The organism is Streptomyces sp. NPDC030245, assembly GCF_055572995.1.
Genome location: NZ_JBVICF010000016.1, coordinates 1 through 57671 on the forward strand (window position 1 = coordinate 1; position 57671 = coordinate 57671).

Here is a 57671-nt window from a genome sequence, read left to right on the forward strand (position 1 = left end):
ACTCTTTCGTGTCCGATTTCCTCGGTGCCTTTCCGGTTCCCGCTCCGGCCTTTCGGCTTTCGCGTTTCCCTTTCCGGCGGTTCCGACTTTATCAGAGATTCTGAGTCGGTTTTCCCGGCCCCGTTCGGGTGGTCCCAGGCACCTGAGTGCTCCGGGTTCCCTCGCAGGCGGAGCCGTAAACCTAACGGAGCGGGGCGCCCCGATGCAAATCGAGGTGCCCCGCTCCGGAGAAGGCGCGGTCAGGAGGGTCAGACCTCCACGACCACCGGCAGGATCATCGGGCGCCGGCGGTAGTTGTCCGAGACCCACTTGCCCAGCGTGCGGCGGATGAGCTGCTGCAACTGGTGGGGCTCGACGACGCCGTCCTGGGCCGACTTCTCCAGGACTTCCTGGACCTTCGGGACGACGCTGCTGAACACCGAGTCGTCGATGCCGGAGCCGCGCGCCTGGATGTGCGGGCCGCCGGTGATCTTCCCGGTGCTGGAGTCCACCACCACGAAGACCGAGATGATGCCCTCGTCGCCGAGGATCTTGCGGTCCTTCAGCGCGGGCTCGCCGACATCGCCCACGGAGAGGCCGTCCACGTAGACGTAACCCGCCTGGACCTTGCCGACGATCTTCGCCTTGCCCTCGACCAGGTCGACGACGACGCCGTCCTCGGCGATCACGATGCGGTCGTGCGGGACGCCGGTGAGGGCGCCCAGCTCGGCGTTGGCGCGCAGGTGGCGCCATTCGCCGTGGACGGGCATCAGGTTCTTGGGCTTGCAGATGTTGTAGAAGTACAGGAGCTCGCCGGCCGAGGCGTGGCCGGAGACGTGCACCTTGGCGTTGCCCTTGTGGACGACGTTCGCTCCCCAGCGGGTCAGGCCGTTGATCACGCGGTAGACCGCGTTCTCGTTGCCGGGGATGAGGGACGACGCCAGGATCACCGTGTCGCCCTGGACGATGCGGATCTGGTGGTCGCGGTTGGCCATGCGGGAGAGCGCGGCCATGGGCTCGCCCTGCGAACCCGTGCAGACCAGGACGACCTCGCTGTCCGGCAGGTCGTCGAGCGTCTTGACGTCGACGACGAGGCCCGGCGGCACCCGGAGGTAGCCGAGGTCGCGGGCGATGCCCATGTTGCGGACCATCGAGCGGCCGACGAAGGCGACCCTGCGGCCGTACTCGTGCGCGGCGTCCAGGATCTGCTGGATGCGGTGCACGTGGCTGGCGAAGCTCGCGACGATGATGCGCTTCTGGGCGCCGGCGAAGACACCGCGGATCACGTTCGAGATGTCGCGCTCGGGCGGGACGAAGCCCGGGACCTCGGCGTTCGTCGAGTCGGAGAGGAGAAGGTCGATGCCTTCCTCGCTCAGCCGCGCGAACGCATGCAGGTCGGTGAGGCGGCCGTCCATCGGCAGCTGGTCCATCTTGAAGTCACCGGTGGCGACGACCATGCCCGCGGGGGTGCGGATGGCGACGGCCAGGGCGTCCGGGATGGAGTGGTTGACCGCGACGAACTCGCAGTCGAACGGGCCGAGGTGCTCGCGGTCGCCCTCGACGACCTCCAGCGTGTACGGCCGGATGCGGTGCTCCTGGAGCTTCGCCTCGATCAGCGCGAGGGTCAGCTTGGAGCCGATCAGCGGGATGTCCGGCTTCTCGCGCAGGAGGTAGGGGACACCGCCGATGTGGTCCTCGTGGCCGTGCGTGAGCACGATGCCCTCGATGTCGTCGAGGCGGTCCCTGATGGACGAGAAGTCCGGCAGGATCAAGTCGATTCCGGGCTGCTCCTCCTCGGGGAAGAGCACTCCGCAGTCGACGATCAGCAGGCGACCGTTGTACTCGAAGACGGTCATGTTGCGGCCGATCTCACCGAGGCCGCCGAGCGGGGTGACCCGCAGGCCGCCCTTCGGGAGCTTCGGCGGGGCGCCGAGTTCAGGATGCGGATGACTCAAAAGACTCTCCTCACCACGCGCGCCACGTACCTCCGGGGCACGTGGCGCGTATGACGTTCGTGCATTAGCAGTTGTTGTGTGGGGTGCGGGCGGCCATCGGCTGCTGCCGCGCGCCCGCGTGTTCCGCGTATTCAGTTGTGAAGTCTGTGGTTACAGCTGTACCCCGCCGGCGGCGAGATCGATCTTGAGCTGGGCCGTCTCGTCGGGTGACAGCTCCACCAGCGGGAGGCGGAGCGGCCCGGCGGGGCGGCCCTGGAGGGCGAGCGCCGCCTTGGTCGTGATCACGCCCTGCGTGCGGAACATGCCGGTGAAGACCGGGAGCAGCTTCTGGTGGATCTCCGTGGCCTTCTGTACATCGCCCGTGAGGTGCGCCTCCAGCATGGCGCGCAGCTCGGGGGTGACGACGTGGCCGACGACCGAGACGAAGCCGCACGCGCCGACGGACAGCAGCGGCAGGTTCAGCATGTCGTCGCCGGAGTACCAGGCGAGGTCGGAGCGGGCGATGGCCCAGCTGGCGCGGCCGAGGTCGCCCTTGGCGTCCTTGTTGGCGACGATGCGGGGGTGCTCGGCGAGGCGGACCATCGTCTCGGTGTTGATCGGTACGCCGCTGCGGCCCGGGATGTCGTAGAGCATGACCGGCAGCTCCGTGCTGTCGGCGATGGCCGTGAAGTGCCGGAACAGGCCCTCCTGGGGGGGCTTGTTGTAGTACGGCGTGACGGTCAGGAGGCCGTGGGCGCCCGCCTGCTCGGCGGCGCGGGCCAGCTCGATGCTGTGGCGGGTGTCGTTCGTGCCGACGCCGGCGACGATGTGGGCGCGGTCTCCGACGGCGTCCAGTACGGCTCGTACGAGATCGTTTTTCTCCGCGTCACTGACGGTCGGGGACTCACCGGTGGTGCCGTTGATGACGAGGCCGTCGTTGCCTGCGTCCACCAGATGAGTGGCGAGCTGCTGCGCGCCGTCGAGGTCGAGTGCGCCATCCGCCGTGAACGGCGTGACCATGGCGGTGAGGACCCTCCCGAAGGGGGTCTGCGGAGTGGAGGTCGGAGCCATGGGTAACACGCTACTCGCTGCTCAGCGCGGGGTCGCCCCTCGGGGGATGTGTGCGGACCTGACAAGTGTGGAGCCCGGCACTGCCTGCTCGGGGGTTCAAGCAGTGCCGGGTCCGTTTGATCAGGCTAGATGAACTTCACGAAGTGCCGCAATACGGACACTTCGCTCGGTCCACCCGCACATCAGTGCCTCGGCCGCTCCCGGGGCGGCCCCGACAATCGGCCGTTCGGTGACTCGCCCGCACATTCGTCGACTAATTTGCCGAAACAGGGCACCTTTTGGGCGTTTCACGCGTCTGTCTATACAACAGAGTCCACAGAGCTCCGTTCGAGACCCGTGAGGAGAAGCGCGCCCCATGTTCCGTCGGCGAGAGCCCGTTCCGTTCGCCTTCATCGCCGAAGCCGACAAGTTCCGCAGTAACGTCACTCCCCCGCCCCGTGAGCGCGCGTCGGCCAGCCAGATCGTGGGCCGCACGCTCATCGGCCTGACCGTGGTGGCCGGTCTCGTGGGCTCCCTGCTCTTCGGGATGCCCGCCATGTCGGCCGACCAGTCACCGGCGCAGACGCAGCAGTCCGAAGCCTCCGAGGGCCGCTGACCGGTGTCGCCGTCGTCCGGACTGACTCGTCCGGACGCCCAAGGGTGGTAGCGGGGGGCACGGCTCGATAGCCTCACCGGGCACAGCCCATGTGTGGATCGAGTGAGGATCAGCCCGTGCCCCTGCCCTTCCTGACCGCGGACCGCACTTTCGACGTGGCGGACGACGCCGCACTGCCCTTCGAGGACCGCGATCACTGGCGCCGGCCCTACCGGCCCGGCCCCTGGCGGGTGGGTACCGCGGCGCTCCTGCTGCTGCTCGCCTCGTTCGTCCTCTTCGCCGCCGTGATCATCGCGTTCGCGGACTCCCTCGCGGGCGCCGCGATCTGCGCCGCGCTCGCCGCCCTCGTCATCGTGGGTTCCCTGCGGCTGCTGCGCATGGGCATCTGGGTGAGCGCCCACGGACTGCGCAAGGTCGGTTTCCTGACGACGCAGACGCTCCCCTGGGGCCGGATCTCCTCGGTGCGCACCTCACAGCAGCCGGTGCGCTGGCTGGGACTGCCCCGCACGGTCCAGGGGCAGGCGCTCGTCCTCGTACGGAGTGATCAGCAGGCCGCCGAGGCGCGGCAGCTGCTCCTGACCGACCGGAACGCCGACTTCCTGGCGCGCCACGAGGCGTTCAACCGTGCGGCCGACTCCATCGAGCTGTGGGCCGACGAGTACCGGCCCGTCACCGAGTACAGCCCCACGGCCTAGTCAGCGCCCGGCCACCGTCCGGCTCAGACGTCCACCGGCTTGCCCGCGTGCAGGGCGATGGCCCGCTGCATGGCCTTCCGCGCGCGGGGGGTGTCCCTGGCGTCGTGGTAGGCGACGGCCAGCCGGAACCAGCAGCGCCAGTCGTCCGGTGAGTCCTCGGTCTCCGCCTTGCGGCGGGCGAAGACCTCGTCGGCCGAGTCGCGGTCGATGCGGCCGCCCGGCGTGCGCTTCAACTCGTCGACGGGCAGGCCGCCTTCGGCCTCCAGCTCGGCGGCGAGGCGGTTGGCGCGCTGGACGAACTGGGTGTTCTTCCAGAGGAACCAGACGCCGATGACCGGCAGGATCAGCACCGCTACACCGAAGGTGACGGTGAGCGCCGTGCCGTGCTTTATCAGGAGCACGCCGCGGCTGCCGACCAGGACGAAGTAGACGACCAGGACGGCAGCCGTGACGGCGTATGTGATCTTCGCGCGCATGGCCCTGCTCAGCCGAGGTCCAGGAAGTGTTCCAGGCCGAACGTCAGCCCCGGGGTGCTGACCACGCGGCGCGCGCCGAGCAGGATGCCCGGCATGAAGCTGCTGTGGTGCAGCGAGTCGTGGCGCACCGTCAGCGTCTCGCCCTCGCCGCCGAGCAGGACCTCCTGGTGGGCGAGGAGGCCGCGCAGGCGCACCGAGTGCACCGGCACGCCGTCCACGTCCGCGCCGCGGGCGCCGTCCAGGGCCGTCGTCGTGGCGTCGGGCTGCGGGGCACTGCCCGCCGCCCGACGGGCCTCGGCGATGAGCTGGGCGGTGCGCGTGGCGGTGCCGCTGGGGGCATCCGCCTTGTTCGGGTGGTGCAGCTCGACGACCTCGACGGACTCGAAGTACGGCGCCGCGATCTGCGCGAACTTCATCGTCAGGACGGCGCCGATGGAGAAGTTCGGGGCGATGAGCACGCCCGTCTCCGGGGAGTCGGCCAGCGAGGTCCGCAGCCGCGCGAGGCGCTCGTCGGTCCAGCCCGTGGTGCCGACGACGGCGTGGATGCCGTGTCGTACGCAGAAGTCGAGGTTCTCCATCACCGAGTCGGGGTGGGTCAGCTCGACCGCGACCTGGGCGCCCGCCTCGGTCAGCGAGTCCAGCGTGTCGCCCCGGCCGAGGGCGGCGACCAGCTCCATGTCGTCGGCGGCCTCGACGGCCTTGACCGCCTCGGAGCCGATGCGGCCCTTGGCGCCGATGACCGCCACGCGCAGCTTGCTCATGTCCTTCATTCCTTAAGTCGATCCCTTGCGGGGACTACGCGACCTACGCGACCGCTTCGTGGAGGCGGGCCGCCTGCTTGTCCTTGAGCGGGCCGATGGCCGACAGGGACGGGCGGTGGCCGAGCACGTCGCGGGCCACTTCCCGCACCTCGTCGGGGGTGACCGCGGAGATCCTGGCCAGCATGTCGTCGACCGACATGTGCTCGCCCCAGCAGAGCTCGCTCTTGCCGATACGGTTCATCAGGGCGCCGGTGTCCTCGAGACCGAGGACGGTGGAGCCCGCGAGCTGGCCGATCGCGCGGCTGATCTCGTCGTCCGTCAGTCCGTGCTCCGCGACCTGGTCGAGCTCGTCGCGGCAGATCTTCAGGACGTCGTGGACCTGGCTGGGGCGGCAGCCCGCGTACACCCCGAAGAGGCCGGTGTCGGCGAAGCCCGACGTGTACGAGTACACGCTGTAGGCCAGGCCGCGCTTCTCCCGGACCTCCTGGAAGAGGCGGGACGACATGCCGCCGCCCAGGGCGGTGTTCAGGACGCCGAGGGCCCAGCGGCGCTCGTCGGTGCGGGCCAGGCCCGGCATGCCGAGGATGACGTGGGCCTGCTCGGTCTTGCGGTTGATGACCTCGACGCGGCCCGCGGTGCGCAGGGCGCGGGAGCCCCTGCGGGGGCCCATCGGCAGCGCGTCGGTGCGCTGGAGCGCGCCGGCCTTCTCGAAGGCGGCACGGACCTGGCGTACAACCTTGTTGTGATCCACGTTGCCCGCGGCGGCGACCACCAGGTGCGTGGGGTCGTAGTGCTTCTTGTAGAAGCGGCGGATGCGGTCCGCGGTGAGGGCGTTGATCGTGTCCTCGGTGCCGAGGACCGGGCGGCCGAGGGGGGTGTCGCCGAGCATCGTGTGCGCGAACAGGTCGTGCACGCAGTCGCCCGGGTCGTCCTCGGTCATCGCGATCTCTTCGAGGATGACGCCGCGCTCGGCGTCGACGTCCTCCTGGCGGATGAGGGAGCCCGTCAGCATGTCGCAGACGACGTCGATGGCGAGGGGGAGGTCGGTGTCGAGCACGCGCGCGTAGTAGCACGTGTACTCCTTCGCCGTGAAGGCGTTCATCTCGCCGCCGACCGCGTCGAGCGCGGCCGAGATGTCGAGGGCGCTGCGCTTCTTGGTGCCCTTGAAGAGGAGGTGCTCCAGATAGTGCGTGGCGCCGTTCAGCGACGGGGTCTCGTCGCGTGAGCCGACGTTGGCCCAGATTCCGAAGGTGGCCGAGCGCACGGAGGGCAGGGTCTCCGTGACGACGCGCAGGCCGCCGGGGAGGGTCGTCCTGCGGACGGTGCCGATGCCGTGCTCGCCCTTGATGAGGGTTTGGGTACGGGCGACGGCCCGCCCCTCCGAAGAGGGGCGGGCCGTCGTCGTGGTGCTACGCGACGTCACTTGTCGGTGTCGTCCTTCTGGTCTTCGCCCTCTTCGCCCTCGACGACGGGGATGAGGGAGAGCTTGCCGCGGGAGTCGATCTCGGCGATCTCGACCTGGACCTTCTGGCCCACACCGAGGACGTCCTCGACGTTCTCCACGCGCTTGCCGCCGGCGAGCTTGCGGATCTGCGAGATGTGCAGCAGACCGTCCTTGCCCGGGAGCAGGGAGACGAACGCGCCGAAGGTCGTCGTCTTCACGACGGTGCCCAGGTAGCGCTCGCCGACCTCCGGCATGGTCGGGTTGGCGATGCCGTTGATCGTGGCGCGGGCGGCCTCGGCGGCCGGGCCGTCGGCGGCACCGATGTAGATGGTGCCGTCGTCCTCGATCGTGATGTCGGCGCCGGTGTCCTCCTGGATCTGGTTGATCATCTTGCCCTTGGGGCCGATGACCTCACCGATCTTGTCCACCGGGATCTTGACGGTGATGATGCGCGGCGCGTTCGGCGACATCTCGTCCGGAACGTCGATGGCCTCGTTCATCACGTCGAGGATGTGCAGACGCGCGTCGCGGGCCTGCTTCAGCGCGGCGGCCAGGACCGAGGCTGGGATGCCGTCGAGCTTGGTGTCGAGCTGCAGCGCGGTCACGAACTGCTTCGTACCGGCGACCTTGAAGTCCATGTCGCCGAAGGCGTCCTCCGCACCGAGGATGTCGGTGAGGGCGACGTAGTGCGTCTGGCCGTCGATCTCCTCGGAGATCAGACCCATGGCGATGCCGGCGACGGCGGCCTTCAGCGGCACACCGGCGTTCAGCAGCGACATCGTGGAGGCGCAGACCGAGCCCATGGACGTCGAGCCGTTGGAACCGAGGGCCTCGGAGACCTGACGGATCGCGTACGGGAACTCCTCGCGCGTGGGGAGCACCGGCACGATCGCGCGCTCGGCGAGCGCGCCGTGGCCGATCTCGCGGCGCTTCGGCGAACCGACGCGGCCGGTCTCGCCGACCGAGTACGGCGGGAAGTTGTAGTTGTGCATGTAGCGCTTGCGCGTCACCGGGGAGAGGGTGTCGAGCTGCTGCTCCATGCGGAGCATGTTGAGAGTGGTGACGCCCAGGATCTGGGTCTCGCCACGCTCGAACAGCGCCGAGCCGTGCACGCGCGGGATGGCCTCGACCTCGGCGGCCAGCGTACGGATGTCCGTGAGGCCACGGCCGTCGATGCGGACCTTGTCCTTGATGATGCGCTCGCGGACCAGCTTCTTGGTCAGCGCGCGGTACGCACCGGAGATCTCCTTCTCGCGGCCCTCGAACTGCGGGAGCAGCTTCTCGGAGGCGATCTCCTTGACGCGGTCCAGCTCGGCCTCGCGCTCCTGCTTGCCGGCGATGGTGAGCGCCTGGGCGAGCTCGGTCTTGACCGCGGCGGTGAGGGCCTCGAGGACGTCGTCCTCGTAGTCCAGGAAGACCGGGAACTCGCCGGTGGGCTTGGCGGCCTTGGCGGCGAGGTCCGACTGGGCCTTGCAGAGGACCTTGATGAAGGGCTTCGCGGCCTCGAGACCGGCGGCGACGACCTCTTCGGTCGGGGCCTCGGCGCCGTCCTTGACGAGCTGGATGGTCTTCTCGGTGGCCTCGGCCTCGACCATCATGATCGCGACGTCGCCGTCCTCCAGGACGCGACCGGCGACGACCATGTCGAAGACGGCGTCCTCGAGCTCGGTGTGCGTCGGGAAGGCGACCCACTGGCCCTTGATGAGCGCCACGCGCGTGCCGCCGATCGGGCCCGAGAAGGGCAGGCCGGCCAGCTGCGTGGAGCAGGAGGCGGCGTTGATCGCGACGACGTCGTACAGGTGGTCGGGGTTGAGCGCCATGATCGTCTCGACGATCTGGATCTCGTTGCGCAGGCCCTTCTTGAAGGAAGGACGCAGCGGGCGGTCGATCAGGCGGCAGGTCAGGACCGCGTCCTCGGAGGGGCGGCCCTCACGACGGAAGAACGAACCGGGGATCTTGCCTGCGGCGTACTGCCGCTCCTCGACGTCCACCGTCAGGGGGAAGAAGTCGAGCTGGTCCTTGGGCCGCTTGGAAGCGGAGGTGGCCGACAGCACCATGGTGTCGTCGTCCAGGTACGCCACGGCGGAGCCGGCGGCCTGCTTGGCGAGGCGGCCCGTCTCGAAGCGGATGGTGCGGGTGCCGAACGTGCCGTTGTCGATGACGGCCTCGGCGTAGTGGGTCTCGTTCTCCACTGTTCTCCTACGTGTCTACGTTTCGTCTTCTCGCCTCTGGGCCCGTGTGGCCCAAAGGCGCCGTCCCATGCGTCCTCTTGCGGACAGGGACTGTGGAGAAGCGCGCCGTGGATGCGGGCCGGTCTTCGATCGAAGCACCCGGGATGCTCCCGGGGGCCACTACCGAGGACCGGCGGCGGCTGCGTGCGCCTCTCCCTCGTGGAATTTTCCGTTCTTGGCGCCCCGGGGCGATCCCCGCCCGCGGGACGTGCTTGTGTCACCAGACTACAAAGCGTCGGTGACACCGCGCATGTACAGCAAAGGGAGCGGCCCCCTTCGAGTGCTTCGAGTGGGAACCGCTCCCTTCACGGCGTCTTACTTGGCGCCCGCCGCACCGCGGCGGATGCCGAGGCGCTCGACCAGGGCGCGGAAGCGCTGGATGTCCTTCTTGGCCAGGTACTGCAGCAGGCGGCGACGCTGGCCGACCAGGATCAGCAGACCACGACGCGAGTGGTGGTCGTGCTTGTGGGTCTTGAGGTGCTCGGTCAGGTCCGAGATGCGGCGGGAGAGCAGCGCGACCTGAACCTCGGGGGAGCCGGTGTCGCCCTCCTTCTGGGCGAACTCGGTCATGATCTGCTTCTTCGTAGCGGCGTCGAGCGACACGCGTACTCCTCGTGATGTCTTCGAGTGCCTCCGAGTGCCCCTGGTCTACGTCTCAGGGGGGCTTACGGGACTCGGGAGGCCGGGATGGGCCGCCGGGCGCGGTCCCGGGTCCTTGGCGGATCCGGGGTCCGGGTCCTTGCAGGGCCGGGTTCGGATCCCTGGGGATTCGCGGGTGCGCAGACAGGCGGTTGTTTCACAGGGTACCAGTCGGCTGGTAGCGGTCGGTTTGTGGGGGCGTCGCGGGCCCGGGAACGCCCGGTCCGGCGCACCTCTGGTCAGCCGCTGCTCTCATATCCTCCCATCACCCACTGATGGGGACCGTCACCCTCGCCCCGCGTGACGCTGGTCGCGGCGATGAAGATGCGGCCGTGCTCGTATACGACGTCGGGCGGTGCCGGGCCGTCCATCGCGGGTGCCTCCGCCTCCCCGAAGAGCAGCAGGATGGACTCCTTCCCCGTGTCCGGGTCCAGGCTGACGGCCGCGGAGGGTGCGCTCGCCGCTTCCCGGTAGGCGAGCACCTTGTCGCCGCTCATGCGCAGCGGGAACATCGGGCGGCCGGGCCTGGCGTCGAATTTGCGTACGGTGTTCCCGGTCGCCAGGTCGAAGGAGACGATTTCGTTGGCCACCCGCCCGCGTGACATCTCCGGGGAGAAGTCGCGCGGCTTCGTCGCCATGAAGAGCTGCCGCTTGCCGACGACGACGCCGGTACAGCGCTCCACCTCGGCGCTGAAGGTCTCGTCGCAGCCGTGGACGTAACGGTCACCCTCCAGGCGGATCGTGCCGCGCTGTCTGCCCTTGTCGCCGCTGAGCACGATCAGGTTGGTGGACCCCAGGCCCCCGGCGGCGACGGCGATGACGGGCGGCGCCGAAGAGGCCAGGTGGACTCCATCGATCCCCTCGGCGACGGTGTACGTCCACAGGGCCTTGCCCGTACGCGGGGCGATCTTCTGAATCTTGAACTCGGGGTCCGCGGAGTCACCGCACTGGACGAGGGCGATCAGCCCCCGTCCCCCGGCGTACCCCAGGTCCGAGCAGTTCGAGGTGGCCGTGTCCGTCCAGAGCCGCTCGCCGCTGGTCATGTCGTACGCCACCGACGCCTGGCCCGAGACGGCGAGCACGGTCCCCCGCGTCATCGTCACGTTGACGCCCATCGCGAGGGCGCTGTCGCCGGGCAGTCTCTTGTCCCAGAGCTTCCTGCCCGTATCGATGTCGAACACCGCGATCCGGTCGCACGGGGCGGTGACGCCCTCGCCCTCCTCGCCGCCCTTCTCGAGCCGCTCCCCCGAAAAGGCGACGGCCGTTCTGCCGTCCACACTGACGTGGCGGGTCACCGCGCAGATGGGACCGGGGAGGTCGAGCTGCCAGACCTTCTCGGAGTCACCGATCCGAAAGCCCTTGACGACGTTCACGATGCCCTTCGCGACGATCTTCTCCGTCGCCCACGTGCCCTTCGCCGAGGCGGTCCGGCCCTCCTTGAGTGTCTTGTCCACGTACGCGGCGGCGGCACCGCCTTCGGGGGTCCTCGGGGGCGTCTCCACGGTTTCCCTGATGGCGTCGGGCGGCTGCGGCGCCGGGACCGTGCGCCGGCTCGACGCGTCGCCGTCCGTGCCCCAGAGGATCCAGCCGCCCGCGCACAGCGCGGCGGTCAGCGTGAGCAGCACGCCGATGACGAGCGCCGTACGGCGCTTCCTTCCCTCGGCGGCCCTCGGCACGGGCTCGGTGAAGGGGGACGGGGGCGGGCCGAAGCTCACGCTGGTGGAGCCTTTCTACGCGGCTACGAATGAGTCCGGGGCGCGGCGGGGCTCAGCTGGTCATGGCCCTGGCCTTCGCGTACACGTCGAAGACCGCGAGGGTCAGCGGCACCAGGGTCAGCAGGACGAAGGTCTCGGCGATCTCCAGGAACCGGCCCCAGAAGGGCGTCACACCGGTACGTGAGGCGACCAGGCCGACGCCGGTGACCAGGGCCGCCGCCACCGCGATCGCCGCGACGAGCCAGATGGTCCGCAGTTCGAGTGCCGCGCCGTCACCGGCCCGGTCGACGGGCAGTTCGAGGCAGACGCCGATGCCGAGCAGGACGAGCGCCACCAGTCCCGCGGCCAGCACGGCGGCGACCTGCGCGGTATAGCGGAAGAGGTGCGCCCGCATCAGCATCGCGATCCCCGTGGCCAGGGCCAGCACCTGCCCCCACGTGTCGCCGGAGAAGCCCAGTACCGCGGTGGCGCCGATCGTCACCAGCGCGCAACCGCCGACGAGCCCGATGAGGAGTTCCTGGCCGCGGCGGGCCTGGGCCGCGATGCGCTCGGCGTCGACGGGCTCCTGCGGGGCGGGGTCCGTCCCGTAGCCGCCACGCGTGCCGTGCGGTGGTTCGAAGCCGATGGGCAGGCGGGCGAACCGCATGGACAGGCCGGGCAGAAAGGCGAGCGCGCCCACAGCCACCGGCGCGCACAGGGCAGCGGTCTCGACGGGTTCCAGCCGCCAGAGCGCCGCGAGGAACGTGGCGAGCAGGCCCACGGCGGAGGCGAAGCCGAAGGCGACGAACGGGCTGTCGCCGCGCGGCGAGATCAGCGCGAGGAGCACGGCCGCCGTCAGGACGGCGGCACAGGCCAGCAGAAGCTGGAGCCTGCCCACGCCCTGCCCGTCCGCCACCGGGAGCAGGCCGGAGCCGGCCGCCGCCACGTTCGGCAGCGCGCCGAGGCCGAGAGCGACGGCCGAAGCCCCGTCGTCGTACACCCGCGCGCGGACAGCGGCGAGGGTGAGCAGCAGGACGCCCGCGACGGCGGCGAGGATGCCCGGCAGGCCGTGCATGTCGTGGTGTGGGGCGGCGGCCCAGGCCACGTAGGCGAGGAGGGCCGACAGCACGGTCCCGCCGACGAGCCCGGCGCCTCGCGTCAGGTCTGCGGTCCACAGCACGCGGTCCCGGGTCACCGCTGACGCGACGACCTCGGAGACGTCGTCGAAGACGGCGGGCGGCAGCGATTCGGAGAAGGGCCGCAGCGTGAGGAGTTCACCGTCGAGGATGCGCTGGGCGGCGAAGGTGCGGGCGCTGTCGAGGACGGCGCCGTCGCGCCGTACGAGGTGGTAGCCGACCGGTGCGCCCTCGGCCGGGCTCTGCCGGGAGAGCCGCAGGATCTCGGGGTAGAGGTCGGCGACGGGGACGTCGTCGGGCAGCGCCACGTCGATGCGGCTGTCGGGCGCGACGATGGTGACCCGACAGAACCCGAAGGCGGTGCCGGTGCCACTCCCGGTGCCGGCCCCGGACGCGTGTCCGGAGGCGCTCCCTGGAGAGCTCCCGCTGCCCTGTCGCCCGAGTCCGCCGGCCGTCGTGGAGGCGGTCGTGCTCACCTGATGCTCCCCCTCTGATGCTGATCAGCTGTCGCCGTCACCGCCCGTTGCGGTCGGCTCCTGGGCCTGGGTTGCCCGGGCCCGGATCAACTGCCACTCGCATGCGCATCCGGCACCCTATCCCCGAGTGGTGACTACGGGTGTCAGTAGGATCACACGGCGATCGCCTCGCCCGGTCACCGGGCGGCGGACGGAACGCCCCGCCCCTACAAGGGAATTGGTGCTCAGTGAGCCACATCGTCGTGAAGCGCCCGCCTCGAACGCTGCCCCCGGCAGTCCCCGGCGACGAGGTCCTGCTGCAGCCCCCGCCCGCCCTGCCACGCGGGCAGCAGGAGGGCGCGTTGATGCAACTGCTCCCCATGCTCGGCATGGGCGGCTCCGTGGTGTTCTTCTTCATGCCGAGCGCCCACCCGTTCATGAAGGTCATGGGCATGGTGATGGTGGCGTCGACGGTGGCCATGTCCGTGGCCATGCTGATCCGCTACCGCCGCGGCAACCAGGGGCAGTTGGCCGACCTGCGGCGCGACTACCTCGGCTATTTGAAGCGGACCCGGCGCGCCGCCGTCGACACGGCGCGGGCCCAGCGCGACGCGCAGTACTACCTCCACCCCTCCCCCGATCAGCTGTGGGCCCTGGTCGCCGAGGGCAGCCGGGTCTGGGAACGCCGCCCGGGCGACGCGGACTTCGGTCAGGTGCGTATCGGCCTGGGGCCGCAGTCGCTCGCCACTCCCCTCGTGCCGCCGGAGACGGGACCGGTGGATGAATTGGAGCCCCTCACCGCGGGCGCGATGCAGCGTTTCCTCGCCGCGCACAGCACTCTGGAAGACCTGCCCATGGCCGTCTCGCTGCGCGCCTTCTACCACGTCACGGTCAGCGGGGACCCGGAGACGGCGCGGGGCACGGCGCGGGCGCTCACCGCGTCCCTCACCTCGCTGCACTCCCCCCAGGACCTGGTGATCGCCGTCGGGGCGGGCACGGCTGCCGCGCCGTCCTGGGAGTGGACCAAGTGGCTTCCGCACTCCCAGACGCCGGGGGCGGCGGACGGAGCGGGCACCCGCCGGCTCATCACCAGCGATCCGATGGAACTGGAAGCGATGCTCGCCGACCGGCTCCATGGGCGGCCTCGGTTTCACCCGGAGGGCTCTCCGCTGCCGGACGAGCCGCACGTCGTCGTCATACTCGATGGCCTGTCTCCGGCTCCGACGGCGGCGCTCGCGTCACCCGAAGGGCTTCAGGGGGTGACGGTCGTGGAGGTCGTGCCGGGTGAACTGACGCATGGGCGCGGTGGTCTGTCACTCGCGGTGCGTCCGGGAGCGTTGCGCATCGAGTCGGACCACGGCCTGGTGTACGAAGGCGCGCCGGATGTCCTTTCGTACGAGGCGGCCGAGGCGCTCGCCCGGCAGCTCGCGCCGCTGCGCGTCCCGTCCGGTGGCGACGACGACGAACCGCTGCTGGCCAACCTGGAGTTCACGGACCTGCTCAACCTCGGTGACGCCGACTCGGTCGACACGAGGCGGACGTGGCGTGCCCGCTCGCTCGCGGAACGGCTGCGCGTGCCCATCGGCGTCGGCGAGGACGGCCGTCCCGTGATGCTGGACCTCAAAGAGGCGGCGCAGGAAGGCATGGGCCCGCACGGGCTGTGCGTAGGAGCCACCGGTTCCGGCAAGTCGGAGCTGCTGCGCACGCTGGTGCTCGGCCTCGCCGTGACGCACTCCTCGCAGAGCCTGAACTTCGTCCTCGCGGACTTCAAGGGCGGTGCGACCTTCGCGGGCATGGCGCAGCTGCCGCACGTCGCCGCCGTCATCACCAACCTGGCGGACGACCTCACCCTCGTCGACCGCATGGGCGACTCGATCCGCGGTGAGCTCAACCGCCGCCAGGAACTCCTGCGGGACGCGGGCAACCACGCGAACATCCACGACTACGAGAAGGCACGTGCGGCGGGTGCCGCGCTCCAGCCGATCCCGTCCCTGGTCCTGGTCATCGACGAGTTCAGCGAGCTGCTCACCGCCAAGCCCGATTTCATCGACATGTTCGTGCAGATCGGCCGCATCGGCCGGTCACTCGGTGTGCATCTGCTGCTGGCCTCGCAGCGCTTGGAGGAGGGCCGGCTGCGGGGCCTGGAGACGTACCTCTCGTACCGCATCGGACTGCGCACCTTTTCCGCCGCCGAGTCACGCGCCGCTCTCGGGGTGCCGGACGCGTACCACCTGCCGAACGTCCCCGGTTCCGGCTACCTGAAGTTCGGCACCGACGAAATGGTGCGCTTCAAGGCGGCGTACGTCTCCGGTGTGTACCGGTCGGGGTCGGAACAGGCCGTAGCCACGAGCGGTCCGCGGCCCGTGGACCGGCGTCCGGTGCTGTTCACCGCGGCCGAGGTGCCGGTGCACCACGCGGCGGCGCCGGTGCCCGAGCCGCGTACCGCCACGGGGCCGGACGCGGACGACACGGACGACGCGCTCGCCGACACCGTCCTCGACGTGATCGTGCGCCGCCTGGAGGCGCAGGGTCCGGCCGCGCACCAGGTGTGGCTGCCGCCGCTGGAGAGCCCGCCGTCCCTGGACACGCTGCTCGCGGGGCTCACCGCGGTGGAAGGGCGCGGCCTCGCCCAGCCGGGTTACGAAGGGGCGGGACGTCTCGTCGTACCGCTGGGCCTGGTCGACAAGCCGTACGAACAGCGTCGCGACCCCCTGTGGTGCGACTTCTCCGGGGCGGCCGGTCACATGCAGATCGTCGGTGGACCCCAGTCGGGGAAGTCCACCCTGGTGCGCTCGCTGATCGCGTCCTTCGCCCTCACCCACACCCCGTACGAGGTCCAGTTGTACGGCCTCGATTTCGGCGGCGGCGGAATGGCGTCCGTCGCGTCGCTCCCCCACGTGGGCGGCGTCGCCTCGCGCCTCGACCCCGAGCGGGTCCGCCGAACGGTGGCCGAGGTGTACGGCGTGCTGTCCCGGCGCGAGGAGTACTTCCGCACGGCGGGCATCGCGTCCATCGCCGACTTCCGGGCGCGCCGGGCCCGAGGTGAGATCTCGGTGGCCGACCAGCCCTGGGGCGACGTCTTCCTGATCATCGACGGGTGGGGCAACTTCCGGTCGGAGTACGAGGGTCTGGAGCCGGCCGTCCTCGACATGGCGGCGCGCGGCCTCGGCTACGGCATCCATCTGATCCTCACCGCGTCACGGTCCATGGAGGTCCGCGCGAACCTCAAGGATCACCTCATGAACCGTCTCGAACTGCGACTCGGCGACACGATGGACTCCGAGTTCGACCGGAAGGTCGCCGCCAACGTGCCCGCCGGAGTGCCCGGTCGCGGCCAGACCCCGCAGAAGCAGCACTTCATGACGGCTGTCCCCCGGATGGACGGACTGTGCTCGGACACGGATCTCGCCGAGGCCACGGCGGCCCTGGCCACCGAGGTCGCCCGCCACTGGACGGCTCCGGGCGCTCCCGCGGTCCGGCTGCTGCCGCGGGAACTGCCGGCCGGTGAGCTGCCCCCGGGCAACGTCTTCCCGGACCGCGGTGTCTCCTTCGCCCTCGACGAGAACAACCTCGAACCGGTCTTCGTGGACTTCGACCAGGACCCGTTCTTCCTCGTCTTCGGAGAGAGCGAGTCCGGCAAGTCCAATCTCCTGCGGCTCCTCATCAAGCGGCTGACGGAGCGCTACAGCGGCGATGTCTGCAAGCTCTTCGTGGTCGACAACCGCCGCTCCCTCCTCGACGCCACCCCGGCCTCCCACCTTGCCGAGTACATCCCGATGTCCAACGCCATGGACCACCACATGGCGGCGCTCGCCGACCTGATCCAGCGGCGCACCCCGCCGGCGGACGTCACCGCGCGCCAGCTCCGCGACCGCAGCTGGTGGCAGGGCCCGACGGTGTACGTGATCGTCGACGACTACGACCTGGTCTCCACGTCCAGCGGCAACCCGTTGGGCGGCCTCACCGAACTGCTTCCGTTCGCCCGTGACGTGGGCGTGCGTTTCATCATCGCCCGGTCGACGGCGGGCGCGGGCCGGGCGTCGTACGAACCGTTCATGCAGCGGATGAAGGAGCTGGGGGCGCAGGGGGTGGTCCTGGCGGGCGACCCCGACGAGGGCGACATCCTGGGCGGCGTACGGCCCCGGCCCATGCCGGTCGGCCGGGGAATCTTCGTGTCGCGGAAGCGGGGGAAGCCGATGGTGCAGACGGGGCTGATGGCCGGGGAATTCTGAGGGGTGCCGTTCACGCAACCTCTGAACACCGGCAGAGCCCGCAAGTAGGGTGGCCACACAGCTTTTTCGTACGTTGTGAAGGGACCCTCCGCCATGACCGACGCACCCGACACCGAGGCGCAGGACAAGGCGCGCAAGGAGCGCGAGAAGGAGGAGCTCTACGCCCTCGACATCTCCGGCGTCGAGTGGCACAGCGCCCCTGGCACCGAGGAACACGAGGAGCGCGTGGAGATCGCGTATCTCCCCGAGGGTGCCGTGGCCATGCGGTCGTCGCTGGAACCGGAGACGGTGCTGCGGTACACGGAGGCGGAGTGGCGGGCGTTCGTCCTGGGGGCGCGGGACGGGGAGTTCGACCTGGAGCCTTCTGTGCGCAATGGCGGAGTCGCGGCGGCCGAGTAACGCCTGTCCGGCTCCACGCCGACCCTATGGAGAAGGGGTGGACGCCTCCCGCGCGCGTCCACCCCGCTTCGCTGTCCGGGCGGTTACTGGAATGGCTACTGGAAGTAGCTGGCACCCTTCAGGTCGCCGCCCCGGTAGTCACCGCCGGCCTGGCCGACCTTCTGGCCGATGTCGACGAGCGCCCGGTGGATGGCCTCGACGTGCTTGTCCCATTCCTTCTGCTTCGCGACGTACGCCGTGTGGGCTTCGCCCTCCCAGCCCTCGGCCACCTTGGCGACGGCCCGCTTGATGTCCGCGAGGTCCGCCTCCAGCTGCTTGGCCTGAATGCCCAGTTCAGTGGTGATGGCGTCGAGGCCGCCGTATTTGACCGCGAGTTCATCCAGGTGCACGTTTGCCATTTCTGCCCCGTCTCTCAGTAGCTGTTGATCGCGGAGTGCTGCGCGCCGTACTGGACATCGATGCTGTCCATCGTCGACCGGACCTGGTCCTCCAGCCCGTCAGTGAGCTTCTCGTTGCCACTGATGCCTTCCAGGAAGTCGACCAGGATGTTGCCGACCGCCCTCATGTGCTGGTTGATCTCGGTCTGTTTCCTGTCGAAGGCATGGGCTCCGATGCCCCGCCAATTGCCTTCCATCATGTCGAGCGTGGCCTGAAGGCGCTTGAGCTGCTTCTGGACCGAGTCGTACTTGCCCACGATCTCTTTCTTCAGAAGCGCCACTTGCTCGTTGTTCAACTTCCGGCCGTCACTCACGGCTGGGCCCCCTTCGTGAAATCTCGCTGGGATGTATCAGGTCTTGTCACGCCTGTCGTGTCTGTCCTATTGAGATCAGGCCCGGCGGCGGACGCGCTTCGCGGCGAGAGTGCCGCCGATGATCACTGCGAGTGCGGCCAGGCCGCCCATGGCCGGCCAGAGCCAGTCGCCGCTGTCCTCGTCCGAGGGCTGCTCGGCGGCGGAAGTCCCCTTGTCGTCGGGGGTGGCGTCCTTCGCGGGCTGCGACGGCGTGCCGGGCTCCGACCCGCCGCCGTCACCGGAACCGGCATCGGAATCGGAATCGGAATCAGCATCGACACCGGCGGTCTTCTTGTTGGTGATGGGATCGACGTCCGCGGGCCCCGGCTTTCCCTCCCCCTTCACGACATTGCGAGCGGGACGAATCAGGCCGTAGCCGAGATAGTCACTCGGCTCGTCCTTCGGCCAGTCGCGGCCCGCGGTGTCGATGAGGACACGGAGGACCTGGTTGGCGGTCCAGTCCGGGTGCTTGGACCAGACGAGGGCAGCGGAGGCGGAGGCGATGGCGGTGGCGGAGCTGGTGCCTCCGCCGCCTTCGTCGCAGTAGGCGCGGAAGGTCTCGTCGCACCAGCGGGGGATGTCGAGGCCGGGGGCGGCGAGGTCGACGTACTCTCCGAATTCGGAGTACCGGGCCACCTTGCCGGATCGATCAGCTGCCGAAATCCCTGTGACCCCCGGGTATGCGGCGGGGTAGCCGATGAAGTTCTTCTGCCGCGCGTCGTTGCCCACGGAGGCAAACAGCAGCTTTCCCTTTGATGAGGCGTACTTCACTGCGGCCTTTTCGGCTTGGGACATGAAGTCACTGCCGAAGGACATGCTGATGATACGGGCGTCGCTGTCGGCCGCTGCTCTGATGGCGTCAGGGCTGTCGCCATTCCGCGTGCCGAGCTTTTTGTCCAGGGCAGTGCGAATGGGGATGATTTCGGCGTCAGGCGCGAGCCCTTTCAGCCCGCCTCCCTTACCCGAGCCCGCGATGAGTTCAGCCATTGTCGTGCCGTGCCCCGAGTAGTCATCGGTGGCGCCACCTGCACTGTTCGTGACGTCCTTGCCGGGCAGAACACGGCCCTCCAAGGAGGGGGTCACCCTGACACCGGAGTCGACTACGGCGACTTTGATGCCCTCCCCCGTGCTGACCTTCCACAGTTCATCAGCGCTCATGGCGTCCAGATACCACTGCTTCGAGTGAACATCAGCGCCCGCCGCGGTGGGGGCCATCGCAGTCCCGAGCAGGATCAGCACACCGGCCACTGAGCCCATGGTGACGATGCGCCGCCCGCCTCCCCTCAACGAAGAAGCCCCGCGCCCGCCACGTCGACCGGAGTCTGCCTTCATGCCCCGCATGCCCTCACTCACAACTAGTCGCTCGTCGGCCGCATATGGCGCCGCTCGCCGGACAGCCACGTCTCTTCGTCCTCGACCGCATCGTCGGGTCGCTGCGTCCCCTCACTCTCGTGTTGGTCACGACGACTGCGTGCGGGACCACGGACCAGCCCGGAACCACCGGCGCTGAAGCCGTCCTTTCGACTCGCTGCCGCGGACCTGCGCTCACCAGGAGCACCCACAACGCCACCGGCGCTTGTGGCCGCCCCACGCCACACCTGGCGGCTGCTTGCTGCACCCTGTGGCGCCGCACTGGGCCCCACGACAGGGCTTCGTGGCGTCCTGGAGTCACCGGGAGCGGTCGCGGTATTCGGCATGGCACGGCCTCCGACCACTCCCGGTGACCGCTGGGAGCCTGGGGTGTTCGGTACGCCCAGGGGCTGGCCGGATGTACCGAGCATGCGTGGCGTCCCACCGGAGATGCTGCGACCGGCGGGCGGTTGCCCGGACGTCATCGGTCCAGTGGTACTCCGCCCATGGGCAGTCGGATCCGTACGGGCCATCGACGCTGCGGGACCACGCCCGGGTGCCTCGTACGTCCCCCTTGGGCCACCCGTTCCCGGGCGGCCCAGGGCTGGCGCCGTCGGCTTCGAACCGCCGACAGGAGCAGGTGTACGTGCGGTGAGACCGTTCGCTGTCGGTTGAAAGCGGCGGCCGGCCTGTGGAGGGACAGGGCCCACATCCGTGGGCATGGGCACCGGGCCTGGCGTCTGGGGCTGCGAGCCGGCTGCCGGAGTCACCGTTTGTGGGGGCAACGTATGGACACTGTCGATCTCCGTGCCGACAGGGTGCTCAGGCACACTGATCGAGCTGGGGGCCGAACTGCTGGGCACTGCGATGCGCGATGACGTCGGGTCGCCGGAGGCCGTACCCCCGGCGCCACCCGAGGGCACCGGCGCCGCCTCCGTCGGGAGGCGAGTGGTTGCCGCCTGCGCAGGGCCGGCTCCCGAATCGGGCGCAGACGCCGCGCCCGGCGCCACTCCCGGGGTGTCGGATCGAGCCGACGGCATCCCCACGTCGGCCATCGGCGAGAAGGTGGGCGGCTCCTGCTCCGCCATCCCGTTCTGCGACACCACATAGAACGACGCCAGCCGATTCATCTGGTTGATCGCTTCTTGACGATGCTTCTCTGCCTTGACGGCGGCGGAGTACTCCTCGTTGCCTTCGACCCTCTTCGGAGTGGGGAAGTCCTCCACGGCCTTCGGGTCGGCACGACTGTCACGCGGCGGCATGGAGCTGCGTACTGATGCCAGACCTGCTGCGGCGGAGGCCATTTGCCCGGACGCGGCATCAGCGAAGTCGGAAAGTTTGTGTGTGTCCTTGACGAGGTTCTTCCCCCACTTGCGGAACGCCTGTCCGGCCTCGCCCTCCCAGTCGACCCGGTCGATGTGCTCGCCCAGTTCCTTGGCCGCCGCGGCGATCGCGTTCCGCGCCTCCTTGAGCGCTTCGCCCGCACTCTCCAGGTCGGCGGGTTTCGCCTGCTCCACCAGGTCGATCATGTCGTTGAGCCGGTGCCCCTCGAAGCCCATTACGACCACCCGGCATCGGACTCGTCACTGCCGTGGCCGCCTCGCTGGTCGGGGCGGCCGCTCTGTTGCCGTCCAGAAGGCACTTGCTCGCGGTCGACCTTGGTCTGGATGGCCCAGAAGCGCCGACGCAGATCGTCCTCGAGGTTGTCGAAGCCGACATCCGCGCCGTGCACCGCGATCCCCATGGCATCGATCTGCTCACCCAGCATCTTCGAGAGCGACGTCAGCCTCTCGTGAACCTGGTCGTACTGCGCGTACAACCCGTCGGCCTCCGGAAAAGGGCTGCCGGTGCCGCTGAAGGATCCCCGGGAGACCTTCTGCGCACCGACCCTCGACGCACTGCCCGCCGAACCTTCGAACTCTGTGAGAAGCGTGTTGATGCGGCGCCGGAACGTCTTCAACGCTTCCAGGCCGCGCTTGACATCAGCGCCTGACGGCGGCGCAGTCCCCCCGTGCCCGTCCGTAGGAAGCACCAGGCTTTCCCTCCCCGTTGCCCGCCTGCCGATCCTCGTGTGATCGCGGCGTGACTGCTGGTCACTTATCGCGCCCGTGTCACTCTAGTCACACACCGTGTGCCGTCCAACTGCGGCACGCGTCGGGCGGGTTGACAATCGGCCGTGTGACGCGTCGGCGACCCGGTCGATCATCGGTCGAACAACGACGTTGGCAGGCACGGCAATTGCTAGGTTGCTCCGGGCGCTGCCGTCCGGGGGAAGCACATCCAGCCACGGGGACATGGGGAAGGGACTCGCGCATGGCGTGGGACGAGTGGGAACAGCTGAAGTCACAGGCGGCCGAGCGACAGACGACACACATGCAGCTGAACCAAGTCGAGCCGGGCACGGGCGGCAGCACCGCACCCGACCCCGCCTCCTACGGTGACCTGCGCGTCGCACAGGCCGACTTGGCGAAGATCGGCGACCACGCCTTCAAGTTGTATGACCGCCTGTGGAAAGAGGGCCGGGTGGCCGTCCCCAGCAGCGACAAGGCCGCGGGTGATCTCACCGGGCAGGGCTTCGCCCTGGGTGCCGGCCTCCAGCACGTGTCGACCCGCTGGGAGGAACAGCTCAAGTCCCTCCGTGACGCGTGCGCGCACATCGCCAACCACATGCAGGTCACCAAGAAGTTGCATGCCGGCGACGAGCATTACATCCGGCGCCAGATGAGCAGTATCGACATGCTCGACGCGGGCTTCGACGAACGGGTCGGCGGGCCCGGGAAAGACAATCCGATTTATGGCCCGCCGAGCAAGAAGAAGGACGACTGATGGACCTCGACGCGCTCCGCTTCGCGAACTTCAAGCTGCTCGATGAGGCTGTCAGCGACTGGTCGAGGATGGTCGACAACCTCGACGAGCTCAAGGAGGCTGCGAGCAAAGGGCTTTCGGGTGCGGCCAAGAAGGCCAACTGGGCGGGGTACAACGCCACCGTCTCGCGGGAGTTCATCGGCAAGACGGCCGCGGAGTTCGAAGACGCGCTGACCCAGGCCAGGTCCATCTGGAAGATCCTCAGGGACACGCGCGACGAGCTGCGCAAGCACAGCGAGGAGCTCGTTCGGGTGATCGCGGCCGGTTCGAAGAAGAACTTGACGGTCAAGCCGACCAGTGGTGGCGGCTTCACCGTATCCATGAACATTCATCCCGATCGCGCAGCGAAGGGAACTTCGGTACCGGACCACGGTCAGCGCGACGTCGACGCGCTGCGCGACGACGTCCAGCGGATCCTGGACAAGGCCACGGAGAGCGACACCTCCGCGAGCACGGTGCTTCAGGCGATCGCGGATCAGAGCACGCTGGGGTTCTCCGACGCCAGCTACAGCGACAGGGACGGGGCGGTGGCGGCCGTCAAGGAGGCCGACGCTCTTGCCAAGTTGGCGAAGAAGAACCCGTCCGACCTGAGCGTCGCGGAGTTCGACCGGCTCAATGCGGGTCTGAAGAAGTACGCGGACGACGGGCTCTTCTCCGAGCGGTTCGCGACCAATCTGGGCGCGAAGGGAACCTTGGAGTTCTGGGCGGACATCAATGACCCGAACGCGAATCCTCAGCTGAACCACGCGCGGCATGAGAAGTTCGACGACTTGCAGAAACACCTGAGCCTGACCTTGGCCACCGCCACCCAGAGCGACTCACTCGGCATGACCGAATGGACGAGCAAGGTGGTGGATCTGGGAAACAAGCCCGTCGGGAACAGCGGGCCCATGGGGTTCCAGGTCATGAGCAATCTCATGCGTTGGGGTGATTTCGACGACCAGTTCCTGCGTGACTACGGTTCCAGGATGATGGCAGCCGAGAAGGAGCGGGCGGCAAACGGGGAAGGAAGAGCGTGGCAGCGCACGCCCACGGATTTCCATCTGAACCGTACGAAGAGCGACACAGGCTGGGACCCGTTGACCGGCTACCTGAAAAGCCTGTCGAACAGCCCGGACGCCGCGGCGAACTTCTTCAATGACCCTTTCGTTTCGGCAAAGGAGGAGAACAATCCGTTCGGCGGGGCAAGTAAGTCGAACTTCCAGTACCTCTTTGAGGAGCGAAACTGGCCCATCGATGTCGACCCTGATGGCGAAACTAGTTACACGGGACGTAATAACTTGGCGCTTGCTCTTGAGGCCGCCACTACCGGCCACCCGGCAGGTGAATTGCTGCCACCGCAGGACCAGGTGCCACACAATGCAGAACAGACGAAGCTTATGGAGAGTTTGGTCTCATCGATTTCCGAGGACTCAAAACGTCTGACCGAACACCCCTACTTGGCCGACAGCATTGGCCAGATCGCTTCGGAGTACCTCCCGGACATCAATCGGGCCATGACAGATGATCACGACAGGGACACGGATAGGCTGTTCCCTGTAGCCGGGTCCGAAGCGACTCTGACTCACAGGGATGCGACTCGTTTCCTATTCAGCATCGGCCAGACGAGCGAAGGGTACGCGGCAGTAGAAGTGGGCCAGAAAGCATACATGGCCAACCTCATGCAGTATCACTTGAATCCGGACCTGCCGGCCGATCTCCGCTACAGCACTCCGGAGAAGAGCATCGACCAAATCGCGTATGGAACCGGCGAGGTATCCGGAACGCTGGCGATTGGCCGCCAGGAGGCTGTAGCAGGGCCGGCGGAAGCCAGCGACAAGGCATACGGAGAGTCCGTATCCCAGTGGAAGAACGCCGTCTCCGGAGGAATTGGAACCGGAATCGGAGTGGGCACTGCGTATATTGCCAGCCCGATCACAGGGGCCGCCGTCGGGGGTGCGGCGAGCACTGCGAGCAGCATGGTCCTAGAAGCCCTGTTCAAGGATGCCGAAGGACAAGCGAAACAGGATGCAGGGCCCGTCATGGGTGAGCGCTGGGAGAACGGGTTGGAATTGAACAACAAGTACAGCGAGGAGGCGGCAGAGAGTGCGCGTAAAGCGCATCACAGAAACGATATTGACGACATCGGGGAAACAGCGCGGATCGGATCACAACGCGGATTTATGGCGGCTGGCACAAATGTCCCACGCATGGCAGCCGAAATTCAGACAGAAATCTGATTTCCAGTTCTATTCCTGGTTAGGGATGAAGTGTTCAATCTAAGCACTCGTGGATCACAGTCACCAAGACGGGTCAGCCAGGCTCTACTCATGGCTTCCTTGACCGCTGTCGCACTGCTGGCGTGCTCCGGGGAGGGAGACGAGAGAAAGTACTCCCTGCCCCACTCCTTGTGCGGGATCGACATAAAGCCTGCACTGCTCGAACCATTCATGCCTGATGGAAAGAAGCTCTCCTCCCGCCAGGAACAACCATCCGGCGGAACCAACCGATGTCAGATCATGGTGGATGGAAAGGTCTCCCTCCGAGCCAGCCAAGTGTGGTGGGACGCCCGAGGCGGCGTCGCCGACGTGGCCTCTGTGCATGCACACGTGGACTCGGCCCCCGTGAAGGTCAGTGAAAAGTACCTCTACTCAGGAACCGGCGCTGTAGGAAGGGTGGATGCCTGCACCGATCCGGCGCACCCACGGCAAGCTTTGTTCACCGTGGTTCAGGTATTCGCGCCCGATCGCAGTGACGCTCGAACCATGAAAAAGCTGATCACCGACTACACGCGAGCGGTGGGACATACGGAGGTGTGCGCCTGAGAAGGAAGCAACAACTCAGTCAGGCAGCCCACATTCCGCGACGACGCTCACGGCGCCGCGCATCCCGTAGCGCCACTCCCGCCCCAGCCAACCCCACCACCAAAGCGATGGTCCCCACAGCAACGTACGTGGCCAGCCGGGCCGTGCGTTCGGCAGGGGTTTCGGTGAGGTGGAGTTTCGCGGGTGTTGGGGCGTCCGCGCGGGTTGTGCCTTCTCGGGGGGACGGGGATTCGATCGGGCGGGTGTCCTCCGTCAGGGCGCGGGTCGGGTCCGCTACGCCCCAGCCGACCAGGCGGTCGTGGCCGGCCACCGAGCGTTCCGCTGTTTGTTGGATCTGGGCCGTGATCTGGCGTGTGGTCCAGGTGGGGTGCTTGGACTTGAGGAGGGCCGCGAGGCCGGCGACGTACGGGGCCGCGAAGCTCGTGCCGCTGTCGGCGCAGTGGCCCCCGCCCGGGACCGTGGAGATCATGTCGACGCCGGGGGCCGCCACGTCGACGAAGTCGCCGGACTGGGAGAAGGCGGCCCGTTCGTTGTTGCGGTCGGAGGCCGCGACGGCGAGCACGCCCTCGTAGGACGCGGGATAGGTCTTCTTGATGTTGCCGCCCGAGCCGTCGTTGCCCGCTGAGGCGACGACGACCACTTGCTGCTCGAGGGCCCTGTCCACCGCCCGCTTCAGTTCCGGTGCGGGTCTGGCCGCGTCGGTGGTGTCCTGGGAGATGTTGATGACGCCCGCGCCGGCGTCGACCGCGTGGTCGATGGCTCTCGCGAGTGTTGCCGCGGTGCCGTGGCCCTCCACGTCGTTCTGTGTGATCGGGATGATCGTGGCGCCCGGTGCGAGTCCCACGAAGCCGGTGCCCTTGGCGGGGCGTGCCGCGATGATGCCCGCCACCCGCGTGCCGTGACCGACCGCGTCCGTCGTGCCGTTCGCCTTGCCCCGGTCGATCTTCTCGCCCTTGTCGTCCTCGGTGGGTAGGAAGTTGCGGCCGCGGGACGCGTCCACCGCCGGCTTCAGCTGCGGGTTCCTGGTGTCCACGCCGGTGTCGATCACCGCTACCCGCACCCCCTTGCCCGTGGACCGGAGCCACAGTTCGTCCAGGAGCACGCGTTGCAGGGACCAAGGGCGCCCTTCGTATGGCTTGGCGGGGAACGTGCACTGTCCGGACGGCGAGGAGTCGGCGTAGGCCGATGTCGGCACCGCCAGTGCGAGCGTCAGAGCAGCCGTGACTGCCCCGGTCGTCCTCGTCATGCCGCGGGAGACGGTGACGGAAGCGTGCGTCATCTCAGCGTCCCCTCACGCCTCAGGAACCTTGCGGCTGCCGTGCCGCGGCCGTCGACAGGCGTGGCCCGGTGGGCAGGAGTTTGGACCAGGCCGCTGGGATCGGCGTCACATCCGTATCCCCGTATCCGAGGCGTGTCTGGGCCTGTCGCGCCTCCTGCTGTTGCTGCTCGCGCTGTTTCGCGGAGGTGCCGATGCCGGCGTCGTCGGTCGCGCTGTCGCTGTTGGACTGCATCGCGTACCGGAGGCCCGTGTCGGTGACCAGGAAGACACCTCCGGCCTTCGTCTCGGTGCCGAGGAACTGCCGGTAGAGCTGGCCCGAGCCCGCCGTGACGTACGCACTCGACGAGCCGGTGGGAAGCGTCGCCGGAAAGGCGGTGCCGGACCAGGTGCTGAGGGTGACCGCACCGTCGTCGGCGTCCACGTCGCGCAGGACGTTGCAGACGGTGTTGCGGGTGCCGCGCACGGTGGACGCTTCGTTGGCGGTCCTCGGTTTCTCACGCGGCCACCTGAACTCCGCCCCGAACTCCTTCGTCCCCGGGGTGAAGGCCGCGGCGCTCAGTTGCCGCGCCCGGCCGTCCTGTTCCAGGCCGACCAGGTCGGGGCTGCTGAGGAGGAGTTTCGCCGTGAAGTCGGAGACCGGGGCGATCCGCCCCGGAAGAACCACGTAGTGCTGAGGGCCTTCGCCGTCCGTCGCTTTGAGGATCATGCCGACCTTGTCCGCCGCTCGGTCCCGCAGGCCCGGCACCTTCGCGTCGGCGCCCGGCGCACCGTCGATCTCGGGGAAGGCGATCGCGCCTCCGCGGAGCAGAGTGTCGAGCCACTGCTTGGAGACCCTCTGCGGTTCACGACCGGACCCCACGAGGACGCGCAGCAGGAGCCCACGCTCCTCCCTCTCCGAGATCCGGTACGCCCTTCCGCGCGCGTCGACCAGGTAGCGCGTCCTGTCCGGACCCATCACGTACAACAGCTCGCCGCCGCGCAGGCGTTCGCGGCCCTCGGTCCTGTTCCGGTCCCGCTCCCCGAGGACGAACGTCGCCTTCTGGATGCTGCTGCCGCCCTCGACCGGACGTTCGCAGACCGCCCAGCGTTTGGCGGAGCCGGCCTCCGACGCCGAGGGCAGCCGGTCTGGGGCGTACGGGATGCCGATGGTGGCGCCGTGCGGGAGCGTGCCCTTGTCGAGCACGGACTCGTCGACGTTGATGACCTCCCCCTTGCCGGAGTCGAGAAGGAGCTTCGCCGACGCCATGTTCAGGACCGGGTGGAGTTGGGATTTGCCGTGGGTTTTCAGGACGACGTAACGGGTCGTCGAGTCACTCGCGATGATGACGTGCTCCTTGGGCTTGTCCCAGCCGGGCTTGGCCGCCGGACGGAACATCCCCCACGCGCCGAAGACCGCCAGCACGACCACCGCGACGATGAGGCCGGGCACCACCGCACGCAACGGGCGGGGCGCTCCCTCTTCCGAGCCCGAGGGCGAGGGCTGGATGAACGCGGCCAGCGTGCGGCGCTTCGCGAAGATGTACGCGTTGAGTTCGTCCCGCCGTGATGCCATGCGTGTCTGGTTCTCCCCGTGAGCGACCTGAGTAGCTGCTGCTTCCCCGTGCGACGGCCACGCCCCCGCACTCCGATGCCGGGCCGGGCCCTACTATGCCTGTTGAGTAATCGCACGTGCGGGCTGGGTGAGCTTGGTGAGTCTCAAGGGCCCTGCCCCGGAAGGCGGTTCGAGAGAATTGTGGGGGGTTGGGGTGACGGCTGCAACGTCGCGCAGGCGGACGGGACGACGTACGGAGTCCGCCACTCGGACGCAGATGCACAGCCAGGCGGTCAGTGTTCAACTGCGCCCGGCAGCGGCACAATTGGGCTCCCTCCGCTTGCTGCGGTTCGTTCTGCTGGAGCTCGCCGCCGCTCTGCTCATCACGGCCTGGATCGTCGGTCCACTGGCTCTCGTCCCTGCCTCCGTGGTCGCCGCGGTGTTGGTGCTGTTGGCCGTCGTACGTCGCCGTGGGCGGCCGCTGCACGAATGGCTGCGCACCGCACGGGAGTTGACGGCCCGGCGACGCAGTGCCGCGGAGAGTTCGGTACCGCCGGGTATCGACCCTGCTTTCGCCCCGGCGGTCGAGTGCGACCCTGCCCTGCGTACGTACGCATACAGCGGCCGTGACCGTCGTGAGGTCGGGCTGGTCGGCGACGGAACGTTCGTGACCGCGGTGCTACAGGTGGAGTCGGACGTGACGGCGCTGCGGGCCGATCGCGGAAGTCGGCCCCTGCCGGTGGGCTTGGTGCGGGACGCTCTCGACGTGGACGGTATCCGGCTCGAGTCCGCCCAGATCGTGCTGCACACCCAGCCCGCCCCCGCACTGCACCTTCCTCAGCAGTCCTTGGCCGTCAGCAACTACGCACCGCTGCAAGCCCGCACGGGGGCGCCCGGGGTGCGGATCACCTGGATCGCCCTCAAGCTCGATCCTCAGCTCTGCCCCGAGGCCGTGGCAGCGCGCGGAGGCGGTCTGGCCGGTGCGCAGAAGTGCGTGGTGCGTGTCGCGGACCAGCTCGCCAGCCGCCTCACGGGAGCGGGATTCCACGTGACCGTCCTGACCGAGGAGGAGGTGGCCTCCGCCGTCGCGACCTCCGCCTGCGCCAACCCCCTGGTGACGGCTCAGGCCGGCGGGGCCGGGATTCCGGAGCGCAGGACCGAGGAATCCCCGCGCGCTTGGCGGTGTGACAACCGCCGCCACACCACCTATTGGGTGGCGCGCTGGCCGCAGTTGGGAGGGTCCGGGGGGCCTGCGCTGCCGCAGGTCGTAGCCCTGCTCACTGCGGTACCGGCGCTGACCACGACCTTCAGCCTCACGCTCGGACACGGCGCGCGGCAGGAGATCGCCTTGCGCGGTCATCTGCGGGTGACGGGGCGCGGGGATGCCGAGCTGGTCGCCGCGCGGCGGTCCTTGGAGCAGGCGGCCCGTCAGGCCGGGACGGGGCTGGTGCGGCTGGACCGTGAACAGCTGCCGGGGATGCTCGCCACGCTGCCGCTAGGGGGTGCGCGTTGACGGCCGTCCCGGCTCCTTCGACCAGGGGTTCCCTCGGTGGGTCGACGAGGGATTCGTTCGTGGCCGCCGTGCGAGGCGGATTCGGGCTGATCGGTCCCCGACACGGGCGACACGCGCTCTCCGCCGACCAGGTGGACGCGCTCGCGCTGCCGATCGGTGACGACGGGGTCGTGATCGGTGCGGATGCGGAGGGGCGGCCCGCGACCCTTGGCGTCAACCGGCCCACTCCGTACGACATTCTCTTCATCGGTGGGCTGTGGACCTCGCAGGTCATCGCGTTGCGGGCCGCCGCGACCGGGGCGCGGGTGGCTGTGGAGACCGGGCGGGCCGGGGCGTGGGAGCCGTTGGTGCGGGCGGTCGGGGTGGGGCCCAGTGGGATGGGTGTGCATGACGTGGGGCGGGTGCCGCCTCTGGGGGCTTCCGCGGGGAGTCCGGTGCTTGTCGTGCGGGACTGCGGGATGCGGCCGCCCCGGGGGCGGGTCGTGTCCGCGCCCTGGCAGTCCGTGTTGACGGTGCTGCCCTATCTGAGTCCCGTCGCGCCCAGGCTCGTGCGGCAGGCGCGGGTGGTGGGGGTGCAGCGGGTGTCGCCGGACGAAGCGGTGCAGATCGGGCGGTTGCTGGGACTGTCGGGTGAGGATGTCGCGTCGCTGCCGACGCTCGCCGACGGGGTGACGTTGTGGTGTGCCGAGCGTGATCGGCAGTACGTGATGACCCAGGCCACCGATGCCGAGACCGGATTGTTGGGTACCGCTCGGCGGATGGACTGAGTCGGCGCGGCATCCGGCAATTCGGGGCAAGGTGTCGACCGTTGAGGTATTTGTCCGTCACGGTTTGATGTACGTGGATCGCTCCTGGGTGTGGCGTGACGCAATGGACAGCATGGGTGGGGCGGACTGCCCTGCCGTGCTGGTGGTTTTGATGATTAGGCTGGGACAGGGCGCGTCGCAGGAACCTTCGAACGGGTGGTGCGCGTCCCGCAACGGGGAGAGCCAGGCGGATCGGACGACAGGAACGGTCGCCCCCCACCACGGCACGAGGGTGCTCGACCACACCAGGAGGCATTGTGAACAGCGATCGGGACGAGATCCGCGGGGGCTGGGACTCACCCGTCGATGATCAGTCCGACGCGGAGTCCGCTGCCGAGACGACGGGCGAGTTCACCATCGACTACGCGCCGCCCGCCTGGTACACGCAGAACGCTTCGGGCAGTGCGGGGGAGACGCCTTCGGCGCCGCCTGTTTCTACGCCGTCCGTCTCCACGCCGCCTGTTTCCACGCCGTCCGCCTCTGTTCCGGCTGCTTCGGATGCCGGTGCCGGTGCTCCGGCTGCTTCGGATGCCGGTGCTCCGGCTGCTTCGGATGTCGGTACTCCGGCTGCCTCTACGCCGCCGCCCGCCATGCCGTCCTTCTCCGCTCCCCCGCCTCCCCCGGCGCCGGTGGGGCCGCCGCCTTCGGCGAGCGTGCCCAGCGTCGTGCCGAAGCTGCCCCTCGGCAGTGGGTTCCAGCCTGCGGATCCGGATGTGGAGCCGGATGCGGAGCCCGTGGACGAGGTTGAGTCAGAGAGTGCTGCTTCTTCTGATGTCTCTGCCTCTGAGTCGTCCGTCGTGCCGCCCGTGTCTTCCGGTGGTGCCGCCGACTGGAGCGGGGCCGTTGCCGGGCCCGCCGCCTCGGTTCATGTGACCGGTGTCGTCCCGAAGAGCGACGTCGATGCCCTGGTCGAGGCCAAGGGTGAGGGTGAGGGTGAGGGGGGTGGCGACGGCGCTGCGTCCTCTGAGTCGGACAAGGTCGTCCCCGAAGCGGATACTGCTGGTGAGCCTGTCGGTGAGAGCCTTGGCAGTGGTGACCTCGAGAGCGGCGCCACCATGCGGTTCTCCGCTCGCGCCCTCAAGCAGGAGATCGAGGAGCGGGCTGCCGCTGCCGAGGCCGCGGAGACCTCTGTTGCGGAAGCCTCCGTTGCGGAGGCCTCTGTTGCGGAGACCTCCGTTTCCGACGGTGACGTTGATGAGTCCGGTGCGTCCAGTGAGTCCGGTGAGCCCAGTGCGTCTGATGCGCAGGGTGAAGGGGCGGATTCCGGTGCCGACGCGGGTGCTGACGGTGACTCCGGTCTCGTAGCCGAAGACGCTGTTCCGCAGGATGCCGTGCCTGCCGCCTGGCCTCCGCCGCCCTCGCCGCAGGACATGCTTCCGCCGTTGCCGCCCGCGTTCCAGCCCGCGGCTCCGACGTCCGCGCCGCAGTGGCCCGCGCCGACGACGCCGCCGCCCGCCGCGCAGGCCGCTCCCTACCCCGCGCCGGGGCAGCCGCAGGCTCCGCAGCCCCCGCCGGGGGCGTGGCCCACGTCCACGCCCGCCCCTGCGCCCGCGCCTGAACCCGCGCCCGCGCCCGCCCCTGAAGCCGCCGCTCCGCAGGGTGCGTATGGGTTCCCGCAGTCCGCTCCGGTGGCCCCGGCCGCTCCCGAGCCGCAGGCACCTCCGGCCCCGCAAGCCGGTTACGGGTTCCCGCAGGCCGCCTCCCCGGCCGCGCCTGCCCCGACCGCTCCCGCCCCCGTCCCCGCCCCCGAGCCGCAGGCACCCCCGGCGCCCCAAGCCGGTTACGGCTTCCCGCAGCCGCCTGTGCCCCAGGGGCAGCAGCCCGTCCAGCCGGGGCAGCCCTTCGCCGGGCAGCAGTTCCCCGTGCAGCAGGCGCAACCCCAGCCTCCTGTGCAGCCCCAGGCCCCGGTTCAGCCCCAGGTGCCCCAGCAGCAGGCTCAGCAGCCTCAGGCCCAACCGCAGCCCCAGCCTCAGCCACAGGCCCAGGCCCATGCCCCGCAGATCCCGCACCAGGAACAGCCCGCGCAGCCCGCTCAGCCGGCACAGTCGGCACAACCGGGGCAGCCCGGACAGCCGCCCGTCGACCCCCGTACCGGTGCCGCCTGGCCGCAAGCCGTGCGGCACGATCAGCGGGAGCGCACCAACCCGGGCGCCCCGCTCGGTTACACCGCCGCCGTCGAGCTCTCCTCCGACCGGCTGCTGCGCAACACCAAGACCAAGGCCAAGAGCAGCCGGCCCACGGGCGGCGGTTCGCGGTTCAAGCTGGGCGGCAAGAAGGAAGAGGCCGAGCGGCAGCGCAAGCTGGAGCTGATCCGTACCCCGGTGCTGTCCTGCTACCGGATCGCCGTCATCAGCCTCAAGGGTGGTGTCGGCAAGACGACCACGACCACCGCCCTGGGGTCCACGCTCGCCACCGAGCGGCAGGACAAGATCCTCGCGATCGACGCCAACCCCGACGCCGGTACGCTCGGCCGGCGCGTGCGGCGCGAGACCGGGGCCACGATCCGTGACCTCGTCCAGGCGATCCCGTACATCAACTCGTACATGGACATCCGGCGCTTCACCTCGCAGGCGCCGTCCGGCCTGGAAATCATCGCCAACGACGTCGACCCGGCCGTGTCGACCACCTTCAACGACGAGGACTACCGGCGCGCGATCGACGTACTGGGCAAGCAGTACCCGATCATCCTCACCGACTCCGGTACGGGCCTGCTCTACAGCGCCATGCGCGGGGTCCTCGACCTCGCCGACCAGCTGATCATCATCTCCACGCCGTCCGTGGACGGCGCGAGCAGCGCCTCGACGACGCTCGACTGGCTCTCCGCGCACGGGTACGCCGACCTCGTCTCGCGGTCCCTCACCGTCATCTCCGGTGTGCGCGAGACCGGCAAGATGATCAAGGTCGACGACATCGTGTCGCACTTCGAGACGCGGTGCCGCGGCGTTGTCGTCATCCCCTTCGACGAGCATCTCGCCGCCGGCGCCGAGGTCGACCTCGACATGATGCGGCCGAAGGTGCGGGAGGCGTACTTCAACCTCTCGGCGTTGGTGGCCGAGGACTTCGTGCGGGCCCAGCAGCAGCAGGGGCTGTGGACGTCGGACGGGAATCCGCCGCCGCACATGGCTCCGCCGATGCCGGGGCAGCAGGTGCCTCAGCCGCAGGGGCAGCCGTACGCTCCCCAGCAGCCGCAGCAACCGCAACCGCAGCAGCAGCAGCCGTACGTTCCGCAGCAGCCGCAGCAGCCCCAGCAGCCGTACGCCCCTCAGCAGCCGCAGCCCTACCCGCCGCAGCAGCCGGGGGCGCCGCAGGGGTGGCAGGCGCCGCCGCAGCAGCCGGGGCAGCAGCCGCAGCAGCAGGGTCAGCCGCCCCAGCAGCCGCAACCCCAGCAGCCGCAGCCCCAGCAGCCCCAGGACGGGCAGGCGCCTCCGCCCGTGCAGCCCGGCGCGCCGTTCCAGCCGGGGGCGCCCTTCCAGCAGCCGCCGCCCCCGCAGCAGTAGGCACGTCATCCTCCCAGTGGGCCCGCACCATTCCCCGGTGCGGGCCCACCGGCATGTATGCCTCCGCACGCCGCACCCGGCACCGGGGGCTGTGCCCACCCGTTCCGCCGCGCGGAACGCCTGCCCACAGCGGAAGCGGACCCAGCCGCGGCACGCCCGCGACCCCACCCGCACAGACCCCCAGGTACGGAAGCGGCCCCCAGCCGCAGCACGCCCGCGACCCCGCCCGGACGGACCGCCAGGTACGGAAGCGGCCCCCAGCCGCGGCACACCCGCAACCCCACCCGCACAGACCCCCACGTACGGAAGCGGACCCAGCCGCAGCACACCCGCGACCCCGCCCCGACGGACCGCCAGGTACGGAAAGCGGACCCAGCCGCAGCACACCCGCAACCCCGCCCCGACGGACCGCCAGGTCACGACACCCCTTCCCCCGTCGCCACCCCCTCACCAGCCATGCGTCAGTGGTCTTGACCAATGCGGATGAAATACCGGTCAACTCGTTATTTCCGCAGGCCACATGGGGTTCACCCGCCGTTGACGCGTGCAGACTGGCGCTGGTAAACACACAGCAACCAGCTGACGTTCCTTGATCCACCTGCGTGTAACCAGCCATCCCTGCGCGAGCGATGACACGAGGTCACCGACCCATGGACACTCAAGATCAGCACGGCAGACCAGCAGTACCGAAGACACCAGCACCGCGCCACACTCACCCCCGCCGCCCCCGCCGCCCCCAGCGCCCCCAGCACCCCCACCGCCCCCTCAAGCTCGTGCTCGCCGGTGGAGCCGCCGCGTTCACTCTGACGGCCGGTCTCGCCACGCCGCTCAATCCGGGACCGCAGCAGGCGCGGGCCGAGGACGGCGGCAAGAACGTACTCACCGTCGCCGTGGCGCAGAGCGTCGACTCGCTCAGTCCGTTTCTCGCCCAGCGGCTGCTCAGCACCAGCCTGCACCGGCTGACGTACGAATACCTGACCAACTACGACGCCGAGAACAACAAGGCGATCCCCGGGTTCGCCACCGACTGGAAGCCGTCCGCGGACAAGCTGACCTGGACGTACACCATCCGGGACGACTCCAAGTGGTCGGACGGTAAGCAGGCGACCGCACAGGACGCGGCCTGGACGTTCAACAAGGTGATGTCCAAGGAGGGCACCGCCACCGCGAACTCCAACTTCGTCACCAACTTCAAGAAGGTGACCGCGCCCAGCCCGACCAAGCTGGTCATCGAGTTGAAGAAGCCGCAGGCCACGATGGCCGCGCTCGACGTGCCGATCGTTCCCCAGCACGTCTGGGAGAAGGTCGACGACATCTCGAAGTTCAACAACGACAAGGACTTCCCCGTCGTCGGCAACGGGCCGTTCATCCTGACGGACTACAAGGTCGACCAGTACGTGAAGCTGAAGGCCAACAAGGACTTCTGGCGGGGTCCCGCCAAGTTCGACGAGCTGGTCTTCAAGACGTACAAGGATCAGGACGCCGCCGTCTCCGCCCTCAGGAAGGGCGAGGTGTCCTTCGTCGCCGGGCAGCCCGCGCTCACCCCCGCGCAGGCCGATTCCCTGAAGAACGAAGAGAACATCAAGGTGAACGAAGGGCCCGGACGACGCTTCTTCGCCATCGCCACCAACCCCGGAGCGAAGACGCAGGACGGCGAGAAGTTCGGCGACGGGCATCCTGCGCTCCTCGACAAGAGGGTCCGGCAGGCGCTCTTCCTCTCCGTCGACCGTGCGGCGCTGGTCGACAAGGTCTTCCAGGGACACGCCGTCGAGGGCGCGGGATACATTCCGCCGCGCTTCTCCGACTACGCCTGGAAGCCGTCCGCCGAGCAGGAGATGAAGTACGACCCGAAGCGGGCCGCCGAGCTGCTCGACGAGGCGGGGTACGAGAAGAACAGCGACGGGAAGCGGGTCGGGAAGGACGGGAAGCCGCTGGACTTCCGCATCCTGTGCCACGCCACGGACCCCAATGACAAGGCCGTCGGCAAGTATTTGAAGGAGTGGTGGGGCGACCTCGGGATCGGGCTGAAGGTCAACTGTCTCGACGACGTGTCCGTGCCCTGGTACGCCGGTGAGTACGACCTCGCCTTCGACGGCTGGTCCGTCAACCCCGACCCGGACTTCGTGCTCGGCATCCACACCTGCGCCGCGCTGCCGGAGAAGGCGAAGGAGAGCGCCGCCACCGACAACTTCATCTGCGACAAGAAGTTCGACGACCTGTACGCCAAGCAGCTCGCGGAGTACGACCCCGCCAAGCGCGCCGACATCGTCAAGCAGATGCAGTCGTGGCTGTACGACTCCGGGTACATGAACGTCCTCGCGTATCCGAACGCCGTCGAGGCCTACCGCACCGACCAGATCAAGTCCATCACCACCATGCCGAAGGCCGCCGGAAACATCTACGGCCAGGATGGATATTGGAGCTGGTGGTCGGCCGTCCCCGCGGATGGGAAGAGTTCCTCCAAGGACGGCAGCTCGACCGGTGTCATCATCGGTATCGCCGCTGCCGCGGTGGTGCTCGTGGGCGGCGGAGTCCTGTTCGCCCTGCGCCGCCGTTCTACCGCAGAGGACCGCGAGTAACGCATGACCGCTGACAGCAATCCCGCACTGCTCGACACCGAGGGCCCCCCGGGCCCCGGGGCCGACGGCGACCCGGCACCGGCCGGGCCGGCGTCGGCCCGCGGGCCGCGCGCCCGCAACACCCGCGCCTACCTCCTCTATGTGGCGGGCAAGCTCGGCGGCGCGGCCGTGTCGCTCTTCGCCGTGCTCGTCACCAGCTTCTTCCTGTTCCGGCTGATCCCCGGCGACCCCGTCAAGCAGATGACGGGCGGCAAGCGCGTCTCCGCCGAGCAACTCGCCGCGATGCGCAAGGAGTTCGGCCTCGACAAGCCGGTCATGGCCCAGTTCTGGGACTACACCGGCAACGTCCTGAGCGGCGACTTCGGCACGTCGTACCAGTTCCACGCCCCCGTGATGGAGAAGATCACGGAGGCGCTGCCCGCGACGCTGCTCCTCACCGGAACGGCGTACGTCCTCTACACCCTCATCGGCATCTGGCTGGGCACGCGCACCGCCTGGCGCAACGGGAAGCTCGGCGACCGGTTCAACACCGGGCTCGCCCTGACGCTGTACTCGGTGCCGTCGTTCTGGCTCGGCCTGCTGCTGATCATCACCTTCGCGGTGGGGATCGGGCCGATCCCCGGGATGTTCCCGACCGGCGGTCTGGAGTCGGGCGGCGAGACCGGCTTCGCGTACGTCATCGACGTCGCGCACCACATGGTGCTGCCCGTCATCACGCTGGTCGCCGTCGGATACGCGCAGACACTGCTCGTCATGCGGTCCTCGCTCCTCGACGAGATGGGCAGCGACTATCTGACGACCGCCCGCGCGAAGGGGCTGCGGGACGATCTCGTACGGCGGCGGCACGCCGTCCCGAACGCGATGCTGCCGACCGTCACGCTGATGTTCGTCAACCTCGGCACGGTGGTCGCCGGCGCGATCCTCGTCGAGACCGTCTTCTCCTGGCCGGGGCTCGGCGGACTCTTCTACGCGGCGCTGAGCGTGCCCGACCTGCCACTGGTGCAGGGGCTGTTCTTCGTCTTCTCGGCCGCGGTGATCCTCATGAACACCCTGGCCGACGTGATCTATCCGCTGCTCGATCCCCGGGTGGGCCGATGACGACCGAATCCGCACCGACCAGCCCGACACCGACACCCACCCCGACCACCCCTGCGGCGGCTCCGAAAAGCGCGCGGTCGCTCGCCTGGACCCGGCGCAGGCACTCCGCGGCCCGCTTCTGGCGGGAGTACCGCACGCACCGGGCCGGACTCTTCGGCCTCGCCGCGCTCACCCTGATCGCCCTCGCCGCGGTCTTCGCACCGCTGCTCGTCGGCTCGGACGCGCAGAGCGTCACCGACGCGCCGGGCGACCCGATGGAGTCGCCGAGCGGCGCCTACCCGCTCGGCACCGACCAGTTCGGGCGCGACCTGCTGGGCCTGCTGGTGTGGGGCGCGCGCATCTCGCTCTCCGTGGGGCTGCTCGCCGCCGTGCTCTCGGTGGCCATCGGCACGCTCGTGGGCATCACGGCCGGACACTTCAAGGGCTGGTACGCCACCGTCATCATGCGCGTCACCGACTGGTTCCTGGTGATGCCGACGCTGGTGCTCGCGATCGCCCTCGCCTCCGTGCTGTCCCGCTCCATCTGGACGATCATCCTGGCGATCGGCGTGACGACCTGGCCGACCACGGCGCGCCTGGTCCGCGCGCAGACGCTGGCGGTCGAGTCCCGCCCGTACATCGAACGCGCCCGGGCGCTCGGCGGCGGCCACGGCCACATCATGGCCCGGCACGTGCTGCCCAACGTGATGCCGCTCGTCCTCGCGCAGACCACCCTCGTCATCTCCGGCGCCATCCTCACCGAGGCGACGCTCGCGTTCCTCGGCCTCGGCGACCCGACGAGCGTGTCGTGGGGCGGGCTGCTCCAGGACGCGCGCGAGGCGGGCGCGGTCAGCGCGGGCCACTGGTGGTACCTCGCGCCGCCCGGCCTCGCCATCGCCGTCGTCGCGCTGGCGTTCACGCTGTGCGGCCGCGCCGTGGAATCCGTGCTCAACCCCAGGCTGGGGGCCACCCGTTGAACGACGTACAGAAAACCGATGGGCCCCGGCTCCTCGACGTGCGCGACCTCGAAGTGACGTACGCGAACGGCGCGGCCGCCGTCCGCGGCGTCAACCTCCACGTCGACGCGGGCCACAAACTCGGCGTGGCCGGCGAGTCGGGCTGCGGCAAGTCCACGCTCGCGCTCGCCCTGCTGCGGCTGCTGCCCGCGGGCACCAAGGTGTCCGGCGAGATCCTGCTCGACGGCGAGGACGTCCTCACCATGAAGTGGGGCCGGGTCCGCGCGGTCCGCTGGGCCGGCGCCTCGATCGTCTTCCAGGGCGCGATGCACTCCCTGAACGCCGTGCACCGCATCGGCGACCAGATCGCCGAGCCGATCCTGCTGCACAAGAAGGCGACACAGGCGGGCGCGAAGAAGAGGGCGGGCGAGCTCCTCGAACACGTGGGGCTGCCCGCCGCGCGCGCCGACGCGTACCCGCACGAGCTCTCCGGCGGCCAGCGGCAGCGCGTGATGATCGCGATGGCGCTCGCCTGCGACCCCCGGCTGATCATCGCGGACGAGCCGACCACCGCGCTGGACGTGATGATCCAGGCTCAGATCCTGCGCCTCATCGAGCAGTTGGTGGCCGAGCAGGACCTCGGCCTGATGATGATCAGCCATGACCTGGCGGTGCTCTCCGACACCTGCGACCGGCTCGCCGTGATGTACGCGGGCCGCGTCGTCGAGGAGGGCCCGGCCACACAGGTCTACGAGAACGCGCGGCACCCCTATGGAAAGGCCCTGTCGGCCGCCTTCCCGCGCATCGGCGACACCGCGTCGCGGTTCGCCCCGCGCGGCCTGCCGGGCGACCCGCCCGACCCGTCGGCGCTCCCCACGGGCTGCACGTTCCACCCGCGGTGCGCGGTCGCCCTCGACTCCTGCGCCACGGAGGACCAGGCCCTGCGGGAGGCGGGCCCGCACCACCGCGCGGCCTGCGTCCACGCGGGCGCGCCGCTCCCGGCGCAGCCCACGTCGGCACCGGCGACGGCGGAGCGCACGCCGTGACCGGCCACCCCCGGGCCCATCACCCCTCGGAACCGACAGCGCCGTGCTCGACAGCCCTCGCGACCAGGAGCAGCACATGACCACCGAAGCCGCCGGCCCCCTGCTGTCGGCCGCCGACCTGCACATCGCCTTCCCCGGCCGCCGGGGCGCGCCGACCGCCCGTGCCGTGGACGGCGTCGACCTCGACATCAAGGGCGGCGAGATCGTCGCGCTGGTCGGCGAGTCGGGGTGCGGCAAGACGACGCTGGCCCGCTCGCTGCTCGGCCTGGTGCCGCCGACCTCCGGCCGGGTGACGTTCGGCGGCAAGCCGCTGGACTACTCGGGCCGCGCCCTCAAGGCGTACCGCAAACGGGTCCAGCTGGTCCTCCAGGACCCGAGCGGCTCGCTGAACCCCCGGCACACGGTGTACGACGCCGTGGCGGAGGGGCTGCGCATCCACGGGTACGCGGGCGACGAGCGGGCCGCGGTCTCCGATGCCCTCGCACGGGCGGGGCTGCGGCCGCCGGACCGCTTCTTCCTGCGCTATCCGCACGAGCTCTCCGGCGGCCAGCGCCAGCGCGTCGTCATCGCGGGCGCGCTGGTCCTCGAACCCGAACTCATCGTCGCCGACGAGCCGGTGGCGTCCCTCGACGCGTCCGTGCGCGGCGAGATCCTGGCGCTGCTGCTCCGGCTGCGGGACGAACTCGGCCTGTCCGCGCTGGTGGTGACGCACGATCTGGGGCTGGCCTGGAACATCGCGGACCGGGTCGCGGTGATGTACCTGGGCCGGATCGTCGAGACCGGCACGGTGGAGGAGGTGCTGACGGCACCTCAGCACCCTTATACGCAGGCGCTGTTGTCCGTGCTGCCCGAGGCGCCCGGTGACCCGGTGGTCCTCACGGGCGAGCCGCCGGATCCGTCGCGGATTCCTGGGGGGTGCCGATTCCATGCGCGGTGCCAGGTGCTTGCCTCCGGCGAGGCGGAGCGGGCGGGTGTGGCGGCGCGCTGCCGTGAGGTGGACCTTCCCCTCCTGGCCGGTGGCGGCCAGACGCAGGTCGCCTGCCATTGGGCTGCCGCCGCGGGCTCGGGTTCTTAGGGGTTCGTTCTCGGCTGACCGCCCGGTGGGGGCTTGTCGCGCAGTTCCCCGCGCCCCTGACAAAGCGCCCGCAGGGCGCTTGTCCCAGGGGCGCGGGGAACTGCGCGAGCAACCACGAACACACCCGCAGCCGCAAAGAGGAACGCCCCCTACGGCGACTAGGCGGACTCGATAAGAGCCCGGCACCTCTTCACGTCATCCGCGATAGCGACAAGCAGCGAGTCGACCGAGTCGAACTTGGCCTGCCCCCGCACGAAGGCCAAGAACTCCACGGCCACGTGCAACCCGTACAGATCGAGGCCGACGCGGTCGATCGCGTACGCCTCGACCGTCCGCTCCGTGCCGTCGAACTGCGGATTCGTGCCCACGGAGATCGCCGCGGGCATGGCCTCGCCCTCGACGTGCAGCCATCCGGCGTAGACACCGTCGGCGGGGATGGCGGTGTGGGGCAGCGTCTCCACATTGGCGGTGGGGAAGCCCAGCTCGCGGCCGCGCTGGGCGCCGCGCACGACGACGCCCTCGACGCGGTGCGGGCGGCCGAGGATCTCCGCGGCCCCCGTCACGTCGCCCTCGGCGATCAGGCGCCGGGTCAGCGTCGAGGAGAACGGCTCGCCGCCACCTGCCTCGCCGCTCACGTACAGGTCGACGACATCGACTTCGTAGTCGTACGTCCGGCCGAGCTCGGCCAGGAAGTCGACGTTGCCCGCGGCCTTGTGGCCGAAGCGGAAGTTGGGGCCCTCGACGACCACGCGCGCGTGCAGCTTGTCGACGAGCACCTTGACCACGAAGTCGGCGGGCGACAGCTTCGAGAACTCGGTGGTGAAGGGCAGGATCAGCAGCGCGTCCACGCCCAGCTCGGCCATCAGCTCGGCGCGCCGGTGGTGCGGCGCGAGCAGCGGCGGGTGGCTGCCGGGGCGCACCACCTCGCTGGGGTGCGGGTCGAAGGTGACGACCACGGCGGGCACGCCGAGCTCGCGCGCGTGCTCCACGGCACGCCCGATGATCAGCTGGTGACCGCGGTGCACGCCGTCGTAGGAACCGATGGTGACGACGCTGCGCCCCCAGTCCTGGGGGATGTCCTCCAAGCCACGCCAGCGCTGCACTTCTTTGCTCCTCGCCGAACCCGTATACGTCACGTACATCTGTACGTTCCCATTGCCGATTGCGCAGGTCTAAGACTGCCATGCCGACGGGTCCCGGCTCGCACCGGAGGGAGTGGCGGGGGTCACTCCGCCGGGCACCGCATGGGCGAGGACGCGCATGCCTCCCGTGAGGTTCCCGATCGTGCGGTGGGCGCTCGGGCCGACCAGGACGGCCCAGTCCTGCGGGTCGGTCTCGATCCAGCCCGCGACGAGCGCGGCGAAACCGGGTCGCTGACGAGCCAGTTCGGCCAGGTGCCGGTCGAAGGCGGCCGCGCCCTCCGGAGTGCGGACGAGCAGCGCTCCGACGCGCCGCACCAGCTCGCGGGTGCGGTCGGCGCCGCGCTCCCCGGCGCCGCGCGCCGCCGACCGCAGGACGCTCTCCAGGACCGCGGCGTCCCGCTCCTGGCTGAGCAGTACGTCGAGCAGCTCGCCCCGCAGGGCATGTGACGCGGCGGTGCCCGGGGCGGCGAGCACGGGCGCGAGGGCGGCCCGCACCCGCACGGACCTGCTGTGCAGCAGCCCGGCGACCAGCGGGAAGAGGATGCCGCGCACGGCCGGGCCGTGTTCGAGGCGCCGGTCGATGTACGCGGCGGCGAGCCCGGCCGCCTCGGGGCGGGCCTCCAGCAGGTCGTGCACGAGGGTGGCGACGCGACGCGCTAGGGCGGGCGTCGTCACGTCGGCGAGGGCGCACAGGACGTCGTCGGCGGCCGGGCCCTGCGCGTGCAGGCGGGCGCGGAAGGCGTCGAGGACGGGCCCGGGGTGGGTGGGCAGGGCGGTGGCCAGGGCGCTCGCGGTCAGCTGCGGGTCTCCGGCGGTGAAGCGCCGCAGGGCTTGCGGCAGGTGCCGGGAGCGGGTCCGCGGGTCGCGGACGAGGAGCGCGAGCGCGGCGCCGTGCAGGGTGGTGTCGGCGGGGCGTGCGAGCAGCGCGCAGGCGGCCTGCCGCAGAAGCTCGCGGTCGGTGTCGGCGCTGGTGTGCGGGGCGGCCCGCAGGCCGTACGTGGCGGCGGCGACGCGGCGAGCGGGGCGCTCGTCGCTGGCCCAGCGGGCGACCGCGCGGCAGACGGCCGACGGCTCCTCCTCGGCGAGCGCGGCGAGGAGCTCGTCGGCGCGGGCGTCAGGGGCGTGGTCGACCAGGGTCTCCGTGAGGTCGTCGATGGCGCGGTGCCGGTGGGTGTGGAGGAGCGCCTGCGCGGCGGAGGCGACGGTCGCGTCCGGCGTGGCGGCCAGCGGCCGCTCGTCGGTGAACCACTGGGCGAGCCGCGGCTGTACGCCCACGGGGTCGGCGGTGAGCAGGTCGGCGACGGCGTCGAGGCAGCGGTCCGGGGTCCCCGGCGGCCCGTCGTGGACGACGCGCCGCCGCAGCAGCGCGAACCGGTCGGCCTCGTCCAGCGGCAGCCGCAGCCAGAAGGCGGTCCCGAACTCTCCCCGGTCGGCGAGGGGTTCGAGCACCGCGAGGTACGGGGACGCGTCGCGCACCCGCAGCAGCACCTGCCCGAGCAGTCGGCGGGCCCACCACACGGCGTCCTCGGACGCGGCCGCCCCGCAGGCGTCGAAGTCCGCCAGCGCGTCCGCCAGCCCGACCAGCCTCGACGCCAGTTCGGCGGCGCCGTGCTGCCGTCCCAGCGACAGCAGGGCCTGGATCACCGGGCCGATGCGGTGCCGCGGCACCGGTACGGGCGCCGGGCGGGACGGGCCGCGCCGGCGCTGTTCCGGCACCGAGGGGTTGCGGGCCGCGTCCCGGTGCCGGTGGACCAGTGAGGTCAGCGCCCCGTCGACATCCAGGTGCATGCCCTGGAGCCAGTCGGCCACCTCCTCGTGCGCGAAGCGGTAACCCGGCCCGGCCGGCACCAGCAACCCCTCGGTGAGCACCGCCGACGCCCACCCCGAGCAGGCCCCGCTCCCTCGGCCCGGCAGCGCCCCCCACGGGAACACCGCTTCGAAGGAGGCCCGGTCCAGCTGCCCCTGGCCCGGTCCGAGGCAGCGCCGCGCCGCCTCGTGGACCTGGCCGGACACCGTCGCCGCGAGACGGCGCACGGCGGTTCCGCGCAGCCCTTTCGGTGCCGCGAGCCGCACCGCGATCCGCAGGCACACCAGGTCCAGATAGGCGCCGAAGACGTCCTCCCGGTCCGCGGTGCCCGGCGGCGGCGCGTCCGGCCGGGCGGCCCGCACCTCGGCGAGCAGCCGCAGCGCCAGCGGGTGCCGCGCGTCGGCGGCGGTCAGCGCGCCGTCGGGGACGGCGTACCGCGCGCGGGCCCGGCGGGCCTGCGGCTCCGGGAGATCGCCGAGGTGTACGCAGCCGGGGAGCCCGGGGCCGGTGTCCGCCGGGTGCGACGCGGCGCCGAAGTGCGCACCGGCCTGCTCCCAGTACTCCGGACGGCAGGCGATGACGAGGCGTGCACCGGTCTCCCGCAGCCACCGGACCGTGCCGTCGCTCCACTCCGCGAGGCGGTGGGCGAGCACCGGCGGCATCTCCTCGGGGCCGTCCAGCAGCAGGAGCAGCGGCCGCCCCGCGTCCCGCACGAGCCCGGCGACGCGGTGCGCCGAGATGTCGCCGAGGTCCCGGGCCGCGGGCTCCTCCTCGGCGGCGGCCGCCAGGATTCGTCCGGCGCGGTCCAGCGCCCGCTCCACCGCGTCGGCCACGGATGTGTCCGTGCCGAGCAGGTCGGCGCCGCGCAGCCACAGCGTGGGGGCGGGCTCGGCGCCCCTGGCCCGGCGCGCGGCGAGCGCGGCCAGCTCCGTGGTGCGTCCCGTGCCGGGGTCGCCGACGAGGCCGAGCACCCGCGCGGGCCCCTCGGTGAAGGCGGCGAACTCCCGTGCCGTGTCGGGCCGTTCGACCGGTTCCAGAAGGGCGGCGTGGGGCAGGGCGGTGGGCGCGAGCGTGGTGTGCGGGCCGTCGGAGCCCGCGGACGTGGCGGTCAGGTGCAGCGCGCCCGCGAGGTTGAGGTCTTCGCCGTACGCGGGCACGGTCGCGGCGTTGTGCGCGAGGAGCTCGGCGAGCGGGCCGCCCGGGTCGGCGGCCGCCGCGTCCCGCAGCGACACCGCGAAGCCCGCCGGGCGATGGGTCCAGGCGTCGTCCTGTCCGGGCGCGGCGGGGCCGGAGGCCCGAGGCAGCAGGGCGGTACCGAGGACGGCGAGCACGGCGCCGGACGAGGCGTCCACGACGGGTCCGCCCGCGGCCCCGCCGCCGGGCCGCAGCGCGTCGGCGCCGTCCGTGCCGATCGCGAGCTCCAGGGCGGCGCCCACGGGGTGGCGGCGGTCCGTCGCCGTGTATGTGACGGCCGAGGTGCCGAGGACGCGCGCCTCGCGCCAGCCGCATGCCGTGATGCGCACGTACGTTCCGGTCGGCACCGAGCTCCGCGCGGTGACCGGGAGGGGCCGCAGCCCGAGGCCTTCCGTGCGGATGAGCGCGAGGTCGGCTCCGGGCAGCGCCACCACGGCGTCGGCGGGGACCACGCAGGTCCGCTCGTCCGGCGCGTGCAGGACGATCCGGGCGAGTCCGTCGACCGCCTCGTGGCTGGTGACGACCGTGCCGTGCTCGTCGGCCGCGAACCCCATGCCGCGCGGGCGCCCGGCGGGATCGCACACCCGCACCACCGACCGGTCCGGCGCCGGAGCCGAGAGCCCTCCCCCGCCGCGTCCCGCCATGCTCGAACCTCCCCACTGTGCCCCGTTCTCCCGACCGTAGGACGGGGGTGATCAGCGGGACAGGAGGCGGTCCGAACGCGCCCCCTTCCGACCCCCCGGTTCACTCCGAGCGCCTGCTCGATGGGGTGAATCGGCGGGTGGCGGTGGAAACACCTCTAGTGGGGGGAATGGTGGAGCGGCGGACCTGGGTCCGCCGCTCCACAATGCCGTCGGGCCGGGAAGGCCACCGGGCCGTCGACCCGGGAAGGCCACCGCACGGAAAAGCCGTCAGGCGAAGACGGCCAGGCTCTTGGCCTTGCCCCGCGACTCCTCCGCGAGGACCAGGAAGCGGCCCTCCGGGTCGAAGACGGCGACGGCGCCCACACCCGCGTACTCCTCGGGCATGTCGATCCGGACGCCGTTGAGCAGCAGCCGGCCGCGCTTGTCGTCCACGTCCCAGCGCGGGAAGGCCCGCCCCGCGGCCTCGGCCACGGGCATCACGGTCAGCTCCTCCTGGAGCTGGTCGAGGGTCTTGGCCGCGTCCAGCTTGTAGGGGCCGACGCGGGTGCGGCGCAGCGCGGTCAGGTGGCCGCCCACGCCGAGGTCGGCGCCGAGGTCACGGGCGATCGCCCTGATGTACGTCCCCGAGGAGCAGACGACCGAGACGACCAGGTCGAGGACGGGCGTGCCGTCCTCGGCGACGGCATCGCGCACGTCGTACACGGTGAAGGCGGAGATCGTCACGGGCCTGGCCGGGATCTCGAACTCCTCGCCCTTGCGGGCGCGGGCGTAGGACCGCTTGCCGTCGATCTTGATGGCGCTGACCTTCGACGGCACCTGCATGATGTCGCCGGAGAGCTTGGCGACGCCCGCGTCGATGGCCTGCCGGGTGATCTTCGAGGCGTCGGCGGACGAGGTGATCTCGCCCTCGGCGTCGTCGGTGATCGTGTTCTGCCCGAGGCGGATGGTGCCGAGGTACTCCTTCTCGGTGAGCGCCAGATGGCCGAGGAGCTTGGTGGCGCGCTCCACGCCGAGCACGAGGACACCCGTCGCCATCGGGTCGAGGGTGCCCGCGTGTCCGACGCGGCGGGTCCTGGCGATCCCGCGCATCTTGGCCACCACGTCGTGCGAAGTGAAGCCGGACGGCTTGTCGACGATGACAAGGCCGTCCGGCGTTGTGGTGCTGCTCTTGCTCATGCGCGGGCGTCGCCGTCCGTCTCGTCCGTGGTGCTGTCGCTCTCGTCGGCCTCGTCGGGCTTGCGGTACGGGTCGGGCCCGCCCGCGAACTCGGCGCCGGCCGAGACCTCGCGCACCTTCTCGTCGGACATCCGCGCCTTGTCGAGGAGGTCCTCGATGGCGCGCGCGTTGTCCGGCAGGGCGTCGGCGACGAAGGACAGGGTCGGCGTGAACTTCACGCCTGCGGCCTGTCCGACCGCCGACCGGAGCACGCCCTTGGCGCTCTCCAGGCCCGCGGCGGCCGCCGCACGGTCCTCGTCGTCGCCGTAGACCGTGTAGAAGACCGTGGCCTCCCGCAGGTCACCGGTCACCCGGGTGTCCGTGATCGTCACGTGCGTTCCGAGCCGCGGGTCCTTGATCCCGCGCTGCAGCTTCTGAGCAACCACCTCTCGAATGAGGTCCGCCAGCCTTTTCGCCCGCGCGTTGTCGGCCACTGCTCCGTCTCCCTTATCCCCGGGCATTCCCTGGGCTTGTCTTGCTGTGTTCAATCGTCGTCGCCGTGCAGCCGCCGCCGGACCGACAGCAGCTCCACTTCGGGCCGGGCGGCGACGAGGCGTTCGCACCGGTCCAGTACGTCGGTGAGATGAGCCCAGTCGCCCGACACCACGGCGAGGCCGATCTCGGCCCGCCGGTGCAGATTCTGCACCCCGACCTCCGCCGCGCTCACCGCGTACTTGCGCTGGAGTTCGGCGACGATCGGTCGGACGACGGAGCGTTTCTCCTTCAGCGAATGTACGTCGCCGAGGAGCAGATCGAAGGACAGAGTCCCCACATACATGTGTGTCCGGATGTCCCGCCGGTACGGGTTCGGTGCCCCGCCAACCGCTTGGCAGGGACACAAGAACCGTACACGGAACGGCCGGGGCCGATCGACGGGATTTACCTCCCCTCGACCGGCCCCGGTTCGAGCTGTCGTGATCAGCCGCGCGGCTTCTCGCGCATCTCGTACGTCGCGATGACGTCGTCGATCTTGATGTCGTTGAAGTTTCCGAGGTTGATACCGCCCTCGAAGCCTTCGCGGATCTCGGTGACGTCGTCCTTGAAGCGGCGCAGGCCCTCGATGTTGAGGTTCTCCGCGATGACCTTGCCATCGCGCAGCAGACGGGCCTTGGTGTTGCGCTTGACCTCGCCGGAACGGATGAGGACACCCGCGATGTTGCCGAGCTTGGACGAGCGGAAGACCTCGCGGATCTCCGCGGTGCCGAGCTCGACCTCCTCGTACTCCGGCTTGAGCATGCCCTTGAGGGCCGCCTCGATCTCCTCGATGGCCTGGTAGATCACCGAGTAGTAGCGGACGTCGACGCCCTCGCGCTCCGCCATCTGCGCGGCACGGCCGGCCGCGCGGACGTTGAAGCCGATGACGATGGCGTCGGAGCCCATCGCCAGGTCGATGTCCGACTCGGTGACCGCACCCACACCGCGGTGCAGGACGCGGATGTCGACCTCTTCGCCGACGTCCAGCTGGAGCAGGGAGGACTCAAGAGCCTCGACGGAACCGGAAGCGTCACCCTTGATGATGAGGTTGAGCTGCTGGATCTCGCCGGCCTTGAGCACCTTGTCCAGGTCCTCGAGCGAGACACGGCGCACGCGCTTGGCGAACGCGGCGTTGCGCTCACGGGCGGCACGCTTCTCGGCGATCTGACGGGCCGTACGGTCCTCGTCGACGACGAGGAAGTTGTCGCCGGCGCCCGGGACGTTGGTGAGACCGAGGACGAGGACCGGGGTCGACGGACCCGCCTCTTCCACGTTCTCGCCCTTGTCGTCGAGCATCGCGCGGACTCGGCCGTACGCGTCACCGGCGACCATCGTGTCGCCGACGCGGAGGGTACCGCGCTGGACGAGGACGGTCGCGACGGCGCCGCGGCCCTTGTCGAGGTGGGCCTCGATGGCAATACCCTGCGCGTCCTGCTCCGGGTTGGCCCGCAGGTCGAGCGAGGCGTCCGCGGTCAGGACCACGGCCTCGAGCAGCTGCTCGATGTTGAGGCCCTGGCGCGCGGAGATGTCGACGAACATCGTGTCGCCGCCGTACTCCTCGGCCACCAGACCGAACTCGGTGAGCTGACCGCGCACCTTGGTCGGGTCGGCACCCTCGACGTCGATCTTGTTGACCGCGACCACGATCGGCACGTCGGCCGCCTTGGCGTGGTTCAGCGCCTCGATCGTCTGCGGCATCACACCGTCGTTCGCCGCGACCACGAGGATCGCGATGTCGGTGGACTTCGCACCACGGGCACGCATGGCGGTGAACGCCTCGTGACCGGGGGTGTCGATGAAGGTGATGGCGCGCTCTTCGCCGTTGACCTCGGTCGCGACCTGGTAGGCACCGATGTGCTGGGTGATGCCACCGGCCTCGCCCGCGACGACGTTCGTCTTGCGGATGGCGTCGAGGAGGCGGGTCTTTCCGTGGTCGACGTGACCCATGACGGTCACTACCGGCGGACGGGCGATGAGGGCCTCTTCGCCGCCCTCGTCCTCGCCGAACTCGATGTCGAACGACTCGAGCAGCTCGCGGTCCTCCTCCTCGGGGCTGACGATCTGAACCGTGTAGTTCATCTCGTCGCCGAGGAGTTGCAGCGTCTCGTCGGAGACGGACTGCGTGGCCGTGACCATCTCGCCGAGGTTCATCATCACCGCGACGAGCGACGCCGGGTTGGCGTTGATCTTCTCGGCGAAGTCGGTGAGGGACGCACCGCGCGACAGGCGAACGGTCTCGCCGTTGCCGCGGGGCAGCATCACGCCGCCGACCGACGGGGCCTGCATGGCCTCGTACTCCTGGCGCCTCTGCCGCTTCGACTTGCGACCGCGACGCGCGGGACCGCCGGGACGGCCGAAGGCGCCCTGCGTGCCACCGCGGCCACCCGGGCCACCGGGACGGCCACCGAAGCCGGGACGACCGCCGAAGCCGCCGCCACCACCGGGACGACCGGCACCGCCGCCGCCACCGGGACCGGCCGGACGGCCGGCGAAGCCGCCACCGCCACCGGGACGACCGGCGAAGCCGCCGCCACCGGGACGACCGCCGCCGCCACCCGGACGACCGCCGCCACCGGGACCACGGCCGCCGCCGGGGCCACCGCCGGGACGCGGGCCCGCGGCGGGACGCTGCGGCATCATGCCCGGGTTCGGACGGTTGCCGGCGGGACCGCCGCCGGGGGCGCCGCCGGGACGGGGCGCCTGCGGACGGGGCATGCCGCCCGGAGTCGGACGGGCACCGCCCTGACCCTGCGGACGGGGAGCGCCACCGGGGCCGCCCTGACCGCCCTGCGGGCGCGGGGCGCCGCCGGGGCCGCCCTGGCCGCCGGGTCCGCCGGGGCCGGGACGCGCGCCGCCCGGACGGGGCGCCTGCGGGCGCGCCATGCCGGTGGAGCCGCCGGAGGTGAAGGGGTTGTTGCCCGGACGCGGACCCGCGGGACGGGCACCGCCGGGACGCGGGGCACCGCCCTGGCCGCCGGGGCGCGGGGCGCCCTGACGGTCACCGCGGTCGCCACGGCCCTGGCCCTGACCCTGGCCCTGACCGGGGGCCGGACGGCCACCGGGCTTCGGGGCACCCGGGCGGGCGGCCGGACGGGGGGTCTGCGGGGCCGCGGGGGCGGCCGGCGGAGCGGTGAACTCCGGGGCGGCCGGAGCCGGCGAGGCCGGCGCGGGCTTGGGGGCCGGCGGCTTCGGGCCGGGCGTCGGGCGCGGGCCCGGGGTCGCCGGCGAAGCCGCGGGCTTCTCGGCCGCGGCGGGCTTGGGCGCCGGCGGCTTGGGCGCGGCCGGACCCGGACGGGCGGCCTGCGCGGGAGAGGGGGTCGCCGGGCCCGAGGGGGCCGGCTTGGGGGCGGCCTGCTTGCGCGGCGCGCCGGGCTTGGCGGCGGACTTGCCGTTGCCGCCGCCCTGCTGGAATGCGTCAGTCAGTTTGCGTACCACGGGCGCCTCGATCGTCGAGGACGCCGAACGTACGAATTCACCGAGTTCTGTGAGCTTGGCCATGACGACCTTGCTCTCTACGCCGAACTCCTTGGCGAGTTCGTATACCCGGACCTTAGCCACTTCGCTCCTTTTAGGTCCGGGTTACGCCGGACCGTCGCTACTTCATGGGCGTACTCATCGCGTGCTCATCGAGTGCTCATCGCAATCTCGACCTACTTCCAACTCGCGGAATACCAAGGCCGCACGGGGTTCCGTGCGACCACGTCTTACGGTGTTGCCTGCTCGGCAACTGCCTCGACAGCCCGGCGCAAGGCCTCCGTGTCGAGCGGTCCCTGGACTCGGAAGGCCCTTGGGAGCGCCCGGCGGCGGACCGCCAGGTCCAGACAGACCAGGGCGGGGTGTACATACGCACCCCGGCCGGGCAGCGTACCGCGAGGATCGGGGGCGCAGACGCCCTCTTTCGCCACGATGCGCAGCAGATCGCTCTTGGCCGCTCGCTCCCGGCACCCCACACAGGTGCGCTCAGGGCGTGCGCGGGTATGCGTCCGGCCAGACACGCTTAAGTCTACCTCCCCGCACCGACCTCACCCCTTCGGGGCAAGAATCGAACGGCTACTCGCCACATACTGTCGTGATCGAAGCGGTGGCCGCCCGGAATTTATTCCCGGGACGGCTTCCGCCGCTGGCCCGCTACCGGTCCTGCCGGTCGTCCGGCTGCTCCGTGTCCGGCCTGATGTCGATGCGCCAGCCCGTGAGCCGCGCGGCCAGGCGGGCGTTCTGCCCCTCCTTGCCGATCGCGAGCGACAGCTGATAGTCCGGCACGGTCACCCGGGCCGAGCGGGCGCCGAGGTCGACGACCTCGACCTTGCTGACGCGGGCCGGGGAGAGCGCGTGGGCGACCATCTCGGCCGGGTCGTCGGACCAGTCGACGATGTCGATCTTCTCGCCGTTGAGCTCGCCCATCACGTTGCGCACGCGGCTGCCCATGGGGCCGATGCAGGCGCCCTTGGCGTTGAGCCCCGAGCGCGTCGAGCGGACCGCGATCTTGGTGCGGTGGCCGGCCTCGCGGGCGATGGCGGTGATCTCGACGGAGCCGTCGGCGATCTCCGGGACCTCCAGGGCGAAGAGCTTCTTCACCAGGTTCGGGTGGGTGCGCGACAGCGTCACGGACGGGCCGCGGACGCCCTTGGCGACCCGGACGACGTACGACCGAAGGCGCATCCCGTGCGGGTACTCCTCGCCCGGCACCTGCTCCTGCACCGGCAGGATGGCCTCCAGCTTGCCGATGTCGACGAGCACGTTCTTCGGGTCGCGGCCCTGCTGGACGACGCCGGTGACGATGTCGCCCTCCCGGCCCGCGTACTCCCCGAGCGTCACGTCGTCCTGGGCGTCGCGCAGGCGCTGAAGGATGACCTGCTTGGCCGTGGTCGCGGCGATCCGGCCGAAGTCGGACGGGGTGTCGTCGAACTCCTTGGGCTCCTGGCCCTCTTCGAGGTCCGCCGGGTCCTCCGTCGCCCACACCGTCACGTGGCCGGTCTCCCGGTCCAGCTTCACACGCGCGCGGCGGAAGCTGCCTTCGGTGCGGTGGTAGGCGATGAGGAGGGCCGACTCGATCGCCTCGACGAGGAGGTCGAAGGAGATCTCCTTCTCCCGGACCAGACCCCGCAGGGCACTCATGTCGATGTCCACGGCTACGCCTCCTCTTCCTTCTTGTCCTTGCGGTTGAACTCGACCTGTACACGCGCCTTGTCGATCTCGTCGAAGGCGAGGCGGCGCGAGGTGGGCCTGCGGCCCTTCACGCCGGGCACTTCGAGGTCGAGGCCCTCGTCGTCCACGGTGAGGATGCGGGCGGTCAGCTCGCCGCCCTCGGCCAGCTGGAACTTCACCAGGCGGTCCACGGCACGCACGTAGTGACGGTGCTCGGTCAGGGCTCGCTCGGCGCCGGGGGAACCGACCTCCAGGTCGTACTCCCCCTCGCCCATGGCGTCCGTCTCGTCGAGCTTCGCGGAGAGCAGGCGGCTGACTTCCGCGATCTGGTCCAGGTCCACGCCGTCGTCGGAGTCGATGACGACTCTCAGCACCCGCTTGCGTCCGACGGAGGCCACTTCGATCTCTTCGAGATCCAGGTCCTGCGAGGTGACGAGCGGTTCCAGTAGTTGCCGCAGCCTCTCGCTCTGGGTGGTGCTCATCCGGGTGACTCCTCGGCCGCGTGTGCTGTTGTGGGTGCGTTGCAAGTCTGCGTGTCAGGTCAAAGGGTATCCGGTCCCGAGGGGTGTTGCGGCCCACGGACCGCACGATGCGCCGCTTTCGTCCCGAGCCGCTCGCGGGCGCCGGGCCGGTCCGAAGGTACGGTGATCACCGGGCCCACGCCCACCGATCTTCATTTCTTCCTTCTGCTCCGAGGACGTCTGCCGTGCCGTCGTATCGCACCGCCCCGCGGTCCCGCCCTGGCCCGCGCCGAAGGAGTCTGCTCACGGGGGCCGCCGGCGTCGCGTCGGCGGCGCTGCTCGCGGGCTGCTCGGACTCCGGAGACTCCGCCGCCGACGAGCGCACGTCCGCCGCACGGCGGCTGCGTGCCGCGGCCGCGAAGGACAGCAGGGAGCTCCTCGGGCGGTACGACGCCGTGCTCGCGGCCCATCCCTCGCTCGCCGGGCGGCTCGCCCCGCTGCGCTCCGAGGTCCAGCAGCACGCCGAGGCCTTCGCGGCCGACCGCGCCCCGTCCGCCACGGCCTCGCAGCCGCCGTCACCGTCGCCGTCGTCCGCCACGTCCCCGCGTCCCTCGCCGTCCGTGCCCGCCACCCCCGAGGACGCCGTACGCGCCCTCGCCAAGGCCGAGCGCGAGCTGGCCGACCGCCGGGGCGAGGCCCTGCTCGACGCCCCGGCCGAGGAGGGCAGGCTGCTCGCCTCGGTGGCGGCCGCCGGCGCGGCCCACGCATATCTGCTGACCGAGCGGGAGGGCGCCAAGTGAGCGACGCGAAGGACCCGAAGGCGGGCTCGAAGGACGAGGAGCTGAAGGCCCTCCAGGCCGCTCTCGGCGCCGAGCACGCGGCGGTGTACGGCTACGGCGTCGTCGGCGGCCGGATCGGCGACAAGCGCAGGCCCGAGGCGCGCACGGCGTACGACGCGCACCGCGCCCGGCGCGACGAGCTCCAGCGCGCGGTGCGCGACCTGGGCGGCGAACCGCAGTCCGCGGACGCGGCGTACTCGCTGCCCTTCCCGGTGCCCGACGCCGCCGCGGCGGTCCGGCTCGCCACGGAGCTGGAGGACCGTGTCGCGGGCGTCTACTCCGATCTCGTCCGCGCGTCGACGGGCGCCCGGCGCGGCACCGCGGCCCGCGCGCTGCGGGAGGCGGCGGTCCGTGCGGCACGGTGGCGGGCCGGGAGCGTAGCCTTCCCTGGGCTCGCCGAGCGGTCGACACCGTCGTCCGCACCGGCGACCCCCAAGGCGTAACGCGTCCAGGAAGGGAACAACGCGCGCATGGCTCTCGAACCGCCGCAGCGCCTCGTCACAGCACTCGGCGAGACGGCGCAGGACGGCGACGACTGGCTGGAGAAGCTGCCCGGGGCAGTCGAACAGTCCGTCGCTCTGCGCGAGTTGACCGTCGAGCGGACGCACCTTCCCGGTGGCCGCAGCAGCCTCGTGCTGCTGGTGCGGCGGGCCGACGGCACGCCCGCCGTGCTGAAGCTCGTGCCGCCGCGGTCGCGGCCGGAGAGCGAGCGGGCCGCGCTCGCCCACTGGGGCGGACTCGGCGCCGCGCGGCTGCTCGACCCGGAGCTCTCGGACGGGGCGCTGCTCCTGGAGCGGCTGCACCGTGACGTGTCCGTGCGGTCGCTGCCCGAGGCCAAGGCGCTCCTGGAGGCCGCGGGGACGCTGCGCAGGCTGTGGGTGGAGCCGCCCGCCGACCACCGCTTCGAGACGGTCGCCGAGCGGACGGGGCGGCAGGCCGACGCGATGCGCGCCTCCGCGGCCGCCGACGCGGACGTGGCTCCGCTGGTCGACGCGGCGCTCGCGGCCCGCGACGAGCTGCTGGCCGGGGAGTCGGGGGGCGTGGCGGCACGGCTGCTGCACGGCACCTTCCGGCAGAGCAAGGTGCTCGCCGGGGACCGGCTGCCGTGGCTCGCGGTGGGTCCCGACCCGGTGGTCGGCGACCCCGCCTTCGACCTGGCGCGGCTCGTCCGTGACCGGGTGGAGGACCTGATCGCCTCGCCGTCGGGCGCCTCGATCACGCGGCGGCGCGTGAAGAAGCTCGCCGAGTCCCTGGAGGTCGACCAGGAGCGGCTGCGGGGCTGGACGCTGTTCCGGGCCGTGGAGTCCGGTGTGCGGGCGTTGCGGGTGGGGCGGCCGCAGGACGCGGAACTGCTGCTCGAGTTCGCGGGCTGGCTGTAGCGGTACTGGCTGTAGCGGTACATGTACGTGAGAAGGGGGCGCCCCGCCGTGCGGAGCGCCCCCTTCTCGTGTGCCGTCAGGCGGTGAGGCGGGCGATCGCCTCGTCGACCGTGAGCTCCTCGCGCTCGCCCGTGCGGCGGTCCTTGAGCTCGACGACGCCGTCGGCGGAGCGGCGGCCCGCGACCAGGATCTTCGGCACGCCCATCAGCTCGGAGTCAGTGAACTTCACACCCGGCGAGACGCCGGGACGGTCGTCGACCAGGACGCGGACACCGGCCGCGGCCAGCTTGTCGGAGACCTCCAGGGCCAGCTCGGTCTGGAGCGCCTTGCCCGCGGCGACGACGTGCACGTCGGCCGGGGCGATCTCCTCGGGCCAGACCAGGCCCTTGTCGTCGGCGTGCTGCTCGGCGAGGGCGGCGACGGCACGCGAGACACCGATGCCGTACGAGCCCATGGTGACGCGGACCGGCTTGCCGTTCTGGCCGAGGACGTCGAGCTGGAAGGCGTCGGCGTACTTGCGGCCGAGCTGGAAGATGTGCCCGATCTCGATGGCGCGGTCCAGCTTGAGACCGGTGCCGCACTTCGGGCACGGGTCGCCCTCCTGGACGACCACGACGTCGACGTACTCGTCGACCTCGAAGTCGCGGCCCGCGACGACGTTCTTCGCGTGCACGCCGTCCTTGTTGGCGCCGGTGATCCAGGCGGTGCCGGGGGCGACGCGCGGGTCGGCGATGTACTGGACCTTCTCCAGGCCCTGCGGGCCGACGTAACCGCGTACGAGATCGGCGCGGTCGGCGAAGTCCTCGGCCGTCACGAGCTCCACCGCGGCGGGGGCGAAGTGCGCCTCGACCTTGTCCATGTCGACCTCGCGGTCGCCGGGGACGCCGACGGCGACGATCTCGCCGTCGACCTTCACGAGGAGGTTCTTGAGGGTGGCCGCCGCGGGGACGCCGAGGTGCGCGGCGAGCGTCTCGATGGTCGGGGTGTCCGGGGTGGGAATGTCCTCGGCGGCGGGCACGCCGTCCGCTTCCACCGGCTTGAGGGCGAAGGAGACGGCCTCGGTGTTGGCCGCGTAGTCGCAGTTCGGGCAGTCGGCGAAGGTGTCCTCGCCGGCCGCGGCCGGGGCGAGGAACTCCTCGGACTTCGAGCCGCCCATGGCGCCGGCGGTGGCGGCGCAGATGCGGTAGTCCAGGCCGAGGCGCTGGAAGATCTTCTGGTACGCGGCGCGGTGCAGCGCGTACGACTGGGCGAGGCCCTCGTCCTCCGTGTCGAAGGAGTACGAGTCCTTCATCAGGAACTCGCGGCCGCGCAGGATGCCGGCGCGGGGGCGGGCCTCGTCGCGGTACTTGGTCTGGATCTGGTAGAGGATCACCGGCAGGTCCTTGTAGGACGTGCACTGGTCCTTGACCAGGAGGGTGAAGATCTCCTCGTGGGTGGGGCCGAGGAGGTAGTCGCCGCCCTTGCGGTCGTTGAGCCGGAACAGCTCCGCGCCGTACTCGGTCCAGCGGCCCGTCGCCTCGTAGGGCTCCTTGGGCAGCAGGGCGGGCAGAGAGACCTCCTGGCCGCCCATGGCGTCCATCTCCTCGCGCACGACACGCTCGACGTTGGCGAGGACCTTCTTGCCCAGCGGCAGCCAGGACCAGACACCGGCGGCGGTACGGCGCACGTAACCGGCGCGGACGAGGAGTTTGTGGCTGAGCACCTCGGCGTCCGCGGGGTCGTCGCGCAGCGTCTTCGCCATCAGTCGGGACATGCGCTGGACCTGGGCCATGGTGAACTCCTGCTGTAAAGGGGGTACGCAGGAGGTTAGCCGGGGGGCCTGGGCGGGCGGAAATCGGTGCCGGGTCGGGGTGGGCTCAGGCCCGCTTCGGCAGGGGCAGCGGGGCGCCCATCACGGCGTACGGCTTGGGGGCGCTGGGGAAGAGGACGCGGCGGGCCAGATCGGTGTAGCCGAGGGAGCGGTACAGGCCGCGGGCGGGGCTCTCCACGTCGATCGCGGAGAGGATCGAGCGGGGCTCGGGGACGCCTTCGGTGATGGTGGTGATCAGCGCGCGCCCGATGCCGCGGTTCTGGTGGCCGGGGTGTACGTGCAGTTCGGTGATGACGAAGGAGTCGTCCAGCCAGCCGTCCAGGTTCTGGCTGCGCAGATACGGCTCGACGACCGTCGACCACCAGTGGCCGCGGCTGTTCGGCATGCCGTAGACGAACCCGACGAGCCGGTCGTCGGGGGTGGTCGCGCCGAACGCGCGGGCGCGGGGATACGTGAGGTGCCGCAGGACGATCTGGCGCCGCACGGCCACCTCGTCCTCGCTCAGTCCGAAGGCGTGGGCCTGCACGTGCAGCGCGTCGTCCACGCGCGCGGCGAGGTCGATCGGAGCGATCACGACATCGTCTGTCATGGGGGCGACCCTACTTTGCGAGGGTCGCGTTCAGAACAGGACGCTCATGAACGCCCCGACTTC

General features: G+C 70.5%; 45 protein-coding genes (1 of these 45 running past the window's edge). 18 read left to right on the forward strand and 27 right to left on the reverse strand.

All coding sequences use genetic code 11. The features are described 5' to 3' along the window. Positions 1-248: 248 nt before the first annotated feature. Together ACZ4Z4_RS34105 and dapA are read right to left on the reverse strand one after the other, a co-directional pair. Positions 249-1934 (reverse strand): ribonuclease J, encoded by a 1686-nt coding sequence (locus ACZ4Z4_RS34105; protein ID WP_468336277.1) that lies wholly within the window; start codon positions 1932-1934, stop codon positions 249-251. A gap of 150 nt (positions 1935-2084) precedes the next feature. Further along, positions 2085-2984: a 4-hydroxy-tetrahydrodipicolinate synthase gene (gene dapA / locus ACZ4Z4_RS34110; RefSeq protein WP_362994031.1), complete on the reverse strand. Its 900-nt coding sequence runs from the start codon at positions 2982-2984 to the stop codon at positions 2085-2087. 355 nt (positions 2985-3339) lie between these two features. Here dapA and ACZ4Z4_RS34115 point away from each other — a divergent pair, with 355 nt between their 5' ends. After that, positions 3340-3579 (forward strand): hypothetical protein, encoded by a 240-nt coding sequence (locus ACZ4Z4_RS34115; RefSeq protein WP_468336279.1) that lies wholly within the window; start codon positions 3340-3342, stop codon positions 3577-3579. 116 nt (positions 3580-3695) lie between these two features. Then, the gene (locus tag ACZ4Z4_RS34120; RefSeq protein ID WP_468336282.1) at positions 3696-4274 is read left to right on the forward strand and encodes a hypothetical protein; all 579 of its coding nucleotides are present in this window, start codon (positions 3696-3698) and stop codon (positions 4272-4274) included. A gap of 23 nt (positions 4275-4297) precedes the next feature. Here ACZ4Z4_RS34120 and ACZ4Z4_RS34125 read toward each other — a convergent pair whose 3' ends face one another. The 7 genes from ACZ4Z4_RS34125 to eccD all read right to left on the reverse strand — a co-directional run bounded on the left by ACZ4Z4_RS34125 (position 4298) and on the right by eccD (position 13131). Beyond that, positions 4298-4750 (reverse strand): hypothetical protein, encoded by a 453-nt coding sequence (locus tag ACZ4Z4_RS34125; RefSeq protein WP_468336285.1) that lies wholly within the window; start codon positions 4748-4750, stop codon positions 4298-4300. 8 nt (positions 4751-4758) lie between these two features. After that, entirely contained in the window at positions 4759-5511 is a 753-nt protein-coding gene (gene dapB, locus ACZ4Z4_RS34130) for a 4-hydroxy-tetrahydrodipicolinate reductase (RefSeq protein WP_468336288.1), read from the reverse strand. 43 nt (positions 5512-5554) lie between these two features. After that, complete coding sequence (locus ACZ4Z4_RS34135; RefSeq protein ID WP_468336290.1) at positions 5555-6934, reverse strand: M16 family metallopeptidase; 1380 nt, start codon at positions 6932-6934, stop codon at positions 5555-5557. Further along, positions 6931-9147: a polyribonucleotide nucleotidyltransferase gene (locus tag ACZ4Z4_RS34140; protein ID WP_468336293.1), complete on the reverse strand. Its 2217-nt coding sequence runs from the start codon at positions 9145-9147 to the stop codon at positions 6931-6933. Before ACZ4Z4_RS34140 ends, ACZ4Z4_RS34135 begins: the two co-directional genes overlap by 4 nt. Before the next feature lie 354 nt (positions 9148-9501). Continuing rightward, the gene (rpsO, locus tag ACZ4Z4_RS34145) at positions 9502-9789 is read right to left on the reverse strand and encodes a 30S ribosomal protein S15 (protein ID WP_362994044.1); all 288 of its coding nucleotides are present in this window, start codon (positions 9787-9789) and stop codon (positions 9502-9504) included. A 275-nt stretch (positions 9790-10064) separates the two neighbouring features. Continuing rightward, positions 10065-11540 carry an outer membrane protein assembly factor BamB family protein gene (locus tag ACZ4Z4_RS34150; RefSeq protein WP_468336296.1) on the reverse strand — a complete coding sequence of 492 codons (1476 nt, stop codon included), beginning with the start codon at positions 11538-11540 and terminating at the stop codon, positions 10065-10067. Positions 11541-11592: 52 nt separating this feature from the next. Continuing rightward, on the reverse strand, positions 11593-13131 hold the full coding sequence (gene eccD / locus ACZ4Z4_RS34155; protein ID WP_468336299.1) for a type VII secretion integral membrane protein EccD: 1539 nt from the start codon (positions 13129-13131) through the stop codon (positions 11593-11595). A gap of 227 nt (positions 13132-13358) precedes the next feature. Between eccD and eccCa the strand changes: the two genes are divergently transcribed. Together eccCa and ACZ4Z4_RS34165 are read left to right on the forward strand one after the other, a co-directional pair. Then, positions 13359-17342, forward strand: a complete 3984-nt coding sequence (gene eccCa / locus ACZ4Z4_RS34160) for a type VII secretion protein EccCa (RefSeq protein WP_468336302.1) — start codon at positions 13359-13361, stop codon at positions 17340-17342. A gap of 93 nt (positions 17343-17435) precedes the next feature. After that, the gene (locus ACZ4Z4_RS34165) at positions 17436-17741 is read left to right on the forward strand and encodes a DUF397 domain-containing protein (protein WP_468336305.1); all 306 of its coding nucleotides are present in this window, start codon (positions 17436-17438) and stop codon (positions 17739-17741) included. 95 nt (positions 17742-17836) lie between these two features. Here the strand turns inward: ACZ4Z4_RS34165 and ACZ4Z4_RS34170 are convergent, their stop codons facing one another. The 4 genes from ACZ4Z4_RS34170 to ACZ4Z4_RS34185 all read right to left on the reverse strand — a co-directional run bounded on the left by ACZ4Z4_RS34170 (position 17837) and on the right by ACZ4Z4_RS34185 (position 21841). After that, positions 17837-18139: a WXG100 family type VII secretion target gene (locus tag ACZ4Z4_RS34170; protein ID WP_361720947.1), complete on the reverse strand. Its 303-nt coding sequence runs from the start codon at positions 18137-18139 to the stop codon at positions 17837-17839. A gap of 14 nt (positions 18140-18153) precedes the next feature. Further along, positions 18154-18492 carry a WXG100 family type VII secretion target gene (locus tag ACZ4Z4_RS34175; protein WP_468336308.1) on the reverse strand — a complete coding sequence of 113 codons (339 nt, stop codon included), beginning with the start codon at positions 18490-18492 and terminating at the stop codon, positions 18154-18156. 75 nt (positions 18493-18567) lie between these two features. Then, positions 18568-19788, reverse strand: coding sequence for a S8 family serine peptidase (locus ACZ4Z4_RS34180; protein ID WP_468336689.1), 1221 nt, complete (start codon positions 19786-19788; stop codon positions 18568-18570). Between the two features lie 1651 nt (positions 19789-21439). After that, positions 21440-21841 carry a hypothetical protein gene (locus ACZ4Z4_RS34185; protein WP_468336311.1) on the reverse strand — a complete coding sequence of 134 codons (402 nt, stop codon included), beginning with the start codon at positions 21839-21841 and terminating at the stop codon, positions 21440-21442. Between the two features lie 353 nt (positions 21842-22194). Between ACZ4Z4_RS34185 and ACZ4Z4_RS34190 the strand changes: the two genes are divergently transcribed. The 3 genes from ACZ4Z4_RS34190 to ACZ4Z4_RS34200 all read left to right on the forward strand — a co-directional run bounded on the left by ACZ4Z4_RS34190 (position 22195) and on the right by ACZ4Z4_RS34200 (position 25550). Further along, complete coding sequence (locus ACZ4Z4_RS34190; RefSeq protein WP_468336314.1) at positions 22195-22707, forward strand: hypothetical protein; 513 nt, start codon at positions 22195-22197, stop codon at positions 22705-22707. Next, positions 22707-24965 carry a hypothetical protein gene (locus ACZ4Z4_RS34195; protein ID WP_468336317.1) on the forward strand — a complete coding sequence of 753 codons (2259 nt, stop codon included), beginning with the start codon at positions 22707-22709 and terminating at the stop codon, positions 24963-24965. The genes ACZ4Z4_RS34190 and ACZ4Z4_RS34195 overlap by 1 nt, the downstream gene beginning before the upstream one ends. 90 nt (positions 24966-25055) lie before the next feature. Beyond that, a complete protein-coding gene (locus tag ACZ4Z4_RS34200) occupies positions 25056-25550 on the forward strand; it encodes a hypothetical protein (protein WP_468336320.1) in 495 nt (164 codons plus the stop codon). A 19-nt stretch (positions 25551-25569) separates the two neighbouring features. Here the strand turns inward: ACZ4Z4_RS34200 and mycP are convergent, their stop codons facing one another. Next, on the reverse strand, positions 25570-26829 hold the full coding sequence (gene mycP, locus ACZ4Z4_RS34205) for a type VII secretion-associated serine protease mycosin (RefSeq protein WP_468336323.1): 1260 nt from the start codon (positions 26827-26829) through the stop codon (positions 25570-25572). A 19-nt stretch (positions 26830-26848) separates the two neighbouring features. After that, complete coding sequence (eccB, locus tag ACZ4Z4_RS34210; protein WP_468336326.1) at positions 26849-28381, reverse strand: type VII secretion protein EccB; 1533 nt, start codon at positions 28379-28381, stop codon at positions 26849-26851. A gap of 256 nt (positions 28382-28637) precedes the next feature. On the opposite strand from eccB, the gene eccE reads away from it, so the two are divergent. The 8 genes from eccE (at position 28638) to ACZ4Z4_RS34250 (ending at position 40909) form a co-directional block, all read left to right on the forward strand. Then, complete coding sequence (gene eccE, locus ACZ4Z4_RS34215; RefSeq protein WP_468336329.1) at positions 28638-29873, forward strand: type VII secretion protein EccE; 1236 nt, start codon at positions 28638-28640, stop codon at positions 29871-29873. 59 nt (positions 29874-29932) lie between these two features. Further along, complete coding sequence (locus ACZ4Z4_RS34220; RefSeq protein ID WP_468336332.1) at positions 29933-30640, forward strand: hypothetical protein; 708 nt, start codon at positions 29933-29935, stop codon at positions 30638-30640. 296 nt (positions 30641-30936) lie between these two features. Continuing rightward, positions 30937-34176, forward strand: coding sequence for an SCO5717 family growth-regulating ATPase (locus ACZ4Z4_RS34225; RefSeq protein ID WP_468336335.1), 3240 nt, complete (start codon positions 30937-30939; stop codon positions 34174-34176). A 650-nt stretch (positions 34177-34826) separates the two neighbouring features. After that, positions 34827-36755 (forward strand): ABC transporter substrate-binding protein, encoded by a 1929-nt coding sequence (locus tag ACZ4Z4_RS34230; protein WP_468336338.1) that lies wholly within the window; start codon positions 34827-34829, stop codon positions 36753-36755. Between the two features lie 3 nt (positions 36756-36758). Further along, positions 36759-37853 (forward strand): ABC transporter permease, encoded by a 1095-nt coding sequence (locus ACZ4Z4_RS34235; RefSeq protein WP_468336341.1) that lies wholly within the window; start codon positions 36759-36761, stop codon positions 37851-37853. Further along, positions 37850-38809 (forward strand): ABC transporter permease, encoded by a 960-nt coding sequence (locus ACZ4Z4_RS34240; RefSeq protein ID WP_468336344.1) that lies wholly within the window; start codon positions 37850-37852, stop codon positions 38807-38809. The genes ACZ4Z4_RS34235 and ACZ4Z4_RS34240 overlap by 4 nt, the downstream gene beginning before the upstream one ends. After that, positions 38806-39834 carry an ABC transporter ATP-binding protein gene (locus ACZ4Z4_RS34245; protein ID WP_468336347.1) on the forward strand — a complete coding sequence of 343 codons (1029 nt, stop codon included), beginning with the start codon at positions 38806-38808 and terminating at the stop codon, positions 39832-39834. Before ACZ4Z4_RS34240 ends, ACZ4Z4_RS34245 begins: the two co-directional genes overlap by 4 nt. Positions 39835-39910: 76 nt before the next feature. After that, positions 39911-40909 (forward strand): oligopeptide/dipeptide ABC transporter ATP-binding protein, encoded by a 999-nt coding sequence (locus ACZ4Z4_RS34250; RefSeq protein ID WP_468336350.1) that lies wholly within the window; start codon positions 39911-39913, stop codon positions 40907-40909. Positions 40910-41067: 158 nt separating this feature from the next. Here the strand turns inward: ACZ4Z4_RS34250 and ACZ4Z4_RS34255 are convergent, their stop codons facing one another. The 9 genes from ACZ4Z4_RS34255 to rimP form a co-directional block, all read right to left on the reverse strand. Next, positions 41068-42012 (reverse strand): bifunctional riboflavin kinase/FAD synthetase, encoded by a 945-nt coding sequence (locus ACZ4Z4_RS34255; protein ID WP_468336352.1) that lies wholly within the window; start codon positions 42010-42012, stop codon positions 41068-41070. A 69-nt stretch (positions 42013-42081) separates the two neighbouring features. Then, on the reverse strand, positions 42082-45696 hold the full coding sequence (locus ACZ4Z4_RS34260) for a trypsin-like peptidase domain-containing protein (protein ID WP_468336355.1): 3615 nt from the start codon (positions 45694-45696) through the stop codon (positions 42082-42084). A 267-nt stretch (positions 45697-45963) separates the two neighbouring features. Further along, positions 45964-46872, reverse strand: a complete 909-nt coding sequence (gene truB, locus ACZ4Z4_RS34265) for a tRNA pseudouridine(55) synthase TruB (RefSeq protein WP_468336358.1) — start codon at positions 46870-46872, stop codon at positions 45964-45966. Next, positions 46869-47345: a 30S ribosome-binding factor RbfA gene (rbfA, locus tag ACZ4Z4_RS34270; protein WP_468336361.1), complete on the reverse strand. Its 477-nt coding sequence runs from the start codon at positions 47343-47345 to the stop codon at positions 46869-46871. Before rbfA ends, truB begins: the two co-directional genes overlap by 4 nt. A gap of 50 nt (positions 47346-47395) precedes the next feature. Beyond that, a complete protein-coding gene (locus ACZ4Z4_RS34275) occupies positions 47396-47689 on the reverse strand; it encodes a DUF503 domain-containing protein (protein ID WP_468336364.1) in 294 nt (97 codons plus the stop codon). A 140-nt stretch (positions 47690-47829) separates the two neighbouring features. After that, entirely contained in the window at positions 47830-50943 is a 3114-nt protein-coding gene (gene infB / locus ACZ4Z4_RS34280; RefSeq protein ID WP_468336366.1) for a translation initiation factor IF-2, read from the reverse strand. Positions 50944-51089: 146 nt separating this feature from the next. Continuing rightward, positions 51090-51380, reverse strand: a complete 291-nt coding sequence (locus tag ACZ4Z4_RS34285; protein ID WP_468336369.1) for a YlxR family protein — start codon at positions 51378-51380, stop codon at positions 51090-51092. Positions 51381-51513: 133 nt separating this feature from the next. Continuing rightward, positions 51514-52512: a transcription termination factor NusA gene (gene nusA / locus ACZ4Z4_RS34290; protein ID WP_468336372.1), complete on the reverse strand. Its 999-nt coding sequence runs from the start codon at positions 52510-52512 to the stop codon at positions 51514-51516. 2 nt (positions 52513-52514) lie between these two features. Then, entirely contained in the window at positions 52515-53012 is a 498-nt protein-coding gene (gene rimP / locus ACZ4Z4_RS34295) for a ribosome maturation factor RimP (protein ID WP_468336374.1), read from the reverse strand. A gap of 224 nt (positions 53013-53236) precedes the next feature. Here rimP and ACZ4Z4_RS34300 point away from each other — a divergent pair, with 224 nt between their 5' ends. From ACZ4Z4_RS34300 to ACZ4Z4_RS34310, 3 genes are read left to right on the forward strand one after another with little or no spacing between them, the layout of a single operon-like run. After that, positions 53237-53791, forward strand: coding sequence for a hypothetical protein (locus ACZ4Z4_RS34300; protein WP_468336377.1), 555 nt, complete (start codon positions 53237-53239; stop codon positions 53789-53791). Continuing rightward, entirely contained in the window at positions 53788-54273 is a 486-nt protein-coding gene (locus ACZ4Z4_RS34305) for a ferritin-like domain-containing protein (RefSeq protein WP_468336379.1), read from the forward strand. Before ACZ4Z4_RS34300 ends, ACZ4Z4_RS34305 begins: the two co-directional genes overlap by 4 nt. Positions 54274-54300: 27 nt before the next feature. Continuing rightward, entirely contained in the window at positions 54301-55209 is a 909-nt protein-coding gene (locus tag ACZ4Z4_RS34310; protein WP_468336382.1) for an aminoglycoside phosphotransferase family protein, read from the forward strand. Positions 55210-55285: 76 nt separating this feature from the next. Here the strand turns inward: ACZ4Z4_RS34310 and ACZ4Z4_RS34315 are convergent, their stop codons facing one another. The 3 genes from ACZ4Z4_RS34315 to ACZ4Z4_RS34325 all read right to left on the reverse strand — a co-directional run. Continuing rightward, positions 55286-56980 (reverse strand): proline--tRNA ligase, encoded by a 1695-nt coding sequence (locus tag ACZ4Z4_RS34315; RefSeq protein WP_468336385.1) that lies wholly within the window; start codon positions 56978-56980, stop codon positions 55286-55288. An 85-nt stretch (positions 56981-57065) separates the two neighbouring features. Then, positions 57066-57608 (reverse strand): GNAT family N-acetyltransferase, encoded by a 543-nt coding sequence (locus tag ACZ4Z4_RS34320; protein WP_468336388.1) that lies wholly within the window; start codon positions 57606-57608, stop codon positions 57066-57068. Positions 57609-57638: 30 nt separating this feature from the next. Next, positions 57639-57671, reverse strand: partial view of a GNAT family N-acetyltransferase gene (locus tag ACZ4Z4_RS34325; protein ID WP_468336391.1) — the 3' end only. It continues 816 nt past the right edge of the window; only the last 33 of its 849 coding nucleotides appear in the window; its start codon lies off the right edge, out of view; the stop codon is at positions 57639-57641.

Excerpts from the sequence above, each read along its gene's own strand:
- ACZ4Z4_RS34115 (WP_468336279.1), top strand. The coding sequence starts at position 3,340 with ATGTTCCGTCGGCGAGAGCCCGTTCCGTTCGCCTTCATCGCCGAAGCC.
- ACZ4Z4_RS34125 (WP_468336285.1), bottom strand. The coding sequence starts at position 4,750 with ATGCGCGCGAAGATCACATACGCCGTCACGGCTGCCGTCCTGGTCGTC.
- eccB (WP_468336326.1), bottom strand. The coding sequence starts at position 28,381 with ATGGCATCACGGCGGGACGAACTCAACGCGTACATCTTCGCGAAGCGC.
- rimP (WP_468336374.1), bottom strand. The coding sequence starts at position 53,012 with ATGAGCACCACCCAGAGCGAGAGGCTGCGGCAACTACTGGAACCGCTC.
- ACZ4Z4_RS34250 (WP_468336350.1), top strand. The coding sequence starts at position 39,911 with ATGACCACCGAAGCCGCCGGCCCCCTGCTGTCGGCCGCCGACCTGCAC.
- ACZ4Z4_RS34275 (WP_468336364.1), bottom strand. The coding sequence starts at position 47,689 with ATGTATGTGGGGACTCTGTCCTTCGATCTGCTCCTCGGCGACGTACAT.
- dapA (WP_362994031.1), bottom strand. The coding sequence starts at position 2,984 with ATGGCTCCGACCTCCACTCCGCAGACCCCCTTCGGGAGGGTCCTCACC.
- ACZ4Z4_RS34230 (WP_468336338.1), top strand. The coding sequence starts at position 34,827 with ATGGACACTCAAGATCAGCACGGCAGACCAGCAGTACCGAAGACACCA.
- ACZ4Z4_RS34190 (WP_468336314.1), top strand. The coding sequence starts at position 22,195 with ATGGCGTGGGACGAGTGGGAACAGCTGAAGTCACAGGCGGCCGAGCGA.
- ACZ4Z4_RS34310 (WP_468336382.1), top strand. The coding sequence starts at position 54,301 with ATGGCTCTCGAACCGCCGCAGCGCCTCGTCACAGCACTCGGCGAGACG.
- eccE (WP_468336329.1), top strand. The coding sequence starts at position 28,638 with ATGCACAGCCAGGCGGTCAGTGTTCAACTGCGCCCGGCAGCGGCACAA.
- ACZ4Z4_RS34315 (WP_468336385.1), bottom strand. The coding sequence starts at position 56,980 with ATGGCCCAGGTCCAGCGCATGTCCCGACTGATGGCGAAGACGCTGCGC.
- ACZ4Z4_RS34195 (WP_468336317.1), top strand. The coding sequence starts at position 22,707 with ATGGACCTCGACGCGCTCCGCTTCGCGAACTTCAAGCTGCTCGATGAG.
- mycP (WP_468336323.1), bottom strand. The coding sequence starts at position 26,829 with ATGACGCACGCTTCCGTCACCGTCTCCCGCGGCATGACGAGGACGACC.
- ACZ4Z4_RS34235 (WP_468336341.1), top strand. The coding sequence starts at position 36,759 with ATGACCGCTGACAGCAATCCCGCACTGCTCGACACCGAGGGCCCCCCG.
- ACZ4Z4_RS34240 (WP_468336344.1), top strand. The coding sequence starts at position 37,850 with ATGACGACCGAATCCGCACCGACCAGCCCGACACCGACACCCACCCCG.
- ACZ4Z4_RS34320 (WP_468336388.1), bottom strand. The coding sequence starts at position 57,608 with ATGACAGACGATGTCGTGATCGCTCCGATCGACCTCGCCGCGCGCGTG.
- ACZ4Z4_RS34170 (WP_361720947.1), bottom strand. The coding sequence starts at position 18,139 with ATGGCAAACGTGCACCTGGATGAACTCGCGGTCAAATACGGCGGCCTC.
- dapB (WP_468336288.1), bottom strand. The coding sequence starts at position 5,511 with ATGAGCAAGCTGCGCGTGGCGGTCATCGGCGCCAAGGGCCGCATCGGC.
- ACZ4Z4_RS34200 (WP_468336320.1), top strand. The coding sequence starts at position 25,056 with ATGGCTTCCTTGACCGCTGTCGCACTGCTGGCGTGCTCCGGGGAGGGA.
- ACZ4Z4_RS34165 (WP_468336305.1), top strand. The coding sequence starts at position 17,436 with ATGACCGACGCACCCGACACCGAGGCGCAGGACAAGGCGCGCAAGGAG.
- truB (WP_468336358.1), bottom strand. The coding sequence starts at position 46,872 with ATGAGCAAGAGCAGCACCACAACGCCGGACGGCCTTGTCATCGTCGAC.
- ACZ4Z4_RS34260 (WP_468336355.1), bottom strand. The coding sequence starts at position 45,696 with ATGGCGGGACGCGGCGGGGGAGGGCTCTCGGCTCCGGCGCCGGACCGG.
- ACZ4Z4_RS34180 (WP_468336689.1), bottom strand. The coding sequence starts at position 19,788 with ATGGGCTCAGTGGCCGGTGTGCTGATCCTGCTCGGGACTGCGATGGCC.